Consider the following 48,839-nt stretch of genomic DNA (forward strand, 5'->3'; position numbering starts at 1 on the left):
AGCCATTCTTCACCATATCAGCGATGACAAGGGCATCTTTTTTATCACTTTTGGATTGCGTATTATCACGATTTTCTTTGTTTCTTTTGACATGGTGAGGATTGACGGTGACGACATCCATGTTTTGTTTGACTAGCCACTTTGAAAGGTTTATCCAATAGTGTCCGGTAGGTTCCATTCCGACTATTGTTGTGTCTAGGTTTTTCATTTGTTTCAATTCCTGGATCCAGTTTAGTAATCGAGTAAAACCCTCTTCGTTATTTTCAAAAGACAAGGGTTTCCCGACCACAATGCCCCGAAAGTTTACAGCACGGGCCACGTGTACGTGTTGGGCAATATCCACACCAACAACTAGATGTTGATCCGTAATTCTCTCAATTAGTTGATTTTGTTTGTTTTGCATTTTAAAATTCATAGTAGGGCTTCCTCCTTAAGATTTTGAGTTAGATTGGTCTCTATACTCGTATCTTACTGAGGGGCTCTATTTTTTTCAAACCTGATATTTAACGATCTACAGGAATGNAGGGGCAGTTTAGTTCATTAAGAAACCACACTTATTTTGGAAATCATTGTTATAATGAAGTGAATAATTTCGTTAGGAAGGCTGCTGCGGTAACCCTTTTCTTAATGTACTAAAGGGTGCGATAGGTGATATCAGAGCTGTATATAAGGCGGCTCTTTTTTCTTAATAACAGTAAGGGAGCAAAGATAATGACTGATAATATAATACTGATAGAGGAGTTCAAAAATACCGAAATAGATGAAAATTTAAAATGGTTTTCCCCGCCTAACGAGTGGAGTCATAATTACGAGAGCTCGAACTTAATAATTAAAACTGATAAGCAAACAGATTTTTGGCAAAAAACACATTATGGTTTTCAAGCTGATAATGGACACTTTTTGTACTATGTAGTAAACAGAGACTTTAGATTGACTACTAAAGTAAAATCAAAACCAAAGAATAGATACGACCAAGCTGGCTTAATGGTGAGATTTTCAAGTGATACTTGGTTAAAGACTTCTGTTGAATATATACCTGATGGCAATAGTAAATTAGGTGTTGTTGTAACTAATCAAGGTTATTCTGATTGGTCTAGTCAGGAATTTTCAGAAGACCAGAATTCAATTTTTTATCGAATAACCAGAAGAGAAAACAATTACTATGTTGAATATTCATTAGATGGTATTCAGTGGAAACAAATAAGAATGGCCCACCTCGTTAAAGAGACAGATAATATTAAAGTTGGCATCTATGCTTGCAGCCCACAAGGAGAAGGTTACGAAGCAGAGTTTGACTTTATTAAAATTGAGAATATATATAATGATACAAAAGTTTATTAATAATTTAGGATTACCTTAATGTCTTAATGAACTAACGGGTGCTTTAGCTGTAGATCGGAGCTGTCTTTAAGGCAGTTCTTTTCTTATGGCACTAACGGGGCAGGTTAATTTCATAAGCGTAGTGTATTCGTACTGTGACTTAAATCGTAAAGAGTATCTAAAAACGGCAGACTATTAATCAAATAGCTGATGAATACCAACCTCTCCATATAGAATAGAATCAATCCAAAAAATTGTTTGCTCTAAATAAAAAGAAATGAAGCATTGATGAAATAATAACCTGCGATTTTTAATATGGCGATTTTGTTTCTTAGTTATCTGCTGCATTTTATATAATTCGCGGATCATGTAAAGTAAAAGGAGACTTAGCGATTTATGGCTATAACCATGATTAAGAACGCCTAAATCGATGTGTTTTTAATTTTACGAGGTTATTTTAGAATATAGGAGATGTATATCTGATGAAACAAAACAAATATGATGATTCGAAATTCTTTTCTGCATATAAACAAATGCCACGTTCTATCAAAGGACTTGAAGGTGCGGGAGAATGGCATGTATTCAAATCATTAATACCAGAATTACGAAATAAAAATATGCTTGATTTAGGATGCGGTTTCGGTTGGCATTGTCGATTTGCTCGTGAACAACAAGCAGGTTCAGTGGTAGGTATAGATATATCTGAAAAAATGATTCAACAGGCTCGTGAACAAACAGATGATCCTTCAATTTCATATTTACAAATGCCAATTGAAGACATCGAGTTTCCCAACTCACAATTTGATGTGGTTATCAGTTCGTTGGCTTTCCACTACATTGAATCATTTGAAGTTATTTGCAAAAAGGTGCATGAATGTCTAAAGCCAGGAGGTACTTTCATTTTTTCAGTTGAACATCCCATATTTACTTCTCGAAATGAACAAGATTGGTATCTCGATAATCAAGGAAATCGTCTGCATTGGCCAGTAGATAATTATCAGTCAGAGGGAGTACGAGACACTACATTCTTAACAGGAAATGTAATTAAATACCATCGTGTAATCTCAACATATATAAATGACTTAATTGGGGCTGGATTTGCATTAAAAGCCGTTAAAGAACCCATGCCTTCAGATGAAATGTTGAAGAACAATTCACTGATGAAAGATGAGAAACGAAGACCTATGTTCTTGATTATTTCAGTAGAAAAAGAGAGTGCTTCAAACTAACAGAGATATAATCAATCCTTTATGTGAGAGTTTTTAGGATTTTTTACTGAACTAACGGGTGCGTTCGTATTATAAGGTTAGCCAGTTTTTAAACTGTACCCTATAGAGTAGACACTAAAAAAAGGTCTGCTATGTAGGGTCTTTTATGTATAATGAAAAAAATGGGAGAATCGGAGAACAATTAAATGCGAAAAAAACTCTTTACTGAGAAAGAAATAGAAATACTATCTAATAATCCATATGTTAAATCTATAAGTTCAAAGGGTGTTACATATACAGACGAATTTAAGAGGATTTTTATAGCTGAAAATGAAAATGGTAAGTTGCCAAGGCAGATTTTCGAGGAGAATGGTTTTAATATTGAAGTCATAGGTATTGTCAGAGTACAAAGGGCAGCCTCCAGGTGGCGTACTGCTTATAAAAAATCAGGAGTTTTGGGACTTAGGGATACGCGTAGTGATAATTCGGGGAGACCAACTCAGAAGGAGCTTTCTCTAGAAGAAAAGAATGCTAGATTAGTAGCACAAAATCAATTGTTGAGAGCTGAGAATGAATTACTAAAAAAGTTAGACATGATGGAAAGGGGGATGAAGAAAAACGAGTAAAAGTCTCTGCTGAACAGAGGTTTCTTTTAATACGTTCAGTAATAGAAAAGTATCTACTTAAAAATATGGTGAGTTTCTTATGCGAAATTGCGGGAGTTTCTCGCTCTGGTTTTTATAACTACTTTTCTTCACAAGCTCAGGAAAGAAGAGAGCGAAGAGAAGAAAAAGACTTGATACTTAAAGAAAATATTTTAAATGCTTTTCATTTTAAACGCCGCAAAAAAGGTGCACGTCAGATTAAGATGACGTTAGAAGGACAGTTTCGAATTACATATAACTTGAAGCGAATCCGAAGGATTATGAGGAAATACAAGATTGTTTGTCCTATTAGAAGAACCAACCCTTATCAGAAGATGTTGAAAGCCACTCAAGAACACACCGTTCTGCCGAACTTATTAAACCGAGAGTTTAAACAAGCAATTCCAGGAAAAGTATTACTTACTGATATTACATATTTATATTATGACAATAGACAAAAGGCTTATTTATCCACGATTAAAGATAGTTCAACGAATGAAATACTTGCCTATAATGTGTCTAGCCGAATGACATTAGATTTAGCTACAGATACATTAGTAAATTTAACGAAGAATAAACGAGTAAAGTTTGCCGAAGGGGCCTTTATACATTCTGATCAAGGAGTACACTATACTAGTCCCACTTTTCAGAAACACGTAAAAAAACTAGGACTTGGGCAATCCATGTCAAGAAGAGGGAACTGTTGGGATAACGCTCCACTAGAGACCTTCTTTGGTCATTTCAAAGATGAAGCCTATATTAAACCTTGTAATACTATAGAAGAACTTAAAAAGGAAATAAGAAGTTATATGACGTACTATAACAATTTCAGATATCAATGGAACTTAAAGAAGATGACTCCTATTCAATACAGAAATCACCTTCTCCAAGTGGCATGACCTTTTTTTAAAATGTCCTTTACATAGGGTACAGTTTATTTTACTGGTTGACCTTTTTTACGTCCTAAGCGAGATATGCTTACTACAACAACTGTGTCTCCTTTTCTAATTACTTCAAATAGTTGATGAAGCTTTTCTATCCTTTGTTGTTCCAGTAAACTTTTCTTTAACAATTTTTTCATAACCATAGTCAGTAAGCATACTTAGTTGGCGGTCCAAGTTTTAGTCAACTGTAGAGACACGTGCATAACCAATAAATATTTCTCCTAATAAAATGTGATACGTTCATTTAACTTGGGATAGTTTTTTGTAAAGGTATTTGGTAATCTGAAATCTTAGTAATAATATTAAAGTCTAGTAAAGTTAAAAATCATCGTTACAAAATAATGGTTTTTGGCAATATAATAAGCTACCTTTTGTGTGTTTGGAAATAAAATACAAGCTATGACCCAAAATTACATGTATCTCGGCTGAACCCCAAACAGGAGTAAGTACGAATACTTTACATGGTTGGATCAGAAATATAGTCAGAAACCTGAAGTCAAATCAGCACAAATTTTTTCTTCTCCTGACGCTGAATTACCAGAACCATATTATTTCCGAAAAATTGCATCAATTTGATTTTTAGTACCTTATTCATCCATTAAAAAATAGCCAGGCATCTGCCTGGCTTCGGTCGTTTCAATTCCATTTTCTTGAAATTTGTAGGCTGTTTCTATTGTTTCTCCACAAAAACTGAACTACTTACCCTTTTTTATTAATTTTTTGGTTCCAGACCGATCAAGTTTAAGAAGTATTCTAATCCTTTTTTACCAACTGTTGCTTTTGGTTCTTTTTTCGCTCCTGGGCCTTTTGCCATGAAGTTTTTCTCAATAAAACGAACGTCCGTTTCATTTACAACGCCGTCTTGGTTAAGATCTTGCGGCAAGATAGCGGAATCTGCTGTACCGTACACGTCGACTGTACTTTGGATGTCTGTAATGTCAATTACTTCATCTCCGTTCACATCGCCGGCAAGGCCAAGGTTCATAACACCCATTCCAATATATTGACCATAATAAGAACCTTTAAGTGGCACACCAGGAATGACTTGGTCATACGTTTTCAGATGACCCGGTACATCTACCACGACAGTATATTTCTTGTCAGAAGCAGGTACGCCCAAAATCGTGAATTTTCCTCGGTTGTCGATTGTCCCTTTATATTTCTTTCCGCTCGGAGATAACGCGTATACCTGTGCACCGATTTTAGTGTAATCACGCGGGAATGTTAATACCATACCACCCATTGAACTCGTTTTTGAGAATGCTTCTGGTATAATCGTTCCTTCTATTTTTGTATGCTTAGATATAAAGTCGAAGCTGGATATGCTGTAATATGGAAGAGATGTCGCCTTTGATTCTCCTGCTTTTGTATAAGTGGATGTAGCCACTTTAAAGTCGGCATTTCCATAATACCATTCATCTCCCGTTACCTTAAACGTTACATCTAAGAATGGCATATCTTCGTTCAGACCCGCAAATTCGCCCCCGTTTAACGAAGCATTCACTGTAACAGTGGAAGTAGCACCAGACCCTTTGAAAACTGGATCATTCAGTACTGCATCTAATCCATTTTTATTTACATATTTTTCCAATGCTTTATTTATTTTCACATTTTTGAATGTGAATAATGATGAATTATATTGTACACCATATGTTCCCGATACAAGTTCCTTCACGTTGTTGAGACTGAGTGTCATCGTGACCGTATCGCCTAACTTCACTTCTTGCTTGTTGTAACTGGAAGTAAGGTACTCTTTTCCTTCTTTCATGTAAATATACTTTTGGTATTCTACATTCGTTGCAATGTCAGAAGCGGCAAAAAATACATACAATGGCCCATTTGCAATATCAGTTGGTTGAATACCAAATTCCACATCACCGTTTGCTGCTACAGGCGGCCAAATACTTCCATAGTACGGAAGTCCATTTGTATTTATGGCACTGTACATTTTGTTAGCAGATTGATCATACTGCAATCCTTTTGATTGTAATACGTGAATGGAATCATCTGATACTTTGCCGTGTGTCCAGAACGCTTTCTTGCCGAATTCTTCTGTGTACATGGAATCATTGATTTCGTATACGCCAGGTTTGTTGTCAAAGTTTACTTCTGGTTTTGTGTTGTCTACAAGCATAATAGAACCAGCTGTGTACGATTTCCCTTCTGCATCTTGCCCGATCATTTCAAGCGTATAATCTCCCTCTGGGACCTCAATCCATTTATCTGAGATTGGGTGAGCAGGGTCGCCTGTAAACAGACGGACTTGTCCTGTAAAGGCACCTAGAACCCTGTATAGCTGATCAGGTTTCGCCGTCTCTACATTGAATGATTGTACAAATCCAACTACATTTCCAGTTTTATTGTCCTTTAAGATGACATCCACTGTTTTCATAGGACTTTTTAGTTGGAAAGTAGCATCAACGCGTGGAGTCCAATACTGCCACATTGGTGTATTATTTGACATAGCTTTTCTGTCTGTTTGGAAAGACTCGATACCTCGTTCAGTGATACGGACCGCAAACGGAATTTGATATGTTTCACTTGGGTTGCTTGTATTTGTGACATGAATGTATCCTTCATAACGGCCTTCTGCCGCACTTTGAGGGATAGTGATTTTCGGCTGGATGCTTGTCGATTTGCCGCTAGCAACCGTGATGCTGCTTGGTACGTCCAGCTTTATGCCGTTAGCTGCTGCATCTTCGATGCCTGTACGTTCTCCATGATACTCCACATCTACATTAAAAGTTTTATCTTCTTCGCCACGGTTTTTGATGACCATATTGCGGCTGTCTTCCACTGGTACGCTCACCGGTTTGTAATGGCTGCCGAAAGAAATAGAAGCTGTTTCATTCGGAATCTCTATGCTTTGATTGTTTTCAATGCTTTCTGACGTATCCATCACTTTGATAGAAATATCTGTGTGAACAGCTTCGTAAGCATCGATACGCCCTGCACCTTGTTCATACACAGAGTTATCACCTTTTAAGTCTACTGCCGTATTCATCAAGGCTGCTTTCACATCAAATGGAGAATAGCCAGGGTGAGATTGTAGAATTAGTGCCGCCACCCCTGCCACGTGAGGCGTCGCCATGGACGTTCCTTGTTGACGTGCATAGGCTTTCGTGTAATCTACTCCATCTTGCGGACTGTTCATATACTCTGGAATCGTAGAGAAAATCGCTACACCAGGCGCGACTACATCCGGTTTAATGTCGTAACTGGTGCCTACAGGGCCGCGGGAACTAAAGCTTGCCAAGGAGTCACCCTCTGTTTGCAGGTTTGCCAAATCTCCAAATGTAAGAGATGTATTATCACCTAATGCTTTTAAACGTTCTCCGTCTGCTTTTGGTAAGCGGAAGGATGGAATGAGCCCATTCGCTTCGCCTAGATATGACGTGATTTCTCCTTCGATATTGTTGTAAACAATAACGGCTTTAGCACCTGCCTGTGCTGCGTGTTTGATTTTATCAACAAATGCGATTTCCCCGCGTTCAATCAAGGCAATTTTGCCAGTTAAATCTTTACCAGTGAAGTCTTCTCCTTTTCCAAGACCTGCAAACTCAACAGGAAGAGATTGGTTTTGCAGCGCTTCTAGGTTATCTGTAAAGTCTTTACCAAACAACTTGACGTTCTCAAATGTTTGATCACCTGCTGTCATCGAGGTAAACATTGAAATGTTCATCGCAAAATCACTTGCGCCAACTGAAATACCAAGTGCAGCCGTTCCAGGAGAACCGAGCGTTTTTTCGTTTGGACCGTTGTTTCCTGCCGCAACTACACTTACTACACCAGACAGCATTGCATTGTTTATCGCAACAGATGTCGGATATAATGGGTCATTCGTAGACGCGCCGAGAGACAGGTTAATCACATCCATGCCGTCTGCAACTGCTTTATCGATACCGCTTAGAACACTGGATGATGTTCCAGAACCGTAAGGACCAAGCACACGATAGCCGTATAAATCTACATCAGGAGCTACTCCTTTTACCGCATAGTCCACATTGTTCTTCTGTTCTCCAGCGATCGTACCAGATACATGTGTTCCATGACTTGTGTAATAGGAACTTCCATCAGAGCTGTTTTCAGGCTGATTGGATGCCTGCCAGTCCTTGTATGATGTTTCCATCGGATCTGCATCGTTATCGATGAAGTCCCATCCTTTTACCGTTTCAGGCTCCACTCCTTTCGAGTCCCCGAAAGACGATCGGAATCCCTGATACGCATATTTCAAATCAGGGTGATTATAGTCAATACCAGTATCTAGCACACCGACTTTAATGCCTTTTCCAGTCAATTTTTCAGCATGTAGCTTGTCCACTCCGATTTGCGGAATGCTGTCCATCATTTTGGACTCTGATGCGGCTTTTTTGTACGCCGGAAGATCAACCTGGATCACGTCGTCTTTCCATACACGTTTGACAACGCCGGATGCGACTAAATCTTCAATTGCCGTTCCAGGAATTGTAATTGCCACGCCCGTGATAGCAGAGCGGTATTCTCTCGTAATCTTTGACTCATTCAATTGTTCACTAGCATTCTTTTGTGTCTTTAAAGTTTGAATTCTTTGTTTAAACTCACTATGAGCTTGTTCGACCTTGACAGCTGCCGTTTTCGAAGTCATGCGCAATCCTTTCGCGGCTTGTTTCATAACTTCGACTTTCGCCGGTGCTTGATTGAATTCGACAATGACGTTTACTAGCTCCGGACTTTTTGTATCAATATTTGGTGCAACCACAAATCCTGGTTTTGCTTCAAGTTGCTGAAGCGCTTTTCGCTGTGCATCTGTCAATTTCATTAACACTTGTTTGGCATCATCCATTGACTGGACTTGATTTGATTGCGCCAATACGTTATACGGTACAGAGCCTGATGCCAATACACTGGTTATCAATGTACCTGCAAGAATTCCTTTCAATATCTTCTTCTGCATACGAATCCCCCTTAGTTGTATGAACAAGCAGCCATTAGTAGTTGCAAGTCACCTAGTTTGCTAGATATGTTGTGTATAGAAAAGGAGAAATCTTGACTTTAAATAAAAGTAAAATTTCCTTCCCTATCAAAATCTACGCTGTTTCCCTTTCTGTTAATAGTTTCATTGTATCAGGGATTGATGCATTTTTATTTTCCGAAAAATCTATCAAACTTAAATTTTTTTAAAATTCAATCAGAGAGCTTGATCACCTTTTGCACTGAATCATAATCTTCTAGAATATTAAACTGTAGTGGTAAAAGAATTTTAGTGAATTTGAAAATACTACTTAATTTAACTTATTTATACATAAGCAGAGCTTATGCAAATAGAGATAATATGCATTCTTTCGAAGTTTACTTCGTACCTGTTAAGGAAGTTATTTAGTAATGAAGAAATATTACGTAGTATATGTTGACATAAAAAAAAGACCAGAGTGTATGATATTTCCCGAATATAAGGAAGTAATTGGAGATCTATTTTTTGAAACTGGTACAATTGGAGTTACATAGAAAGAACAATAAATGTAGTAAATAGAAAGAGGAACTCATTAAATTTTCATGATAAAGGAGAAGCTGCCTCTATGAAGAAATTTTATAAAGGAGTTATTATTGGAGTAAGTGTTGTAATTTGTTTTGGCTGTCAATCTAAGATTTTGGATGGAGAAAAAATGGATTCAAAAACGGGAAATGAAAAGGAGGTAATCGAAACGGTGAAAACACCTATATATGTTGATCCGAAGATCGATTTAACGAGCGAAAAGAGAGGTTCTATTATTATCCAATTTAGAACTAAGCCAGCCAGAATAGCAGTGTTGGAAGCAAAGGCAAAAGGACAGACACTAGCGTTAGAAAAAGCCATGAAAGATGTGGAAGAAAGTCATATGCGATTTCAAAAGGAGATTCAAGTATTATTAGAAAAAGTTCCTTATTCAATTACCGGAACGTATAAGACTGTCTACAATGGGGTTACCATGGAACTGCCGGCTTACAAAATCAAAAGACTGTTAGAATCTTCGGAAATATCTACGATACATTCCAATAAAGAAATTCAAATTGATCCACCGATACTGCCGTTTGAGCAAATGTAAATGGTTGAAATATTTGGTTCTGGTGCGAAAATAATGTACTAGAACTATAGAGTGGTAATATCCTGTTAACTTTGAGATTAAGCAGCTACTCCGAACAACTTATGAATGAATTCAACCTCGTTTCGGGCAGACTTTTCCCGTTGATGAGGTTGATCTTTTTTAACCATAGGCATAGCTTCGATACCACTCAAAATATAGGTGACCGTTCGAAACGATTTCAATCCCAACATAGAACGGACCTGCACGATACAAATACATCCATTGTCCTTTTACTTTTATGTATGTTTCATCTGCTCTCCACGATTCATTGGTCTCCTTGATCGGAAGATTTCTTCATCTTTTTTTGTTTTAAAAACGGGTTTCAGAGCTTGGATTGTTTGTTCATTCGCTATTTTTCGATTAATCATTAAATCCTGGACATACTGATACTATTAATCTAAAAAAGGTGCGTGATAGTATGGAAAATCAAAAATTATTCAAGTGGAAACATTATCAGCCTGACATGAATTCGTTAACAGTGTTCTGGTTCTCCCGGTACAACTTGAGCTTTCGTGATTTAGTGGAGATGATGGAAGAACGCGGCTTATCGATGCCTCTCAACGGTTATGCGTTCGGGTCAGGGGGGACGGTGTCATCTTATTGCCCCTAATAAAGCAGGAGCAGTAATTGAAGGGTATGATATTGTAGCAAAGTCAACAAAAGAGATATAGAGATTAGTTGGAATTGTCTTTAAATTCTTGCACCATAACCATATTTTTTGAATTGATAGAATTTTTAAAAAATAAAATCCCGGCAAATCTAAATATAATGAGAGATGAATTGAGATAAAGAAATGATGGGAAGGGAGGTATGAATTACAGAATCACGAGAGGCTTAAAAACATTGACGTAAAGTAGAGAAAAAGTTGTCACTAAACGTTGCGAAACAAAAAGCAGAATAAGGATGAGGCATTCAAAACAGATTTGCAAGTCATTTATAGAATGGTTTTTGCAGGCCTGTCCTTAATTCTACAATGCCGGAAGTACTCTCTTCGCTTTTAAGATTTATAGAAAGTTATCTTTGAAGTAAAAAATGTAAAAAAATACATTTAATGGTCTCACAATTGAACTGCCTGCTAACAAAGTCAAAGCATAGCTTCAATCCAATACGATAAAAGCCTTATGGACCAGTGAAAAGGTTTATGTTGAGCCTCCTGCTCAGCAGGATGATTCTTCCTCCTATAATAAAGAAAAGGAAGGCTGACATTTCTAGGTGGTGATACATTACATGCAGAAGGCCAAACCGAAGAAGGAATCAAGATTCGCAAAGATAACTGTCCGAAAATATAATTAGAAATGTAGAGGGGTTGAATCAATGGGAATAAGTAAATTTTCAAAAGTCGCACTAAGTTTTGGGCTGCTTATAGGAGCCGTCGCACCTATAAGCTATGGATCTATTGGACATGCAGAAACTCAATCAAATGCAATGAACATTTTAGCTAGTTTATCGAAAGAACAACGTGAAGCTTTGCAAAAATTAGAAGCAAACCGGTCTTTGCAGGGACTTCAGTTATCAAGGGACATTAATTTGGAGAGCGCAGATGAAGTATCGGTTATTGTTGAATTTAAACAGCTTCCTGCAAAGGTAGAAAAAGTTCAAAAATCTTTAAAGGGAGAAGACATTTCTCTTGAAACGGCTAAGAAAAAGGTAGAGGAGTCTCACAAAAAGTTTAAGGAAGACCTGCAAAACAAAATAGGGAAAAAGACTAAATCGGGAAAAGCGAAGTATGAGATTAAACATACTTATGAATATGCTTTTAATGGAGCTGCTGTAACATTGCCGGCCAATGAACTTCAGAATCTTCTAGAATCTGAAATTGTTAAGGCAGTTTATAGTGAATTAGAAGTAAAGCTTGCCCTGCCTAAAACCAATGAGGAAGAAGGGGCCGCTACAAAAGTAGACAGCATTCCTTTCTTAAACATCGATAAACTGCATGAAGAAGGCTTTACAGGAAAAGGGATTAAAGTCGGCGTTATAGATACAGGTGTGGATTATAGCCATCCGGATTTAAAAGCTGCCTATAAAGGCGGATATGATTTCGTAGACAATGACGACGATCCAATGGAAACAACCTATGATGATTGGAAAGCAGCACCCAATTATCCTGAAACCAATCAAGGCAGTACTTATTATACAGAGCATGGTTCACATGTATCAGGAACCATTGTAGGCAGAGCGGCAAATGATTCTGATTATAAAGTAATTGGAGTGGCACCTGAGGCGGATTTGTATGCCTATCGTGTATTGGGGGAATACGGGAGTGGATACAATAGTGCAATCATTGCTGGTATTGACCGTGCCGTTGCCGATGGAATGGATGTTATAAATATCTCTTTAGGAGCTTCAACGAACAATCCGCTGGATGCTTCAAGTTTAGCGGTTGATAATGCTGTATTAAGCGGTGTTACGGCTGTCGTTGCAGCGGGAAACACGGGAGATTTGGGAAATAGTACACTTGGTTCTCCAGGAGCTGCCGCATTAGCATTAACGGTTGGTGCAAGTTCTGCCTCATCATTTGTAACGACTTATGACAGCCGGATTTCAGTTGAAGGGCAAGAACTCAATGGAAACTTGCAGTTAATGACCAAAAAATGGACAGATGATTTCAGTAATCTGAAAGGGCAGTCGTTTGAGTTGGTTGAAGCAGGTGAAGGAGGTCCGGAGGATTACAAGAATAAAGATGTTAATGGAAAAATAGCCTTTGTGGCTCGTGGATCCTATACTCTTATTGATAAGATGAAATATGCAAAACAAAATGGTGCAGCAGGAGTCATTATTTTTAATAACAACGCAGAAGAAGGACATATTCCTCACTACTTGGGTGAAAGCAATGACAATATCCCAACCTTTTCATTAACGAATAAAGAAGGATTAGCTGCTAAATCACTTTTTAATTCAGATACTCCTTCTATCACGTTTGGTGAAGCGGCACAAGGAGAAATCAAAGGTGATGAGCTTGCTTCATTCAGTTCAAAAGGACCATCAGGAATATTGTATGATATCAAGCCAGAGGTGACAGCACCAGGAGTGAATATTCTCTCAACGGTACCTTCTTATATCCAAAATAAAGAAGATCAATCAGACTATTCACATGCATACCAACGATTGTCAGGTACTTCGATGGCTTCGCCGCATGTAGCAGGTATTGCTGCATTGCTGCTACAAGAACATCCCGATTATACACCAAGCGATATTAAATCCGTGCTGATGAATACAGCGGATCCATTGATCAATCAATATAGTGTTTATGAAGTAGGAGCTGGCAGGGTCGATCCGATGCAAGCCATTCATGCTGACACCATTATTTCCATTCTCGATGAGACGCCATATATTGAAAATGGAGAGGAAAGAATCATACCGGAACAAACCGGTGGCCAAAGCTACGGTTTCATCCCGATGGATGATGAAAATGTTTCGAAAACAACGAAACTATCTATCATTAATAATAGTAAAGAAAATAAAAAATATGATATTTCCGTAGAGTATAATGTTGGAGCAAAGGCGTCAAGTTCGTTAGATGCAGAGAAAAATGGTGTAAAAGTAAATGTACCGGACTCCATTAAAGTAAAAAAGAAAAAAGAAGAACGCTTTAATGCATTCCTTACAATTCCGAAGTCTGCCCAAAAAGGTACGTATGAAGGATATATCAGTTTTGAAAATCAAAAGGATCCAGAAGATAGCTACCGCATTCCATTTGGAGCGAAAGTAGTGGAGGAAGGAATTGGATACTTTAAGGTTCATACACCAAGTATCTCGACAAATCGTGTAATTAACCCTTACAGCAGAAAAGCGACAGATCTCGATTTCAAATTAAATTCTCCTATGGAAAAACTTGATTGGGTATTGGTGGATCCAGAGACGAAAGAAGAATTAGGGTGGATCATGGGGGTTGATGTAACGGGAGCAGCCATTGATTATGATTATTGGCTTGATGATGGATTTGCAGGCTATTATTATCCATTTACAGGTAATGATAAGAAGCCGATCAGCTATACAAAAGTGAGGGCAGAAGAAGGGATTTATGAAATGAAAATGATTGGAACGGCGAAAGACGGAAAACAATATGTCAAAACGTCGGGCATCAGTCTTGATAATCAAGCACCAGCTGTTCATTTTGATGAAACGAACGCCATACCATCAGGGAATTTACCAATTGTTGAATTGCCTGAAGGGCAAAATACAGTTACGCTATCTGGAACAATACTTGATCATGAAATGAATGAAGCGAAAGAGGCCAATTTACCTCTCTCTCAAGCAAGCAACAAGCTTTGGTACGGGACAAATGGAGCTTCCGAAAGTATTGATGTCGACGAAAATGGCCGTTTTTCAAAAGAACTAAATGTCAGTGGATCTACTCTTATGGGATTGCAATTTCTTGGAGCCGATTTTGCGGGAAATACCGCTGTTCCAAAAGTTATCTATTATGTCAAACAGGGACAGCAATATGTGTTTGCGAAGCCAGATAAAGAATCGTACAAGATGGGAGAAGAAATTACTTATACGTTTTATGCCCATAATTTGAAAAATGCCCAAAATCTATCCATGAATTTTGATTATCATAATAAGGTCTTGGATGAGCCGATTACGTTCCAATTAGCTGCAGGCCTGCCGGAAGGGTCAGAATTAGTGGAAACTACCACTACACCAGGAACAACAAAGACGGTCCTTGATATTAAGATTCCGGATGAAGGAGTAACTGGAAATACTGCTTTATTTAAAATGACAGTCAATACAAATAAAGATGAGTTTAGGAATGTGTATTCACCATTGTTTAGTTACACTACAATTCAAGTGAATAATGGCACCAGGATTCCAGTGAAACTGGGTATTCACCCAATTTATCCAGCTTTCTCAAAAGTCAATGCAGGCTATTTAGGGGCAGAGGGGTTATTGACAGAAGAGGGCCGTTTGGATAAGAGCATTGATTACACGACAGTGGGGGCAACGGTTCAATTAGAAGGTTTGAATGGAAAGGTTTATCCTGCATCAATTGGAAAAGACGGTATAATTGACATGGGACAACTCCCTTTAGCCGTAAAGGAATATACCGTGATTATTGATGTGCCAGGACACTATACGACGTATACACCCCTATATGCAGGACGGAATGAGAGTGGCATCAATATAGGAGAGTATATTAATTATCGAACGGCTGTTTCAAAACCAGGCGATATTAACAAGGATCATGCAATTGATATCCAAGATGCTATGTTACTCCAAATGAATTGGGGAACAGACTATCGGAATACGGATATTAATTTCGATGGAACAACAGATGCAAATGACTTTAAACTTTTAGAAAAGTATTATTTAACAGAAAATGATTTTGTTATGGAGACACCAGATCCTCAATCTGAAGCAAATGGCAAAACAATTGAGACGATTAAAAAGGATTTGGGTATCATTCCTTAAATCAAAGTCTTAAATCAATATGGGTAAAGAAAGGGCAGTCAGAAATCGGGCTGTCCTTTTGATATTTATGAAAGCAAAACCGCAGCCAATCATAGTCCCAAAATTAATAGGTCTTTTTCTTGTTCTGGTGCAAAAATCTTAAACTGATGGAAAGTAATCTCTAAATCTTGGACATACTAATACTATAAATATCTGGGAAGGCACTTAATTATCAGAAGCACATTTATTTAAAGAAAAGGCGATTGAAAATGGTGTTCCCGAAGAAGACATTTTAGTAGAAAATATATCACTTCATACGAAAGAAAATGTTCTCGCTTCATTGTTAATCTTTTTCTATTATTGGTTATTATTTTCGTCATCTGAATCCAAATAAATTTGCTTTAATACTTCTAAGCCATCATATGTAAACCATTCCTCTAGTAGCTGACCGTTTACAATTTTAAGCTGATTAATACCGAATATTTCAATAGGTTTTCCGCTTGGTTGTCCGTAAATTCCGATTCCTTCATGTAGACCTTGTAATCTCCAGCGGACAGAAACATTCCAATCTTTGTCGGAACCCTTATTGTTGCAAGTTACTCTTTCTATCATGACTTTTGCGTTTGGAACAGAAGAAAATAAACTATTTAATTGTCCGTGAATTTGCTTATATCCTACTAATTCTTTGTTACAAATATAGTGAACTACTGCATTTTCCTGGGGTTATTAATGACCTAACGAGTGTTTTTGCTTAAGATTAGAGCTGCCTTTAAGGTAGCTCTTATTTATGCAACCAGAAAGTTGAATAGGACATTGCAGTAGATAAATAGAATAAATTGAGTATAAATAACGCTAATGATGGTGGTGGTCTTATTGAAAGAAAACATTCCAAATAAAATACATATTATCGGTTCAGTTGGGAGTGGAAAAACAACCTTAGCAAGAGAGTTATCGTCTAAGTTGAATATCCCGTTTTATGAACTGGATAATGTTATGTGGAAAAGGTATGAATCTGGAGATATTAGAAGAACGGAAGAAGAAAGAGAGGAATATTTTAATTCAATTATTCATTCTCCAACATGGATTGTCGAGGGGATTCATAACGAAGAATGGGTTTCTGATGGTTTCCGATATGCGGAATTGATTCTTTTCTTAGATACAAATTATTCGGTGAGAACATACCGAATTATCAAAAGGTTTTTCTTGCAAAAGATAGGAGTAGAACGGTCACATTATACACCCACATTTGAAATATTTTTTAAAATGTTTAAGTGGAACAGATACTTTGAAGAAGTAGGGAAACCGAATTTCTATAAAAAATTTGGGAAATACGATAATAAGATAGTAGTTGTGACAAATAAGAACGAAATTAAAGATTACTTTAACTAACATGAGGCTTATCAATGTACACTTTCACCTGCGTATTGTACATTGATTAATAATCCGAATTATTATATGTATTATATTTCGTATTTTAATACGTAGTATAATGTAAATTATGGTATGGTTTTAATAAGAATTACATATAATGAAGGGAGGAAATAAGAATGGAAGTGGATGCAATGACATTAGAACGCCCACGTTTTGATAAAAAACAAATTGTACCAGCAACGGCAGCCAGTAAAAGATTTGCAGAAGTTAGGAAAAATGCGAAACTTGAACCGCAATTTATATCAGATCACAATGAAATCGACTCTGTAGTTTTAAATTACGAAGAATATGAAAAAATGTTTATGGAGCTTAACTATCTAAGAAATTTAGAATACGAAAGACGAATTGCTGATCGAATAAAAATTGCTGATAAAAATGGTGTGAAATATAGTATCGAAGATGTACTTGGAAAAGATGGATTTGAGGAATTTAAGAAGATTGATCCAGATGTAATTCCTGACGAGGATTTATTTGAATAATGAAGAATAATTCCAAATATAAGATTGAGTTTATAGATAAGAAAGCAGTCAAAGAATATAAAAGGTTAGATGGTTCAGTTAAGAAATTAGTTGATATTGCACTTTCCAAACTAAGTTATCGAGCAGATGAAATAGGAAAACCGTTAGAAAGAGAACTTTTAGGGTGTAAAGAAATTAAGTTTCGTAAAGATGGAATTAGAATTATATTTAGAATCGTAAATGGACAGGTTGAGATAGTTGAAATTATTTCAATTGGTTCTAGGGAAGATGTAGTTTTTAAAGAAGCTTTAAAAAGGTTAGAAAAAACACTTAAATAATATATTTTAAGTGTTTTTTACTGTTTAAAAACCTACTTCATTATTCAAATATTTACTTTCATGAAAACCGGCTGTTTTGGAGTTAATAAAGTTTAATGGAAGGTTAGTAGAATAAGAATGTAGAATATAAGAATAAATTGCCAATATAATACATACATAAAATTAATTGAGAGGGGTTCTAATTTGAAGCTAAAAGAGATAGCTGACCTTTTTACAATCAAAGAAATAGAAGGGATTATGGATGTAGAAATTACAGGATTACAAATGGATTCAAGGAAAGTGGAGAAGGGGAATTTGTTTATTTGTGTACCAGCAGTTAATGGATTTCTTGAGGATAGACACGATTATGCAAAGGATGCCATTAGGAATGGTGCAGTAGCTTTGTTAGTCGAGCGTGATGTGGATATTGATGTACCAAAGATATTTGTTAAAGATGCCAGACGAGCAATGGCAGTTATTGCTTCGAATTTTTATCATCATCCCTCACATGAAATGAAGCTTATTGGAATAACAGGTACGAACGGTAAAACCACTACCTCTTATATCATTGAGAAAATTTTTACTGATTACGGACTTAAAACGGGTCTGATGGGTAATAACGGCGTTAAAATGAACGGAAATATGTATCCCACAGATATAAATACACAGGAACCCCCAACTTTACAAAGAAATCTTCGGAAAATGAAGGAGTACAATACGGAATATTGTGTTATGGAAGTTACTTCTCAAGGTTTAGACATGAAGCGTGTAATGGGATGTAACTTCAGAACAGCCATATTTACCAATCTTACTCAAGACCATATGGATTATCATGGATCAATGGAACAATATAGGAATACAAAAGGGCTTTTATTCTCTAGACTCGGCAATACATGTAAATCTAATGATGAAAAATATGCTGTCTTAAATGCAGATGACCCAAGCTTTGAATATTTTCGTAAATTATCAACTGCGGAAGTTATTACTTACGGAATCAATAATGATGCAGATGTTACTGCCAAAAACATCACCATGACAGCGCAGGGAATTGGGTTTTTACTTATTACTTTTAAAGGTGAAATTGACATACACCTGCCATTAGTAGGCAGTTTTAATATTTATAATGCATTGGCTAGTATAACCGCAGCGTTAATTGAAGAAATACCCCTTGAGAATATTAGAAGTAGTCTTTCCCAGTTATCAAGTATAAGGGGCAGGATGGAAATTGTGGATAAAGGACAAGATTTTCTTGTTTTAGTTGACTACGCTCATACTCCAGATGCTTTAGAAAATGTATTAAAATCAATTAAAGCGTTCACAAAAGGAAAGGTAATTACGGTTTTTGGGTGTGGTGGCGATAGAGATAAAGGAAAACGCCCAATTATGGGAGAAATCGCTAGCAGATACAGTAATCTTGTTTTTGTTACTTCTGACAATCCACGATCTGAAGACCCAATTACAATCATTAATGACATAGAAAAGGGAATGAAAAAGTCCAATTCATTAAAATATGAATTACTAGCTGATCGAGAAGAAGCTATTTATAAAGCTATTAAAGAAGCTACTTCAGGTGATGTTGTTATCATAGCGGGTAAAGGTCATGAAACCTCTCAAACATTTAAAAATAAAACCATTCATTTTGATGATAAAGAAATTGCGAGAAAGGCAATATCCGAGAAGTAGTGGTGCATGCAGGCTTGACGATGTCTTTAACGAGGCATCGTCTTTTTTGCAGTTAAAAACCAGAGGGTGCTAGATGAACAAGGAAAATTCACAATATAGATAGAATAAGTAATAACAAAGAAATTTAAATAAGGGGTGTGCACCACAGATGGATATTACCATCAAAAGAACAAGTTTAACTGAAGTGGATATGTTGTTGACGATTCAGAAAAAAGCTTTTGCAGAAGACTATAAGTTATACGAAGATCACGATACAACTCCTGTAAATGAGACACCAGAGAAATTAGTGGAAAACATAGAAAACGCTATTCATTACACAATCTTGTCAAATAACAACATTATCGGTGCAATAGATCTCCGTAAAAAAGACAATATGATATTATTAGACAAATTATTCATAGCGAACGAATATCAAAATAAAGGTCTTGGCACAAAAATAATGAAATTAATTGAAGCTGAATTTGCCTTAATAAAAGTTTGGCGTTTATATACGCCATATTTAAACAAAAGAAATCAGTATTTTTATGAGAAATTTGGCTACGAAAAAATAGGAGAGGTTCAGCTATCTGAAAAGCTATTGTTATTTAAATATGAAAAATGCATGTAAGAAACACTTATTGATCCAACAAGTACTTGACTGCAATTAGATAGTTACTTTGCCAGCTTTATGTAGGTCGAAAACCCCAAAGAACTTGAAACGAAATAGATACATAGGATAACAAAGAGGGAGAACGTCGGTATAAAAGAAGAAGTATGAATTATAATCTACTACGGAGGGAGTGGCTTAGGCAGCTTCTTTTCTTTTTGCACTGATAGGCATGCCTCAATCTAAATATTACCAAAAATAAAAATATAAGTCTATTTATTATTTGCTGAATATGGAAAAATTATGATAGTGTCAATGAAAAATTATCTCAAGAAAGAGGCGATTCTGAGCATGAAACAAAACATTTATGATCATCCGGAATTTTTCCAGAGTTACCGAACCCTACGTGAGTCTGAATTCAATTACAATGATTTACTAGAGCAACCTACCTTAAGAGGGTTGCTGCCTGAATTAAAGAATAAAAAGGTATTGGATGTAGGCTGCGGGATGGGGGGCTTCGCAAAGTATTGTGTTAAGGAACAGGCTCGCGAGGTCGTAGGGTTAGACATTTCTAGGAATATGATTGAAGCTGCCCGACAAAGAAATTCACATGAGCGAATTCATTATGTAAATATGGCATTAGAAGATTTTCAGTTAAGACAACATGAATTCGATGTTGTCGTTAGTTCACTAGCTTTACATTATATTAAGGACTATGATGTGGCGATAAAAAAAATTAACGGTTGTTTAAAAAAGATGGGGGTTTTTGTTTTCTCCATTGAGCATCCGATTGTAACAGCTAGAAGAAATATGGATAATTGGACAGTTGATAAAGAAAACAACAGATCACATTTTGCAGTTGATCATTATCAGGAAGAAGGTGAAAGGCAACAGCATTGGTATATAGATGGAATTGTTAAATATCACCGTACCTTTTCAACGCTAATAAATGAACTAATCCTGAATGGCTTTCAGGTTGAGCAAGTAATTGAGCCTATACCCGATAGTAAAGCAGTGAAAAGCTTACCAAAAATCATCAATGAGATGAGAAGACCGTCTTTCATGATCATTAGGGCAAAGAAGGTTTGGTAATGTTGGGGGTTGCTGCGGCAGCCTTTTTTATGGAACTAAATTGAAAACATCATTTCACTTATAAGATGATGAAGTCTTCCCCAAAGCTCAAGAAGGATATTAGGAACGACAAATAGAATGCTTTATACAAACTTAATCGTATAGAAAAAGTTTACAAAATAAACGGAGGGAGTACCTAATGAATATTCGTATTTTAAAAGAGTCCGATGCCCATTTATACCAGGAAGTGCGATTGAATGCATTGAAAATTAACCCGGAAGCATTTGGTTCAACACATGAGAGAGAGGTGGAATTTTCATTAGAAACGGTAAAGGAGCGAATAACACCAACAAGAGACAAGTACATTTTAGGTGCTTTTGATGATAGAAAATCTTTAGTTGGGATTGTTGCTTTTATACGTGAAAACAATCTGAAAACCAGACATAAAGGGAATGTGTTTGGAATGTACATAGCTCCAGGCAATCGAGGTCACGGTTTAGGAAAATCATTGATGAAGGAACTTATAAGTAGGGCGAAGAATTGTGATGGGTTGGAACAAATAAATTTAACGGTTGTATCTGAAAATGACTTCGCAAAGAAGCTATATAAGTCTTTGGGATTTGTGGTTTATGGTACAGAACGAAATGCTTTAAAATATAACGGTCACTATTTTGATGAGGATTTGATGGTGCTAACTATCTGATTAGTGAGCTAACGGGTCTTTGAGACGGCTTTTTTTATGTAGCAATCTGGGCAGGTTACTTGCGCGAAAGGTGTATACAACCATAAGGGGAAATAGGGAAATGAATAGAAACTTTTATTGTTTAGTATTGTTGTATCAAATATTACTCAGTAATCTGTGATACAAGCTATAAAATTCAGCTAACTTCTTATTTATAGTTAACGATCAGCAGTGAATGTAAATGTTTCTTTTAAAGGTCCGCCTTCACTGCCCTTTTGAGTCCAAACGATTTCAACTTCCAACTCGGTTGCTTTTTCAGCCATAAGGAAATTGCTGAATTTATATGGATATCCATCATTCATTTGCTTTGCTAAAGAAATTGCTCTTTCAAAGTGTTCTTTATTGCATTCCTTTTCATCAGCGCAACCAAAAAGTGCAAACTTCGTCGTAGAATTAGGTTCATTTCTAAACATATGAATTTCAGCAGATAATACATCCTTACCAATGTTATCAACCTCTAAAGAGTAAGTATGAAATTTTCCCTTTTCCGGCTTTGCTAATCCTTTCCCTTTTCCGGCTTTGCTAATCCTTTCCCTTTTTCAGCTTCGCCTACTTGAACCGACCACTGTTTTGAAGTTTGTTTGGTTGGCAATTCATCAAAGGTTAAAGCATTGGCCTCTAGAGTTGGTGTGACTATGTTCAAAAGGAGAAATGTAAATTTAGCAAGCACCGTTTTCTTAACCATGACAGCCTCCTAGTTTTAGTTACCGTTACTTTGCCCAAAAAGGAATGGAATATGTTTTGAAGGGGGTGCTGATGAATGAGTGACAATTTATTGAAGAATCGTCAGTTTCTTATTGTATGGATAGGTAATGTTATCTCTGAATTAGGAGGGGCTTTCGGTACTTTTTGTAACTCAATTCTGATATATAAACTTACACATTCGACGATGGCATTGGGGAGTATGTGGCTGTTGTATTTTTTGCCATCTCTTATTCTCCAATTATTCATTGGTCCATTTATTGATAAATGGAGTCGAAAGTGGTTAATGGTCGTTTCTCAATGGACAAGGGGGCTGATTTTCTTAATACCGCTTGTTTCAATAGTAGTTGGAAACCTTGAACCTTGGCATATTTTCGTCGTTCAAATAATAGTAGGCTTAATAACTCCTATTTATACACCTGCTAATCAAGCAATTACACCGACTATTATTCCTAAAGAGCAATTAAGAGCTGCTAATGCCTATATTGATGGCACAGTAAGGCTAATGACATTCTCTGCACCATTTTTAGGTGGAGTCGTTATAGAGTATGCAGGTGTTATCCCGACACTTATTTTTGTTTGTGGATTCCTTATCATCAGTGGGACACTTTTGCTTTTTATTCAGGAGACAAGAAGTTTTCAACATGTACGAAGGTCTTGGATGGAACAATTTATGGAAGGGATATCTTATTTCTTTAAACAACCGGTTATTGTTTGGTTAGGAGTCTTTTTGTGCTTTGTTCAATTTGGTGTAGGGGTCACCATGGTTGTCAATCTTCCTTACATAACAAAAGAATTATCGGGGAGCTATGCAGAGTATGGATATTTTATGGCGAGTTTCCCATTAGGTTATGTAATTGGTTCGATGCTTGTGGCGAAAATGAATAATAGAAGCAGTAGAGTTTCAATGCTGGGAGCATTAGTGATAGGAGGCTTAACATTTATTTCGTTAGGTTTTACCCATAGTATCGTTTTTGCCCTCATTACTGAGGTAATTGCCGGAATAGCCATGGCGTTTTTTGGTGTCTATAATATAACTATTTTTCAGCAAACTGTGCCAAATGAATTAATGGGTAAAGTAGCTTCCGTCAGACTTTTTATGATCAGAGGTGTTATGCCGTTAGGTGTCCTCGCTGGTAGCTATCTGAGTGAAATCTGGGGAATCCGACCGCTATACTTTTTAATAGGATCGATGATTTGTACGGCATCTTTACTAGGAATCATACTCCCTTACTTTAAAATCATCGATCAATCATCCATCAGTATTAGGAAATAATACAGTCCTTTTTTAAAATATCAGGGCAGGAGAATTTTATACATGTAGTGTCTTCCTATGGAACAGTTACAATTACCATTCATTTATGTTAAAATTAGGAAATTGATAATAACAAAGGAGTGACTTCATGGAACGAAGGAAATACACTCAATTATCTTTTATCTGCTTAATTCTTTGTATTTTGGCATTCATCGGTTTAATAGTCGTCGGGATATATGTCAGTGCTAACGAGACTAGCCATGGATATGAAAATGGCAGTGTTTTAGGTCCATTGTTAGCTTGGATTGCGATGTTATTCCCCATTCTAGGAATAATCCTAGCGATCCTAGGAGAAAAAGGAAATATGAAGTTAGTGGCGCTTACTGGAAATATATCTGTTTTATGTACGATATCTTTGTTTGTAGGTGCTATGAGGTTTTATGATGTGCTGGATAAAATACTTGCTTAATACGAACACCTCCAAATTTGGGGGTGTTTTTCTTGCCACCCAGTTTGTATCACCGTTTCATTCAAATTGTTAATTTCTTGAATAGCCACCACTATTAAAAGCCAAATTAATACCATTAGAAATCAGTGATACAAATGAGGGTCCAATATGAACCAAGTTAATATTGATGAAAAGTATAAGGTATTGCCGTTCTATGTGTTTTTTTTAATTCATGGCATGCAAACAGGATTGGGCGCGTTGAGCTTCCAAAGAGAATTAGCAAAGTTCGCAGGGACGGATGGATGGATATCCATACTCCTGGCAGGATTGCTTATTCACATATTAATTTGGCTTATGTATAAGATTTTCAAAATGGTTCCGGGTGATATCATTTCCGCTAACGACTATGCGTTTGGTAAATGGGTTGGCAATTTCTTCAGTCTTTTGTTCATTTTGTACTTTTTTGTATTAGGAACGACCATCATAGTCGGATATATTCGTGTCATACATGTTTGGATGTTTGATGATGTACCTTCCTGGGCATTGGCTTCGGTGTTCCTTATCTTGATTTATTCTATAAATACAGGGGGATTCCGGACTGTTACAGGTATTACATTTTTAACAGTACTCGTTTCATACTGGCTTTTATTTTTCCCTTTTTATACTATTAAATATTCAGATTTCACGGGATTACTTCCTATGTTCGATCATTCTATACTGGATATACTGAAAGGTACCAAAAGTATTTCATTAACGTTGCTAGGTTTTGAAATGCTTTTAATGTATTATCCGTTCATAAAAGATGCGGAAACATCACAAAAGTATGCTCATGGAGGAGTAATAACCACGACCATACTGGCCTTATTAGTTTATTTCGTTTCCATCGCCTTTTATCCACTAAAGTTATTGACCCTAACGCTATGGCCAACCTTAACGATGACGAGCATCATTGAATTACCTTTCATTCAACGGTTTGAATACATAACCATTTCTTGGTGGGCCGTCATTATCATACCCAACATGGTCATTCCTTTGTGGGCTGCCAGCAGGGGGATCAAGCGCGTATTCAATGTCAAGCAAAAATATCCACTATGGATCATGTCGATCATCATAATCCTTATCAATATATTTTTTTACGATGGAGATATATTGTATATAGTAAACAAAATAATCAATCCATACAGCGTGGGCTTCATTGTTTTATACTTACCGATCCTGTTGGTTGTCATGAAAACAAAGAAAAAATTGAAACGCTCTTGAGTAATTCCTTAAAGGTGCGATCAGAATTGTTGTAAAATAGCTTGTTAATAATCGGTAATATAAGGTGCGGTTTATTCATACCCTTTCTATAATGATTTATTTATTAAGGAGGTAAGATGAATAAATTCCAACCATTGATGTGGATCGTTCTATCGACCATTATTATTACGTTAGTAGTACCTTCTATTTTAGTTCTTGGATTTTCAAACAGTCCGAAAAAGTATATTGATGCATCAACAAGTCAGGATTTTGTTGAATCAACCAACAGTAAAGATCAAACTGATAAAAAATCGGCGGAGCCATCCATCGACGTTTCAGTTTATAGGACATTGACTAAAGAAGTTGAACAGATTCCTTTGGAAGAATATGTTGTAGGTGTTGTTGCTTCTGAAATGCCTGTTTCTTTTGAATTAGAAGCGTTAAAGGCTCAATCTTTAGCAGCGAGAACATTTCTGGTTAGGCAAATGCTCTCAAATTCCACAATTAATTTGCCAGAAGGTACTGATATAACTGATAATACACAATTCCACCAAGTCTTTAAAAATAAAAAAGAACTGGCTAGTGAATGGGGAAAAAATTATCAATCAAATATATCTAAAGTTCAAAAAGCGGTCGATGCCACAAAAGGTCAAATCATAACCTATGATGAGAAACCAATCGATGCATCCTTTTTTTCAACCAGTAATGGATATACGGAGAATTCTGAGGATTATTGGGGGAATAAAACGCCATATTTAAAAAGTGTGGAGAGTCCATGGGATCTGCAATCTCCTAAATTTCAAAATGAAACGACCATTCAAGTACCTAAATTTGAAGAGTTGCTTGGAATTAAATTGGATAGTGATGTTAATATAGGGTCGGTTCTTTCAAAATCTGAGGGAAATCGTATAAAATCCTTTGAAATCAACGATAAGAAATATAGTGGGAAAACAATCAGAGATAAGCTGAAACTTCATTCATCCGATTTCACAATCAAAAGAGAGGGCAGTGAAGTGATCATTCATACTAAGGGTAATGGGCACGGTGTAGGTATGAGCCAATACGGTGCTAACGGATTGGCACAAGAGGGTAAAAATTATCAGGATATTGTACATTATTATTATCAGGATATCACCATTTCTTCAGTCGAACCCTTTATCAACAAGATGTATGTGAAAAAGTAACGATCGCAATTACAAAATTGTTTTATTCCTAACCATTTAGGGCTGTGACGAGCAGCTCTTTTTCTTATGCACCAAACATTTAGTTTAGTTTAAGAGTACTTTGCTAAAAGGAATTAGTTCTGTCAAGGCGAATAGTTAATAATTGGATTTTTTATGGTGGTCGTAATTAGATAGGGGGAATTAAGTTGGTAACATACACAGGTTTGTTTGTCATGCTAGCAATCTTCTTTTTAATAGTAATCTCCAATCGTTTATTATTGTGGTGGGTAAAAGCCTAATAATTGCTTATTATTCTATAATCTCATATATCTTTATTACAACCAAATTCAAAATCGATAGACAATATGAGAATAGCCTTCCTGTACCAGATGCTTATTGGGATAAGAATTCAGGCTGGGTTGATACTATGGTAGGTTATTTTTTCTTGCCTTTGGCAGTAATTCTCCTTTTTATTTATTACAAATGGTTTAGAAGCGTACGAAGCATCACAGCTAAGGGATTGGTTGTAGTAAGTTTAATTCCATCAACCGCGCTTTTTTTGTTTATTAATTTTTTGTTCGTGTTTGGATACGGGTACAGACCATAGGGGTTTTGTTTCCGCGTCTGTGTTAGGTTAAGATGGAAGCTGTCTTTATGGAGATGTGATAATGAAGATTTTTAAAAACAGAATAAAGTTCTTGTTCATTCCAGCGTTACTCTTATGGATAACAGGAGGAATGATACACTTTGTTTCCACCTTGTTTTACGGTGTTTACAATGATTATCGGTTTATGGCTTATATTATTATAGTAATTGGAATGTCTTTACTATTATTTGAACGGTATTTACTAGGAAAAGCAACAAAAAAGGAACTGGTTGGTTTAGGTATTACATTTTCACTTATGATTCTATCTCTATTGTCGGGTATAATTTTTTTATGATAGATATGGAGTAAGTATTGGATAAATCAGGAAATATGAAGAGGATACAAAATGGCAAGAGATAAAAGAAAGACAAAGAACGGTTTTTTTAAAGACATATTGGATCAGATTCTTGGTTCGATCGTATTAGACTTGATTTTTAGTATCTTGACTTTTATACCCAGAATGATCGTTCGGTTAGTAAAGTATATATTTGATTGAGTCGGAGGTGTATTTTCGACTGACTTAGGTTATATGAGCGGCTAATGAGGGTTTTATTATGAATTTGGCTGTATCTTTTTACTTTTGAAATCGCGAATTCGTATCTACATTCCAGTAAAGAAGCACCCACTTAGGTGGATGCCTGACTTTGCATTCAGTTATGATTTTCGTGGTATATTTTAGAGGAGAGCTTAATTTCCTCATGTATATCCTTGAACCATTCAAAAGGCGAGTAGCTTGCGATTGCGTTTTTCGGTACAGAACCTACATGATTTTTGCCTATACTCAATTGAATAAAATTATCAGCGGAAATGACAGGTCCCTTGTCAATAATTCTGTTATCCTTGTATGTCTTTACAAGGAATTCAAATGCATTATAGGCTTCATCTTCGGTTTCATAATCAAAAGAATAATGTTCTCCGTTTTCCAAGATTTCTAAAACGTATAAAGTTCTTATTCTAACCTCCACGTACTCACCTCCTTTTTTAAATATATATTCAACAAAAGGAGATAATTTCCTTCAAAATAAAAAGCACCCACTGAATGGGTGCTTACAGATGCGAGCAGAAGATACCTTAACTAGCTCCGTGAAATGACGTCCGCCTTATAATGGGGGTGCAGTTCATTATAGGTCGGAGAGGTTGATGGAGCATACCGATTCCATATAATATCCCTTTTGAATGACTGCTTTAATGGCGAAATGGCCATTTATCCGCTTGCGCACCCGGTAGAGTAGTGAAGCGATTTCTTCAGCAGTAACGATTTGCTCGGGATTCCCATTTCTTTCGGGCCATACTTGCTGGACGATCATTTCCTTTGAAATGAGGTGGTCCAAGTTCTCATAAAGCAGCTTAAAGCAATTGAATTCCTTCGTCGGCATTTTAATGGGAGCTTCTTCATTGATGGTCACGGTCTGAAGATATTCATTAATGCTCACCGTTCGCAGCAAATCCGGGTTCACCGGCGTGAAATCCCGTGTTAAATCGTTGTCGATGGAAATCATGAATTCAATCAATCCATTAATCAGAGTAATAACATCACCCGGTTCAATGGCGCAGGGTTGACCAGGGACTAACCGCATCTGGTTCACGGAGGTCCCATGCTTGCTCGCCAAATCCTCGATGAAAAGCTTTCCTTCTTTCATGTAAATCAGGCAATGTTCCCTGGAAACGAAGTCATTATAAAGCTTGAAGTCAGCTTTGGAGTGCTGGCTTGCACGTCCAATCAATAAGCTTTTTCCTTCATATACATAGGCGAATTCCTCGGTTTGACCTTTATGTAAGGCTCGCAGGACAACCTTGAAAGTATTATTGAACATTTCCTTCATATCCCCTTAAAAATCTGAATATTTAAATTATTTTTATGGACTTATCATTTTCGCTACATGGCTATTTAGTAGCTGCAATCCTATAATTATAAATTATCAGACGCATACATCCTAACGAAAAATGAAAAAAGAGTAAAATTAGGCACGAAGACGGCCATTACAGAAGCGGGAATGTACCATTCGTTGCAAGGACAGATAAGCGTCAGCGATGTGTTTTGCGATTGTTTTTCGTTCAGAAATCCTATCGTACAAGGACAACGCAATCAAAAAGGAGTTGACCAAAGATGAGTATGTGGAGAGATAGAATCAATGCCTACAGCATCCTGCTGATGATCATTAGTATGATGATTTACATCATTTATCCCCAGCCCCTTACCCTCGGTCTGTACTGCACATTTGGCATTGCCTTCATCACCCTGGCTATCCTGAATTAGTATAGCAGGGGATGTGGGAAGGACGTTGAAATCAATACCGGAAGTGACACCGGTTAAAAATATAAGCTAGGCCTACCGGACCAGCGGTAGGTTTTTTTGATGCAATGTTTTTTCGATAAAAAAGAGATTCTATGATAAAATATACCTAATTTAAACCATAAATGTGTATTATTGTTTCTGTAACGATTGGATTTATGGAAGAGAGATTATAAGGATAGGAGGTATGCGTTATGAAAAAAATACTAGCGGTAATAGGTGCATTCTTTCTGCTTGGGCTAATCATGAATATATATTCAGAAACAGGTGCAATGACTACCGATGGAATTGAAGTGAATAAGACCTATGTAAAAGATTCAAAAGTTTTAGTAGCTGATATGACCATATCTGGCAACCTTCATAAAAAGAGAACGCTTGAAATGAAAACACTGTTAAAAGAAAACAATACAATTTCAATAAAAAACGATCAAACTGAAAGTGAAATAGAATGTATCGTAATGAATTCAAAAGGAGAAAAGGTATTCTCTGAAATAATAAAAGGACGCGCGATTATCTCATTTGAATCAAAGCCTGGAGAAGGAAACATTAAACTTGTTTTAAGTAATGGGAAACATGATGCAATGATCATTATTAATGGGGATGAACTACCTGAAGAATAACGTTTTTAGTCTCTTTCCCTGAAAATAAGTAGTTATAGATAGCCGAATTCGAAAAAAAGAAGATGCTGAAACGTTGAATGAACATTGTTTCGGCCTCTTCTATTTTGCGTAGAAAAACTTATGAGACAAACACAGAACGGCATTCACCCATGCTTAAAATGAGCCATTTTCATATGGAAACGGTATAATAAATTGGCAGAAGCAGACATTAAAAAAGACTGCATTGGTTTTAAGAATGGTATTTAGTTTAGCTGAAATGATGAGAGAACGAACATCCATACAAAATGACAAAACAAGAAAAGGAGAAGCCATGACAATGAGTAATGAAGCAGGATGGAATTTAGACAATAGTTATGCCCGTCTTCCGGAAAAGTTTTTCACGAGCACGAATCCGACTCCTGTAACCTCACCTGAGTTGGTCATCCTCAATGAACCGTTGGCAGCATCGCTTAATCTGGACGTTGAGGCATTGAGGAGCGAAGCTGGTGTGGCGGTTTTTGGCGGAAACGAGGCTCCAAAAGGTGGTTCGCCTCTTGCTCAAGCCTATGCGGGGCACCAGTTTGGGCATTTTAACATGTTGGGTGACGGCCGGGCCGTATTGCTTGGCGAGCAAGTCCTTCCTCAAGGCGGGAGGGTCGATATTCAGCTGAAGGGTCCAGGAAGAACACCGTATTCGCGCGGAGGTGATGGGCGTGCGGCACTGGGGCCGATGTTGCGGGAGTATATCATCAGCGAGGCGATGCATGCACTTGGCATTCCGACGACCCGAAGTCTGGCAGTGGTGACGACCGGAGAATCGATCATTCGGGAAACTAGGCTGCCCGGGGCCATAATGACCCGTGTCGCTGCGAGTCATCTGCGTGTCGGTACTTTTCAGTTCGCTGCGAAATGGGGCACGGTCGAGGAGCTCAGGGCACTTGCCGATTATGCGATAGAGCGTCATTATCCAGACGTTGAAGCAGGGGAGAACCGGTATCTTTCTCTGTTCGAGAAAGTGATCAAGCGTCAGGCAAAGCTTATTGCCCAATGGCAGCTGGTTGGCTTCATTCATGGGGTAATGAACACCGACAACATGACGATTAGCGGGGAAACGATCGATTATGGCCCATGTGCCTTCATGGACGCGTATGATCCGGCAACGGTATTCAGCTCGATTGATACGCAAGGTCGCTATGCCTATGGCAATCAACCGGTAATTGGCGGCTGGAATCTCGCGCGGTTCGCAGAATCCCTATTGCCATTGCTGCATGAAGACCTGGACTCGGCAGTCAAGCTCGCTCAAGAGAAAATTTCGGCCTTTAAAGATCTGCATCACGCCCACTGGCTAGCGGGGATGCGAGCGAAACTGGGGTTATTTAATGAAGAAACACAGGATGAAGCGTTAATCAATGGCCTCCTCAGCATGATGAAGAAACATGGCGCGGATTATACGAATACATTCCGCGCGTTAACGTTTGGTACAATTGAGGAAACGGTCCTTTTCGGGGCAGCGGAATACGTCCAGTGGCATGAGCTCTGGCAGGCAAGACTAGGCAGGCAGCAGGAATCTAAAGACTCATCGAGCCAGCTGATGAAAAGCAGCAATCCAGCGGTGATCCCGCGGAATTACCGGGTCGAAGAGGCTCTCGAGGCTGCCGTGGAAAAAGGGGACTACAGCGTGATGGAGCGGCTGTTGGATGTTCTCTCAAACCCTTACGAGCACTCCGCCAAGCAAGGAGAATACACCACACTGCCTGAGGCATCAACGCCTTACCGGACTTTTTGCGGAACTTGATTTAATCACATGATGAAAAAAGACGGTGTCCCGAGATCAATCGATTCTCTGGATATCGTTTTTTCATATGACAAGAGCCGACTGCTGAATCTGCTCATCGAGGACACCCCTCGAATTATGCGTAAAATCCAAATTCGCGAGTAAAAGAGCGAAATTCACGAATAAAGTGGCCAAATTCACGAATAAAGCGCCCAAATTCACGAATAAAGTCGAGAAATTGCTCTGTTAAGGCTCAAAAAGAGCAGAATTTACGAGAAACACGCCACATACACAATGAAAACCACGCTAAAATCCGGAGATCGTATAAATATTACTAGTTTAAAAAAGGTAAGCTTTACTAAAAAATAGCTTTCCAGCACAGACGATAAAAAGCTGTCGACATGACGTCGGCAGCTTTTTTTTGCTTTAAAAGGATTTAGTTTTTACGAAGCTTCCATTTATCTTTGATGAAGCTGACGATCGTGCATACGACGATGAGCGTGACCGACGATAATCCACTGAACCAGATGCTTTGAAATTCACTTGCATAAGGCTGGATGATGTATGAGGCGGCGATGGCCAAGAGTGCACTTATCGGTATGTAATTGGCGACTGTCCTTTTGCTGAATACGATGACCAGAATGGGAACGAGCAAGGCCGAATAGATATTCCCTGAATAGAATAATAGCTCCATTAGGTTTGGGGAATAGAAGAGTGTCGCCATGAATATCAGTACGCCGATGCAGGTTGACAGGAGGTAGGCCATCCTTATTTTTTGCTGGTCATTCGTTTGGTCCTGAAAGGGCTCGATCATGTTGGCGACAATCAAGCTTACCAATGCATGCAGGCAGGCCCCGAATGTGGAGGTGATTGCACTGAAGGCACAAAGGACAAACAGGATGAAAAAGAATGGCGTCGTAATCTTGCTTGCCAGTCCTTCTAAAATCGAGTGGATATCAGTGAAGCCGCCTGTAAAGATCACCATGATGAACAGTGATGAAAACGAGAGCGGGAATATGAGCCAGATCAGGCCGGATAAGGAAAAGGTTAAGGGTACCTTTTTCAGCTCGATCATGAACAAACGCTGCCATGAGGTCAGGTCAAAGAAAAATTGCCCGAATCCGACAAGAAGGCCGGCAAAAATGAAACTCCAAAAATCATACTTATTGATGACCAGCATATATGGGTGGTACAGGCGGATTCCATCATAAACAGGCTGGATGCCTTCCTTGACGAAGAAATATAAAGGAATCAAGATGACGGCGGCAAACATGAAAACAACTTGAAAGGCGGCGAAACGATGAATGAGCTTCAACCCGCCGAAGCCTGCAAAAAGAATACAAAAAACGAAAAAGAAAAATAAACCGACATACAGCGGTGTATCGAAAAGGAACTGACAGAGGGTGGACGCGGCCATTCCCTGAATGAATAAGATGTGGAGGTTGGTTATGACCAGAATGATCAGCAAGATCCAATATCCGAATGGATGCAGTTTCGTTTTTAAATAGTCGCCCATCGTCAATCCGACCGGGAAATCGTGTCGTACCCGCTTTCCGATGAAGCTGAACATGACGAGGGCGATGGCGCCCATGATCGCGTAGCCAATTCCCCCGAAAACGCCATACTTCACCATCGATTCAGGAGAGGATAAGATGGTGGTTCCCGTCACCCAGCGTGCGAGGAGGGAGATGATTCCTAAGCCCATTCCGATTTGGATCGGGCCTTGTACGTATTCTTGAAATGTCCGTGATCGCAATGGTCATTTTCCTTTCTCGCGGAACTCCTTCGGTGTAATTCCCTCTATTTTACGGAATAACGTGCTGAAGTAATGCTGACTGTTGAAGCCTGAGTTTTCGGCGACGTCTGATATGCTCCAGTTCGTGTTGGTCGTTAACGTCCTTTTGGCGGCTTTTATTCGATAGTGCATTAAATATTCGGAAAAGGAGGTGCCGACCTCTTCATGGAATTTCCTGCTTAAATACGTCGGGTTCGTATGTACTTCACGGGCAATGTCCGAAAGGGAGATTTTTTCCGCATAGTTATCATGAATGAATGTTAGCGAATGGTGGATCAGGCTTGAATAGTTTTGGGCGGCCCCGCTTTTGTGATACTTGGATAGCACTTTATGCAATTCACTTTCGATGACCGGTTTCGTTAAGTAATCGACGACCCCGATCCTGATCGATTGCTGGGCGTAATCGAAGCTTTGATGGGCGGTGACCATGATGATTTCCACTTCTTTATTGAGCGCCCGCAGATCTTCACCGAACTCAAGGCCCGATCGCCCAGGCAGGTTAATGTCAAGGAAAGCGAGGTTGATTTTATAAGTCTGGTTGAGCGTCAGTGCTTGAACAGCATCGGCGGCTTTGTGAAACGTCCAAAAAGGGAATATCGATTGAATCATATATTCCATTTGTTCAAGGACCAATGGTTCGTCATCAAGTAATAATACATTCATTCCGGTGCTGCCTCCTCCCAATTCGTATCAAAAACGAGTGGCCATGATACTTCCACCTTTGTACCATTTTCATTGGAAGCTATCGTTAATTGGGCACGATTGCTGAAATACAAGTATAAACGTTTTTGGATATTGTCCAGGCCATGACCGCCTTCCTCTGCAGCAGTAGCTGCATTCCCGATCAATCCATTATCCTTCACTTCCAGATGCACCGTCTCCGAATCCAAACGAAACCGGATATGTAGCAGGGCCTCCCCGACCTTTTTTTCCAAGCCGTGCTTGAACGAATTCTCCACTAATGTCTGGAGAATGAAAGGAGGGACCAGCGCGATCGTTAAATGGTCGGGGCAATACATATCGATCTTAAGCCTATCACCGAAGCGAAGGCTTTGGATGTCGAGGTAATGCTGCGTGTACTGAATTTCTTGAGCAAGGGGAATCAGTGGCTCGGATGCTTTGTATTTGAACTTCAGGAATTGCGAAAATGCCTCCAAGGCACGTATCAATTCCGCCTTTCTGTTCAGGCGGGCCAAGCCCAATATGACATTTAACGTATTGAATAAAAAATGAGGCTGGATTTGCTGGTTCAGTTTATTATATTGCGCTTCCTGCAAAGCTTGTTCCAGGCGTATCTCTTTGTTCTTATTCTCAAGCAGATCAATTCTTTTTTCGAATATGAATAGAAATAAAAGAGCAATAGCTCCCATGATAGGAGCTAAAATGAAGAGCATGATAATTAACGTGAATCCCTCGAAACTTAGCATGGAAAACCTCTGCTGTTTGTATTTTTAGATAGCTTTCATTATTCTGTCTATGAGTATCTTACTAAAGACTTCAGTGAAAATCTACAGCTTATGACACGATGTGGCAGGCGACTTGATGATTTTGTGTTGAAAGCTTTAATTCCGGTGCCTTTGTTTTGCAGATGTCCATCACAAACGGACACCGTGTATGGAAGCGGCAGCCGATTGGCGGGTCGATCGGCGAGGGAACATCTCCGGTCAATAAAATTCGTTCCCTTTCCTGCACTGGATTCGGCACCGGGATGGCAGATAGCAAGGCCCGTGTATATGGGTGCTGCGGCTGTTCGAAGATCGATTTTTTGTCGGCGATTTCGACGATCTTTCCTAAATACATGACCATGACGCGATCCGAGATATGGCGCACGACTCCTAAGTCATGCGATATGAAAAGAAAGGTAAGCTCGAATTGCCGTTGCAATTTTTTTAATAGATTCAGCACCTGCGCCTGAATGGAGACATCGAGTGCAGATACCGCTTCATCACAAATGATCAATTTTGGATCGACGGCAAGTGCTCGTGCAATCCCAATCCGCTGACGCTGGCCGCCACTGAATTCATGCGGGTGCCTTTCCATCGATTCCGGTCTCAGGCCGACATGTCCCAACAATTCTTCGATCCTGCTTCTGCGTTGTTCCTTAGGCACCACATTTTGTATCGATAAAGCTTCTCCAAGAATTTGCCCGATCGTCTGTCTAGGATTAAGGGAGGCGAAGGGATCCTGAAAGATGACCTGCAGATCCTTCCTCGTACTCCGCATTTCTTTTTTTCCTAAGCTTAAAAGGTCCTTGCCCTGAAAGTGTATCTGCCCGCTTGTAGGCTGATCCAATCGAAGGATGGCCCGTCCGGTCGTCGATTTGCCGCAGCCAGATTCACCGACTATACTCAACGTTTCCCCCTGATAAATATGGAAACTGATGTCGTCGACAGCTTTTACATGATTAACGGTACGTCCGAAAAAACCACCCTTGATCGGGAAATATTGCTTCAATTGATCTACTTTAAGCAGCACCTTTTTGTCTTCAACCGTTGCTCCCATCATTGAACCCCCACTTTCTCTTCCGCTTCATATTCTTTATCCCATTGCGGGGTATACATCCAACAGCTGACCTCGGTATCGGGGCCGACCGATTCGAGATCCGGTACGGCTTGTTCACAAATTGGCTTCGCATGAGCACAACGGGGGGCGAAGCTGCAGCCCTTGGGCATATCATACGGACTTGGAACGGTCCCGGGGATGGTGGTCAATTCCTCCTGATCCAAGTCGAGGCGAGGAAGGGAATTCAATAGTCCAATCGTATAAGGATGTTTAGGATTCGTGAAAATTTCTTTTGCCAAGGTGTATTCAACCATTTTCCCGGCATACATCACCGCCACCCGATCACATGTTTCATAGACGACACCTAAATCATGCGTGATTAAAATGACGGCCGTTCCGAAATCCTTTTGCAGCGTTTTGATCAGTTCCAAAATTTGCGCCTGAATCGTCACGTCAAGCGCCGTCGTAGGCTCGTCCGCTATCAATACCTCAGGGTGGCAGGCGAGTGCCATTGCAATCATGACCCTTTGCCTCATTCCGCCGCTCAGCTCATGCGGCTCCTGCTTTGCCCTTTTTTCAGGAGAGGGGATTCCGACAAGCCGAAGCATGTCGACCGCTTTGGCCCAAGCTTCCTTTTTTCCAAGCTTTTGGTGAAGGCGGATCGCTTCGGCAATTTGCTCGCCCGCTGAATAGACGGGATTCAATGAAGTCATCGGTTCTTGGAAAATCATCGAAATTTCATTTCCGCGAATGGAACGCATCTGTTTTTCCGTCTTGGCAAGCAGGTCCTCCCCTTTAAATAGGATGCTGCCGCCGGCGATTTTACCGGGAGGCGATGGAATTAACCTTAGCAGAGATAAGGAGGTGATGCTTTTTCCGCTCCCTGATTCCCCGACGATTCCAAGCGTTTCCCCTTTGTTCAAGGTGAAGCTGATTCCGTCCACTGCTTTACTCGTTCCTTCGTCGGTAAAAAAGTGGGTCTGCAAATTTTTAACTTCCAGTATTGTTTCATTAAACTGTTTCATCACGTACCTCCTTAGTTTAAGTCTATGCGCTTGTTAAAGTATCGATAGAGGATATCCACAGCCAAATTCATGAATACGAAGATGACGGAAGCAATAAGGACGCCGCCTTGAACCATCGGTAAATCCCTCGTCCTGATGGCATCGACGATCAATCTCCCAAGTCCGTTGATGGCAAAGACGGATTCGGTTAATACGGTGCCGCCAAGGAGTGCACCGAATTGGAGGCCAACGACAGTAATGACAGGGATCAGTGCATTCTTCAGTCCGTGCTTATAAATGATGACATGCTCCTTCAACCCTTTTGCCTTCGCTGTCCGGATATAGTCCTGACGAACGACTTCGAGCATGCTTGACCGGGTCATTCTGGCGACGATTGCCGCTCCGCCCGCACCAAGGGTTATCGCAGGTAGAATCATATGGCTGATCGTTCCCCAGCCTGAAACGGGAAACCATTGCAGATTGACGGAAAAGAAGTAGATAAGCATAAGCCCTAACCAAAAACTAGGTAAAGAGATTCCTAGTAAAGCAACGATCATGATGGAAATGTCAGCTGCAGAGTATTGCCTTGTCGCCGAGATGATTCCGGCCACCATTCCAAGCACGACGGTGATGAAAATACTAGCAAGAGCAAGCTCAAGCGTGATCGGCAGGCGAACCATAATCTCGTCCAGAACAGGGCGGCTGCTGCGGAGTGATTGACCGAAATCGCCTTGTACGGCGTGAATTACATAATCAACGTACTGATAAAGGATGGGGCGATCCAACCCTAGCTGGTGCCGGATCATTGCGATCGTTTCTTTGGTTGCTCCTTCACCTGCAAGCAGCGTTGCCGGGTCACCGGGAACCATCTGCATGATGAGGAAGACTACTAGACTTACTCCTAACAAGACCGGTATCGTTTGCAAAATGCGTCGGACGATAAATACGAACATGTTCTCTCCTCCTTATTTTTTCATTCTTGGATCCAGGGCGTCTCTCAGTCCATCTCCGAAAATATTGAATCCGAGTACGAGAGTGGATATGGCGATTCCGGGAAATAAAGCGATGTGCGGAGCGCTGAATAAATAGTCTCGTCCGCTGCTTAACATCGCACCCCATTCTGGTGAAGGGGGCTGCGCTCCAAGCCCGAGGAACGACAAGCCGGCTGCCGATAGAATGGCCGTTGCCAGGCGCAATGTCGCTTGTACGATGACGGGTGAAAGAATATTAGGAAAAATGTGTTTGACTATAATCGTGAAGTCAGTCGCTCCCAATGCACGAACGGCGTCGATATATTCAAGCTTCCTCACTGACAGTGTGGACCCTCGTACAATTCGGGCAAACATCGGAATCGAAAACACGCCAACCGCCACCATTACGTTAATTAAGCTTGGTCCCAAGGCGCTTATGATGGCAAGGGCCAGCAATATGCCTGGGAAAGCAAGCAAAACATCGACGATCCTCATGATGATCGTATCGATCCATTTCCCATAATATCCGGCCGTCAATCCTAAGAGGATGCCGATGAACGCTCCGAAGAAAACGGACACGAATCCTACCGTTAAGGAAAGGCGAGTCCCATATAATAGCCTGCTTAAAATATCTCTTCCTTTATCATCCGTCCCCATCCAATGCTCCATCGTGGGAGTCTGGAGTTTGTTGACCAAATCGATTTCATATGGGTCATGCGGTGATACCAATGGGGCAAAAATGGCCAATAAAATATAAAAAAGTACGATGTATCCGCCAACCAATGCCAATTTATTTCTTTTGAACTTTTTATAAAAGGCTTTCCAGTTTTGTAGTTTTGTAGATTTCTTTTTGTTTAGCTTCAATCCGGGATTCTTGATAACGACCTCTGGCTTCATAGCAGCTCCTCCTTTTCTTTCATTTAATTTATGCAAAATAGGTATTGAAGTAAATATGATGAGGAAAAGCAGTAAAGATAGTTAAAAAAAGAGTAAAGATTCTGAAAATATAAAATTTTGTTTTTTCTTATAATTTGATTATGCCCGATGTAATCAATGTAAAAAGCTTCGTCGAAAACAAAGGGAAGTATGAAAGGGAGGAACCGTAATCATGAGAAAAGGCATAACTGGCTTACTATTGGCATCGTTAATAGGTATCTCGACGGTTTTATCTGGATGTACATCAGATCAAACCGCAAGCAAGAAACCAGAAAGAGAAGCGAAAGAAGGGGGGACATTGGTCGTCGCCCGGCTGTCAGATGCGACGACGCTTGATCCGCATTTCATTACGGACATTCCTTCAGCAAACGTGGTCTATGAGAAGGTGTATGAAACGTTGGTCGCTCCTGACAAGGAGATGAAACCACAGCCATTGCTCGCGAAGGAATGGAAGCAGCTCGACGATCTAACATGGGAGTTCAAACTGCGTGAAGGCGTGAAATTCCATGATGGAGCACCCTTCAATGCCGAAGCGGTAAAAACCAATTTCGACCGATTACTAGATCCGAAAACCTCCTCGCCGCAAGCCGGTAAATTGGAAATGATCAAGGAAATCAAGGTAGTAGATGATACGACGGTGCAATTCAAACTGAAATATCCTTACGCTCCCTTACTATCGATATTGGTGAGTAATGAAGGAAGCATCTTAAGTCCGAAGGCGATTAAAGAACATAGTGACAAGCTTGGCCAGAATCCGGTTGGGACAGGGCCATTCGCTTTCAAATCGTGGAAATCGGGAGAAGAGATCGCTTTGGAAAAGAATGAAGACTACTGGGGAAAAAAACCGAAGATCGATGGAGTCGTATTCAAGGTCGTCCCTGAAGATGCTACGAGAATCGCGATGATCGAAACGGGTGAAGCACATGTGACCGATCAAGTTCCCGTGACGGAGATCGAGAGAATCGAAGCCTCTGACACGATGGGATTGTATCGCACCGAAGGACTTGCCGTTGAATACTTAAGCTTCAATGTGAAGAAAAAGCCATTCGATGATGTTCGTGTCCGAAAAGCGGTCGCGCATGCCATCGAGGTCGATTCCATCATCAAAGGAGTTTATAACGATGTTGGTACGAAGGCAAACTCAACGATGAGCCCGAAGGTTTTTGGCTATGATCCAAAATTAAAAGGCTACGATTACGACATTAATGAATCTAAAAAGCTATTGAAGGAAGCAGGAGTTAAGGATGGTATGGAGATTACCTTAACGACAAGTGACCGCAAGGAAAGAATTAACATGGCAGAGGTGATTCAATCCCAATTAAAAGGAATTGGAATCAAGGTGAAAATCCAGGTTCTTGAGTATGGAGCTTATATTGATGCGACGGCCAAGGGTGAGCATCAGGTTTCCATAGGCGGCTGGGGCAATGCGACAGGTGACGGAGATTATAATCAATTCAACCTTTTTAATAGCAAATCCCAAGGTGCAGCCGGGAATAGTTCGTTTTACGGTAATCCTGAGGTGGATAAATTGATCGAAGCGGCACGTCAGGAATCAGATGGCGACAAACGTAAGGAACTTTATTCGAAGGCTCAGGAAATCGAACGGGAAGAGGTACCATATGTTCCGATCCGCAACTATGAGCATCTGGCTGCTTACGGCGAAACGGTTAAAGGACTTTGGCTGAACCCGGCAAACTATTTAATGCTTGACGACATAACGGTTCAATAAGGATTGGATCAAAAAGGAAGGCAGCATAAGTCAGTTATGCTGTCTTCTCGATTAGGAGGGGAAATATGATTGATTTGCTGCTCATTCATGGGACTGTGATCACCATGGATCCAGACAGGCGAATCCTTTCGGATGGCGCCATCGCCATAAACGAAGGACGAATTTTAGACGTGGATATAACCGAAAAGCTGACATCGAAGTATGAGGCGAAAAAATTGATCGATTGCAGCCATCAATGCATATTGCCAGGATTGATAGATGTTCATGGCCATGGGGGACATTCGATGTTCAAGACGATTGCGATGGAGAATATCGATTTTTGGATGCCGATCATGACGAATACGTATAAACATTTTGTAACGGATGATTTTTGGTACTACGAAGGCAAGCTCTCCTCCTTAGAGAGATTGAAGGCGGGTGTAACGACGGGTGTAAGTGTTTTAGGCTCCATGCCGCGATCCGATGACCCGATTTTCGCAATCAATCACGCAAAGGCTTACGCCGAGGTGGGCGTGAGGGAGGTTGTCTGCACCGGCCCTTGCAACCCTCCATGGCCTCATTCATTCAGCCGGTGGGTTGACGGGAAAAGAATCGAGAAGCAGGTTACTTATGAAGAGGTATTAATGGGAGCGGAAGCAGTGATCGAAGCACTGAATCATGCTAATGAAGACCGCACGAGAGCCTTCATTACCCCATTTGTCATCGTCACATCTGTTGACCCCTCCAACCCCACAGCCCCTGACAGGCTTTATGGGCTAAGTGATCATGATCTTTATCAAGCGAAAAGAATCAGGGAAATTGCCCGAAAATATGATACGAGGATTCATTCCGATGCTTTTGGCGGGATGATTCATTTAGCGATACAAGATAAGAAGAATGCCCTGTTAGGTCCTGATGTCCATTTACAGCATTGCCGCGGCATTTCCTTTGATGAGGCTAGGATCCTGGCAGAAACGGGGACGAATGTCAGTGCATCACCAGGTTTTGGGCAGGTGAATGCCCGTACGCCGATCACTGAATTATTGGAAATGGGTGCAACGGTGGCGATTTCTACGGATGGAACCTCGCCTTCGACTAGCTTTGATATGTTCCAGGCAATGAGGAAAACCCAATTCGTTCACCAGGCGGCACTAAGGGATTATTACTATTTACCACCAGGAAAACTACTGGAAATGATTACGATCGATGCCGCGAAATGCATTGGCTGGGATGATGAAATCGGCTCGCTTGAGATTGGGAAGAAAGCGGATGTGATTACGGTCAATTTGCATCAGCCGCATCTAACACCTGAATTCATGCATGTTCATCGGCTTGTCTTTCAAGCAGTGGCGAATGATGTGGAGCATGTCATCGTCGATGGGAAGGTAATCATGGTGGGGAGGAAGGTCCAAACCGTTCATGAAAGCACCGTGCTTAACGAAGCGAATGAAGAAGCGTTTTCGACGATCAAGCGTGCGGGGCTGGAAAAGTATATGAAGCCGACGAAATATTTCTGGGGACACGCCAGGGCCTATGTCGATGAAAGAAGATATGACGAACGGGAGAATGCTCAGGAAATGTGGAAAGGGGAATAAGATGAAAACGAAGGTTAAAGGAAGATATGTAATTGGTTATGATGGCTGCGATCATGTCATTTTGGAAAATGCGGAGGTCGTATATGAAGGTGATACGATTTTGTATGTAGGAAAAAAGTATCCGCAAGAAGTGGATGAGGTATTGGACGCCGGAAATGCGATCATTAGCCCCGGCTTCATTGATTTGAATGCGTTAGGGGACATTGACCATGATATATTGCATTTTGAAGCTGGGTCCGATAGACAGAAAAACATGCTTTGGTCAGAGGATTATATCAAAAGCGGCCATCCCGAATGGATGTCCAAAGAAGATGAGGCTTTCAAATCTTTATATGCGTATTCACAGCTCATCCTTCATGGCGTGACGACGGCGATGCCGATTACCTCGGTTTTTTATAAAAGCTGGGCAGAAACGTATGCTGAATTGGCAGCTGCGGCAGAACATGCAGCTCGATTGGGGTTAAGGGTTTACTTAGGTCCAAGCTTCCAATCCGGAATAAGGGTCGTCGAGCCTAACGAAAAAGTAAAACTGCACTGGGATGAAAAGGCTGGGGAAGCTGGATTGCGCAGGGCGGTCGAGTTTGTCGAAACGTTCGATGGTGCCTATGATGGCCTTGTAAGAGGGATGCTTGCCCCAGAACGTATAGAGTGCCAAACGGCAAATAGTTTAAAACAAACAAAATATTACGGCGATAAACTGGATGTACCGATAAAGCTTCATGCCGCCCAGGGGAGCTTTGAATTCAACACGATATGGGAAGCCCATCAGGTGACACCGATTCAATATTTGTACGATCTTGGTTTCCTCGGTCCAAGAACGGGAATTCCTCATGCCCACTATATTTCAGGTTACAGCCAAGCCAAATATGGCCACAGTGATGACTTGGCACTTCTAAAGGAAACGAAGACAACGGTGATCCATTGCCCGCTGATCATCGCAAGGCACGGCGAAGCGCTGGAATCCTTTGCAAAATATAAGAGGGCAAATATCAATATTGCTCTTGGAACGGATACATTCCCTCCGGATATGTTCCAGAACGTAAGAGTAGGCAGCCTTCTTTCACGAATGGCCGAGAAGGAAGTGGAAGGCTCTAGGTATGCCGATTTCTTTCGATCCGCAACTCTTGATGCAGCGACTTTTCTTGGCAGGGACGATTTAGGCCGGATTGCACCGGGGGCAAAAGCCGATATCATTGCGGTAAGCCTGGACAGCTATCATATGGGTGTAATCGATGATCCGATTCGGACGATGTTTGTAAGCGGCTCTGGGAAGGACGTTACATTATCCATCATTAATGGAAAAGTCGTCATGAAAGATCAAGTGATCACTGATCTTGATTTGGACGAAATCAAATATAAGGCGCAAAAATATTTTAATAGGATGAGAAGCGGTTATTTGGAAAGGGATTATCAGAAGCTTCCTGAGCAAGAGCTGTTTAAGCCCTCATTTAAAATCGTAGAAGCGATTGGTCCTATAATGGCTGAAAACGTGCAAAAGAAGTAGAGAATATTATTGTGTTAAATAGTCAGAATATTATTATATTTCGAAAAAGAAATTGGGAGGTCATGGTTGATGGGGAGATATCTTGGCATAGGAAAGCTTATTATAGTCATGTTCATCGGGATTATCATTACAGGTTGTTCTTCTAACAATGACGTAAGCAAAACGGCAAGTGATCCGAACATTGCGCCAAAGGAAGGGGGGACGTTGGTCATTGCCCGTTTATCGGACGCGGAAAACCTCGATCAGCAGTTCATGTCCACGATCAATGCAGCCAGTGTCACACACCATAAGATCTATGAAGGACTTGTACAGCGGGATAAAAATGGCGAAATCCAGCCTATGCTAGCAAAATCGTGGAAGCAAATCGATGACACGACCTGGGAATTCAAGCTTAGGGATGATGTAACGTTTCATGATGGCACACCATTTAATGCAGATGCTGTAAAAAAGACGTTCGATAGACTATTGGATCCGGCGGTTGCCTCTCCCAGAGCAGTTGTATTTAAAATGGTAAAAGAAGTGAAGCCGGTTGATGAACATACCGTGCAATTCAAACTTAAGGAACCTTTCTCCCCACTGCTTTCGATTTTGGCGAATCACGAAGGGGGAATCATTAGCCCGAAAACGATCGAGAAGTTTGGCAAGAAAATCATTCAGGAACCAAACGGAACAGGTCCTTTCGTTTTTGATTCGTGGTCCCCGGGGCAGGAAATCACCTTGGAGAAGAACAAAGACTATTGGGGAAATGAGCCAAAAGTGGACAAAGTCATTTTCAAGGTCGTCCCTGAAGATTCAACGCGGATATCGATGATCGAAACCGGTGAAGCACAGATAGCGGAGCCTCTTCCGATAGCGGTCATGGATCAGGTGGAATCCTCAGCGGCCATGGACGTTTACCGCAGTGAAGGATATGGTACCGAATATTTAGGATTCAATGTCGAGAATGAACCATTCAATGACGTCCGCGTCCGTAAAGCGATCGCCCATGCCATTGAAATGGATTCGATCATTAAAGGCGTGTTCAATAATGTCGGAGTCAAGGCGAACTCGTTGATGGGCTCTAAAGTATTCGGGTATAATGCCAATTTGAAAGCCTATGATTATAATCTCAAAGAAGCAAAAAAACTGATGGCCGAAGCCGGATATTCAAAAGGCTTGGACGCCACCATCCTGACAATGGACAGTAAGGAAAGAGTGAACTTGGCCGAGGTCCTGCAATCCCAGCTAAAAGGCATCGGAATCAATTTGAAGGTACAGGTCATGGAGTACGGATCGTTCGTGGAACAAGTGAATAATGGGCAATCGGAAATGTTCATCATCAGCTGGAGAAACGCGACAGGTGATGCCGATTATAATCAATATAATCTTTTTCATACGAATTCACAGGGAGCCGCCGGCAATACATTCTTTTACAGCAATCCAAAGGTTGACGCCTTGATCGATGCAGCCAGAAAAGAAAAAGACGAAGAAACGCGCAAAGAACTATACGCCGAGGCCCAGGAAATCGAAATGGCCGATACCCCTTATATTCCGGTAAGGGTGATTGAAAATGTTGCTGCGGTCGCGAAGGACGTAAAAGGCTTCTCGATGAGTCCTTCAGGCTATCTCGAAATTAATGAAGTAACGATAAAGTGATGAAGCTAAAGGGTTCAACCCAATTCAGGGTGTAATGTATTTGTGGCAAAAGGTTTCTGAGATTTTCTTCAGAAGCCTTTTTGTTTTGACTTGAACGAGAGGTAGTACTTACGTGATTGCATTAGATGGTATTCCGATTGCCCATTTGTAGGAATGTACTTAAGTCGTTACATTGCACTGCAGGTGCCTCAAATTCAATGCTGAGCCTATATTCACGAGTAAAAGCATGAAACTCACGAATAAAGTCATCAAATTCACGAGTAAAAGTGCCAAACTCACGAATAAAATCGTCAAACTCACGAATAAAGTCGTTAAATTCGCGAATAACACGCCGAAATGGTGAGAGAAAGCAGTGATTATACGGAGAACCAGGGCCAAAATCAAGTGTAACGCAAGAAATTGATGAAAAACGGTCCCCGTTGCGTGTGAAAAGGGCAATATTTGCGAGAACTCGCCTCAAATTTGTTGCAAAGCACACACTCATGATTAAAGTCGATAAATTGATAATTATTTTGCGTTAAAAATAAAAGCTATCAATATGATAGCTTCCCATTTGTTTTATTTTATTCTAATGACTAGTCTGTAGGTAAAATTGATCAAACATAGTATCTACTATGCGAACTCCAATGCAATTGGACAGCACCTTGTATTAGTTTATGTAACCGACCCAGTGTCTTATTTTAGGTTAACCAAAATAAGACTTTGGTCATCTTTACGTGAGTCACTGTCCTCTTCGTTTCTAAGAGATTGGATAATTTCCTCTTTAAGTGTAGATAAAGGGGCAGCAGAATAGGTTTTTACCAATGAGCATAATCGGTCTGAACCTAGAGGTTCTTCAACTCCATCTGTATAAAGGCACAGCTTACTGCCCTTATTGTAGGTAAGGGTATTTGTTTTGAAACTCATATCTTCAAACATCCCGAGTGGTGGCCGATTAGAACGCATCTGATATTGTTTTCCGTTCATATCCTGTAAGAGCACCGAAGGATGGCCTGCATTGATGTAATTAATTTCTCTCTTATCCGTATCGATCAAAAGGTAGACGGCTGTGCAGTAATGCCCAGTTTCACTTGTGTTTTTGAATAAAGAATGAAGGTGATCATCTAATTCCTTCATCACAGTTTTCACTTCTGAACCTTTAATAATTAATCTCTGAAATATGGACTGAAGTGACATGGTTATGAGAGCAGAAGAAAGTCCGTGCCCCATCACATCTAGTAGGATAAGGCCATACCGTTGGGCGTCAATTTGGTAGAATCCATATAGATCACCTGATAATTGATTGGAGCCTTTATAATACGCTTGAATCTCAACATGTTCATTAATGATAGGAACAGGTAATAGTGTCTCTTGGATTTTTTTAGCAAGATCCATTTCTCTTTCTGTATCTACTTTGTATTTTTCATTTTTTTTGTTTAATTCAATTAGCTTATCCTTTTGAACTTTCATCGTTTCATGAGCATTCTCTAAATCAGAATAAGCCTTATTCCTAGCATTTAGAGCAGTCACTGCCTCTTTTTTTGCTATAAGAAGCTCATTTTCTAATTCGTTTCTTTTGCGCATGGGAATCACCACACACTCAATAATGGTTCTTCCATCTCGCTCTCTTCGAACAGCGTTGAGTAATACAGGTATTTCTTCATCATCTACAGACTTTAAGGATATATATATTTCCTCGATGTGATTTTCTAACTTGATCAGAGGAACGAGGTAAAGCTGATGAAAGAGTATGGCCGAAGCCGAAAGGATAAAATTAATAGGCTGACCATTCAATTGATCGAGATTATATCCCAATATTTTAAGTAAGGTTTGATTAACGGATAAAATAGCATCTTCTTCTGATAAAGTAAAATATCCGCAGGGTGCCTCATTTAGTTGTTCATTCACAAAAATTCACACCCATCTCTTCTATAAATCATTTGTATTAAATTCATCCAAATACTGACTGATTAGGGATATCGTCTCTTCAGGATGACTGATATGTGGACAATGTCCTGTTGCTTTCATCATTTTCAATGTACTATCAGGAAGATGCTTATGAATATATTCACCTACTGCTGACGGAGCAATAACATCTTCTGAACATTGCAATATGAGTGATGGTAATTTTACTTTTGCTAAGTCTTTACGATTGTCTGCAAAAAAGGTAACCTCCGCAAATTGTCGAGCAATAATAGGATCAGTAGAACAAAAACGATTCTCTAGGTCCCGTTTAAGCTCTGGTCGATCTGGATTATTCATTACCGTTCCAGCAAAGGCGGTTGCCCAGCCTATATAATTTTTGTCCATCATATCAATCAACCCTAAAAGCTGTTCTTTTTCGAAACCTCCGTAATAATCATTAGGGAAATTCAGGTAGCAAGGGGAAGGACCAACCAGAACAAGTTTAGAAAAATATTCAGGATGTTTTATTGATGCCAGCATGCCAATCACACATCCAACAGAGTGACCAACAAATATTGCATCTTTTAAGTCTAATGCGGAACAAACATCAAGTACGTCTTGTGCATACCCTTCAAGAGTGCTGTATCTTTCCACGTTATATGCCTCTATATCTGAATTACCTGACCCAACATAGTCAAATAGGATAATTTGGTATTCCTCTTCGAAGTCTTTTGCAACCGATTGCCAGACATTTTGATCACAACCAAAACCCGGAGCAAATATCATTGGTCGTGTACCACTTCCTGCAACCTTTACATTGTTACGCAATAAAATATTGGGATTCATAACTAGCTCCTTCATTAGAAGATATACTTACCTAATGTTAACACTAACCTTAATCTAATTAAAGAATTACACTTTAGTACTTAATCTTATTTGAACGGAAAATGCCTTAGCCTCTATGTACCTTTAAAACTCATATATTTGTACAATAGAGGGATTATACTGCTATGAAATTTTATAGACATATCCTTGTCTTTTTTTAAAAGTGTACTTCTCTGCTCTAGTTTTCAAGCAGAGTGGATTGTAACGGAGGGTGCGAGACTCCTGCGGGAAATGCGGTATAGGNTGAGACCCCGCAGGCCAAGCGCCGAGAAGGCTCCCCGACCGCCCTCTGGATAAGGGGAGTGCCTGAAATGATGATATCTAAAGGACATTTCCTCCAAAAATGAGGAGGTTTAGAATTAAATTGTAGTTATAAATCAGAGTGGATTGTAACGGAGGGTGCGA

General features: G+C 39.7%; 39 protein-coding genes and 4 pseudogenes. 25 read left to right on the forward strand and 18 right to left on the reverse strand.

What is annotated here, in order from left to right; genetic code table 11:
- The coding region (locus ASU00_RS11990; RefSeq protein ID WP_152983746.1) for an IS110 family transposase at nt 1–415 on the reverse strand (415 nt) is incomplete at its 3' end.
- Nucleotides 416–711: 296 nt separating this feature from the next.
- Between ASU00_RS11990 and ASU00_RS11995 the strand changes: the two genes are divergently transcribed.
- From ASU00_RS11995 to ASU00_RS24500, 3 genes are all read left to right on the forward strand, one after another.
- Complete coding sequence (locus ASU00_RS11995) at nt 712–1,341, forward strand: DUF1349 domain-containing protein (RefSeq protein WP_057913710.1); 630 nt, start codon at nt 712–714, stop codon at nt 1,339–1,341.
- A 461-nt stretch (nt 1,342–1,802) separates the two neighbouring features.
- The gene (locus tag ASU00_RS12000) at nt 1,803–2,549 is read left to right on the forward strand and encodes a class I SAM-dependent methyltransferase (protein ID WP_057913711.1); all 747 of its coding nucleotides are present in this window, start codon (nt 1,803–1,805) and stop codon (nt 2,547–2,549) included.
- Nucleotides 2,550–2,734: 185 nt separating this feature from the next.
- Nucleotides 2,735–4,071 (forward strand): IS3 family transposase gene (locus ASU00_RS24500; RefSeq protein ID WP_413783525.1). Its coding sequence is split into 2 segments (ribosomal slippage): nt 2,735–3,119 and nt 3,119–4,071, totalling 1,338 coding nucleotides; the frame shifts between segments, so codons are not numbered across the junction.
- A 56-nt stretch (nt 4,072–4,127) separates the two neighbouring features.
- On the opposite strand, the pseudogene ASU00_RS26175 reads toward ASU00_RS24500, so the two are convergent.
- Together ASU00_RS26175 and ASU00_RS12015 are read right to left on the reverse strand one after the other, a co-directional pair.
- Nucleotides 4,128–4,272, reverse strand: a pseudogene (locus ASU00_RS26175) (recombinase family protein); the annotation flags it as partial.
- A gap of 556 nt (nt 4,273–4,828) precedes the next feature.
- The gene (locus ASU00_RS12015) at nt 4,829–9,049 is read right to left on the reverse strand and encodes a S8 family serine peptidase (RefSeq protein WP_057913714.1); all 4,221 of its coding nucleotides are present in this window, start codon (nt 9,047–9,049) and stop codon (nt 4,829–4,831) included.
- Nucleotides 9,050–9,671: 622 nt separating this feature from the next.
- Here ASU00_RS12015 and ASU00_RS12020 point away from each other — a divergent pair.
- Entirely contained in the window at nt 9,672–10,178 is a 507-nt protein-coding gene (locus ASU00_RS12020) for a protease inhibitor I9 family protein (RefSeq protein ID WP_082630273.1), read from the forward strand.
- Between the two features lie 77 nt (nt 10,179–10,255).
- On the opposite strand, the pseudogene ASU00_RS26930 reads toward ASU00_RS12020, so the two are convergent.
- Nucleotides 10,256–10,499: pseudogene (locus ASU00_RS26930) on the reverse strand (DDE-type integrase/transposase/recombinase); the annotation flags it as partial.
- Nucleotides 10,500–10,635: 136 nt separating this feature from the next.
- Between ASU00_RS26930 and ASU00_RS24515 the strand changes: the two are divergent.
- Both ASU00_RS24515 and ASU00_RS26800 read left to right on the forward strand, forming a co-directional pair.
- A pseudogene (locus tag ASU00_RS24515) lies at nt 10,636–10,770 on the forward strand (IS6 family transposase); the annotation flags it as partial.
- Between the two features lie 761 nt (nt 10,771–11,531).
- Entirely contained in the window at nt 11,532–15,629 is a 4,098-nt protein-coding gene (locus ASU00_RS26800) for a S8 family serine peptidase (RefSeq protein WP_057913715.1), read from the forward strand.
- Nucleotides 15,630–15,965: 336 nt separating this feature from the next.
- Here the strand turns inward: ASU00_RS26800 and ASU00_RS12035 are convergent.
- Nucleotides 15,966–16,310, reverse strand: a pseudogene (locus tag ASU00_RS12035) (ester cyclase); the annotation flags it as partial.
- Nucleotides 16,311–16,481: 171 nt separating this feature from the next.
- Between ASU00_RS12035 and ASU00_RS12040 the strand changes: the two are divergent.
- The 7 genes from ASU00_RS12040 (at nt 16,482) to ASU00_RS12070 (ending at nt 21,857) form a co-directional block, all read left to right on the forward strand.
- Nucleotides 16,482–16,997, forward strand: a complete 516-nt coding sequence (locus tag ASU00_RS12040) for an AAA family ATPase (protein ID WP_057913717.1) — start codon at nt 16,482–16,484, stop codon at nt 16,995–16,997.
- 158 nt (nt 16,998–17,155) lie between these two features.
- Nucleotides 17,156–17,518, forward strand: coding sequence for a hypothetical protein (locus ASU00_RS12045; RefSeq protein ID WP_057913718.1), 363 nt, complete (start codon nt 17,156–17,158; stop codon nt 17,516–17,518).
- Nucleotides 17,518–17,835, forward strand: coding sequence for a type II toxin-antitoxin system RelE family toxin (locus tag ASU00_RS12050; protein WP_057913719.1), 318 nt, complete (start codon nt 17,518–17,520; stop codon nt 17,833–17,835). The genes ASU00_RS12045 and ASU00_RS12050 overlap by 1 nt, the downstream gene beginning before the upstream one ends.
- 183 nt (nt 17,836–18,018) lie before the next feature.
- Nucleotides 18,019–19,497, forward strand: coding sequence for a UDP-N-acetylmuramoyl-L-alanyl-D-glutamate--2,6-diaminopimelate ligase (locus ASU00_RS12055; protein ID WP_057913720.1), 1,479 nt, complete (start codon nt 18,019–18,021; stop codon nt 19,495–19,497).
- Between the two features lie 148 nt (nt 19,498–19,645).
- Complete coding sequence (locus tag ASU00_RS12060) at nt 19,646–20,104, forward strand: GNAT family N-acetyltransferase (protein WP_057913721.1); 459 nt, start codon at nt 19,646–19,648, stop codon at nt 20,102–20,104.
- 330 nt (nt 20,105–20,434) lie between these two features.
- Nucleotides 20,435–21,175 carry a class I SAM-dependent methyltransferase gene (locus tag ASU00_RS12065; protein WP_057913722.1) on the forward strand — a complete coding sequence of 247 codons (741 nt, stop codon included), beginning with the start codon at nt 20,435–20,437 and terminating at the stop codon, nt 21,173–21,175.
- A 178-nt stretch (nt 21,176–21,353) separates the two neighbouring features.
- Nucleotides 21,354–21,857 carry a GNAT family N-acetyltransferase gene (locus tag ASU00_RS12070; RefSeq protein WP_057913723.1) on the forward strand — a complete coding sequence of 168 codons (504 nt, stop codon included), beginning with the start codon at nt 21,354–21,356 and terminating at the stop codon, nt 21,855–21,857.
- A 197-nt stretch (nt 21,858–22,054) separates the two neighbouring features.
- On the opposite strand, the gene ASU00_RS26200 is transcribed toward ASU00_RS12070, so the two are convergent.
- Both ASU00_RS26200 and ASU00_RS26205 read right to left on the reverse strand, forming a co-directional pair.
- The gene (locus ASU00_RS26200; RefSeq protein WP_236712711.1) at nt 22,055–22,309 is read right to left on the reverse strand and encodes a hypothetical protein; all 255 of its coding nucleotides are present in this window, start codon (nt 22,307–22,309) and stop codon (nt 22,055–22,057) included.
- Between the two features lie 83 nt (nt 22,310–22,392).
- Nucleotides 22,393–22,581 carry a hypothetical protein gene (locus tag ASU00_RS26205; protein WP_236712712.1) on the reverse strand — a complete coding sequence of 63 codons (189 nt, stop codon included), beginning with the start codon at nt 22,579–22,581 and terminating at the stop codon, nt 22,393–22,395.
- A gap of 75 nt (nt 22,582–22,656) precedes the next feature.
- Here ASU00_RS26205 and ASU00_RS12080 point away from each other — a divergent pair, with 75 nt between their 5' ends.
- The 5 genes from ASU00_RS12080 to ASU00_RS12100 all read left to right on the forward strand — a co-directional run bounded on the left by ASU00_RS12080 (nt 22,657) and on the right by ASU00_RS12100 (nt 27,644).
- Entirely contained in the window at nt 22,657–23,874 is a 1,218-nt protein-coding gene (locus ASU00_RS12080; RefSeq protein ID WP_057913724.1) for an MFS transporter, read from the forward strand.
- 127 nt (nt 23,875–24,001) lie between these two features.
- Nucleotides 24,002–24,322, forward strand: coding sequence for a hypothetical protein (locus tag ASU00_RS12085; protein ID WP_057913725.1), 321 nt, complete (start codon nt 24,002–24,004; stop codon nt 24,320–24,322).
- Nucleotides 24,323–24,469: 147 nt separating this feature from the next.
- Nucleotides 24,470–25,561, forward strand: a complete 1,092-nt coding sequence (locus ASU00_RS12090; RefSeq protein ID WP_057913726.1) for a GerAB/ArcD/ProY family transporter — start codon at nt 24,470–24,472, stop codon at nt 25,559–25,561.
- A 116-nt stretch (nt 25,562–25,677) separates the two neighbouring features.
- A complete protein-coding gene (spoIID, locus tag ASU00_RS12095) occupies nt 25,678–26,724 on the forward strand; it encodes a stage II sporulation protein D (protein ID WP_057913727.1) in 1,047 nt (348 codons plus the stop codon).
- A gap of 647 nt (nt 26,725–27,371) precedes the next feature.
- Complete coding sequence (locus tag ASU00_RS12100; RefSeq protein ID WP_057913728.1) at nt 27,372–27,644, forward strand: hypothetical protein; 273 nt, start codon at nt 27,372–27,374, stop codon at nt 27,642–27,644.
- A gap of 355 nt (nt 27,645–27,999) precedes the next feature.
- On the opposite strand, the gene ASU00_RS12105 is transcribed toward ASU00_RS12100, so the two are convergent.
- Together ASU00_RS12105 and ASU00_RS12110 are read right to left on the reverse strand one after the other, a co-directional pair.
- Nucleotides 28,000–28,314, reverse strand: a complete 315-nt coding sequence (locus tag ASU00_RS12105; protein ID WP_057913729.1) for a hypothetical protein — start codon at nt 28,312–28,314, stop codon at nt 28,000–28,002.
- 156 nt (nt 28,315–28,470) lie between these two features.
- Entirely contained in the window at nt 28,471–29,163 is a 693-nt protein-coding gene (locus ASU00_RS12110; RefSeq protein WP_057913730.1) for an FHA domain-containing protein, read from the reverse strand.
- 293 nt (nt 29,164–29,456) lie between these two features.
- Between ASU00_RS12110 and ASU00_RS25435 the strand changes: the two genes are divergently transcribed.
- The 3 genes from ASU00_RS25435 (at nt 29,457) to ASU00_RS12120 (ending at nt 32,036) form a co-directional block, all read left to right on the forward strand.
- Entirely contained in the window at nt 29,457–29,606 is a 150-nt protein-coding gene (locus ASU00_RS25435; protein WP_161809731.1) for a hypothetical protein, read from the forward strand.
- A gap of 230 nt (nt 29,607–29,836) precedes the next feature.
- Nucleotides 29,837–30,262, forward strand: a complete 426-nt coding sequence (locus ASU00_RS12115) for a hypothetical protein (RefSeq protein ID WP_057913731.1) — start codon at nt 29,837–29,839, stop codon at nt 30,260–30,262.
- A 316-nt stretch (nt 30,263–30,578) separates the two neighbouring features.
- Entirely contained in the window at nt 30,579–32,036 is a 1,458-nt protein-coding gene (locus ASU00_RS12120) for a protein adenylyltransferase SelO (protein WP_152983747.1), read from the forward strand.
- 415 nt (nt 32,037–32,451) lie between these two features.
- Here the strand turns inward: ASU00_RS12120 and ASU00_RS12125 are convergent, their stop codons facing one another.
- From ASU00_RS12125 to nikC, 7 genes are all read right to left on the reverse strand, one after another.
- Nucleotides 32,452–33,771: an SLC5/6 family protein gene (locus ASU00_RS12125; RefSeq protein WP_152983748.1), complete on the reverse strand. Its 1,320-nt coding sequence runs from the start codon at nt 33,769–33,771 to the stop codon at nt 32,452–32,454.
- Nucleotides 33,772–33,774: 3 nt separating this feature from the next.
- Nucleotides 33,775–34,473, reverse strand: a complete 699-nt coding sequence (locus tag ASU00_RS12130; RefSeq protein WP_057913733.1) for a response regulator transcription factor — start codon at nt 34,471–34,473, stop codon at nt 33,775–33,777.
- Nucleotides 34,470–35,237, reverse strand: coding sequence for a sensor histidine kinase (locus ASU00_RS12135; protein WP_057913734.1), 768 nt, complete (start codon nt 35,235–35,237; stop codon nt 34,470–34,472). The genes ASU00_RS12130 and ASU00_RS12135 overlap by 4 nt, the downstream gene beginning before the upstream one ends.
- Before the next feature lie 88 nt (nt 35,238–35,325).
- Complete coding sequence (locus ASU00_RS12140) at nt 35,326–36,312, reverse strand: ABC transporter ATP-binding protein (protein ID WP_057913735.1); 987 nt, start codon at nt 36,310–36,312, stop codon at nt 35,326–35,328.
- A complete protein-coding gene (locus ASU00_RS12145) occupies nt 36,312–37,337 on the reverse strand; it encodes an ABC transporter ATP-binding protein (RefSeq protein ID WP_057913736.1) in 1,026 nt (341 codons plus the stop codon). The genes ASU00_RS12140 and ASU00_RS12145 overlap by 1 nt, the downstream gene beginning before the upstream one ends.
- 11 nt (nt 37,338–37,348) lie before the next feature.
- A complete protein-coding gene (gene nikB, locus ASU00_RS12150; RefSeq protein ID WP_057913737.1) occupies nt 37,349–38,269 on the reverse strand; it encodes a nickel ABC transporter permease in 921 nt (306 codons plus the stop codon).
- A gap of 12 nt (nt 38,270–38,281) precedes the next feature.
- Nucleotides 38,282–39,184, reverse strand: coding sequence for a nickel transporter permease (nikC, locus tag ASU00_RS12155; protein ID WP_057913738.1), 903 nt, complete (start codon nt 39,182–39,184; stop codon nt 38,282–38,284).
- Between the two features lie 211 nt (nt 39,185–39,395).
- On the opposite strand from nikC, the gene ASU00_RS12160 reads away from it, so the two are divergent.
- From ASU00_RS12160 to ASU00_RS12175, 4 genes are all read left to right on the forward strand, one after another.
- A complete protein-coding gene (locus ASU00_RS12160) occupies nt 39,396–40,952 on the forward strand; it encodes a glutathione ABC transporter substrate-binding protein (protein ID WP_057913739.1) in 1,557 nt (518 codons plus the stop codon).
- A 65-nt stretch (nt 40,953–41,017) separates the two neighbouring features.
- Nucleotides 41,018–42,526, forward strand: a complete 1,509-nt coding sequence (locus tag ASU00_RS12165; RefSeq protein ID WP_057913740.1) for an amidohydrolase family protein — start codon at nt 41,018–41,020, stop codon at nt 42,524–42,526.
- Nucleotide 42,527: 1 nt separating this feature from the next.
- Nucleotides 42,528–44,030: a chlorohydrolase family protein gene (locus ASU00_RS12170; RefSeq protein WP_057913741.1), complete on the forward strand. Its 1,503-nt coding sequence runs from the start codon at nt 42,528–42,530 to the stop codon at nt 44,028–44,030.
- 69 nt (nt 44,031–44,099) lie between these two features.
- Nucleotides 44,100–45,665 carry a glutathione ABC transporter substrate-binding protein gene (locus ASU00_RS12175; RefSeq protein WP_057913742.1) on the forward strand — a complete coding sequence of 522 codons (1,566 nt, stop codon included), beginning with the start codon at nt 44,100–44,102 and terminating at the stop codon, nt 45,663–45,665.
- Nucleotides 45,666–46,340: 675 nt separating this feature from the next.
- On the opposite strand, the gene ASU00_RS12180 is transcribed toward ASU00_RS12175, so the two are convergent.
- On the reverse strand, nt 46,341–47,552 hold the full coding sequence (locus ASU00_RS12180; RefSeq protein WP_057913743.1) for a SpoIIE family protein phosphatase: 1,212 nt from the start codon (nt 47,550–47,552) through the stop codon (nt 46,341–46,343).
- A 21-nt stretch (nt 47,553–47,573) separates the two neighbouring features.
- Entirely contained in the window at nt 47,574–48,395 is an 822-nt protein-coding gene (locus tag ASU00_RS12185; RefSeq protein ID WP_057913744.1) for an alpha/beta fold hydrolase, read from the reverse strand.
- Nucleotides 48,396–48,839: the final 444 nt, after the last annotated feature.

Origin of the sequence: Peribacillus muralis (assembly GCF_001439925.1) — a bacterium.
Taxonomy (GTDB): domain Bacteria; phylum Bacillota; class Bacilli; order Bacillales; family DSM-1321; genus Peribacillus; species Peribacillus muralis.

What these genes read in the sequence shown, in the direction of transcription:
- ASU00_RS12080 (WP_057913724.1), top strand. Translation starts at nt 22,657, where the DNA reads ATGAGTGACAATTTATTGAAGAATCGTCAGTTTCTTATTGTATGGATA.
- ASU00_RS12085 (WP_057913725.1), top strand. Translation starts at nt 24,002, where the DNA reads ATGGAACGAAGGAAATACACTCAATTATCTTTTATCTGCTTAATTCTT.
- spoIID (WP_057913727.1), top strand. Translation starts at nt 25,678, where the DNA reads ATGAATAAATTCCAACCATTGATGTGGATCGTTCTATCGACCATTATT.
- ASU00_RS12045 (WP_057913718.1), top strand. Translation starts at nt 17,156, where the DNA reads ATGGAAGTGGATGCAATGACATTAGAACGCCCACGTTTTGATAAAAAA.
- ASU00_RS12015 (WP_057913714.1), bottom strand. Translation starts at nt 9,049, where the DNA reads ATGCAGAAGAAGATATTGAAAGGAATTCTTGCAGGTACATTGATAACC.
- ASU00_RS12100 (WP_057913728.1), top strand. Translation starts at nt 27,372, where the DNA reads ATGAAGATTTTTAAAAACAGAATAAAGTTCTTGTTCATTCCAGCGTTA.
- ASU00_RS11995 (WP_057913710.1), top strand. Translation starts at nt 712, where the DNA reads ATGACTGATAATATAATACTGATAGAGGAGTTCAAAAATACCGAAATA.
- ASU00_RS12090 (WP_057913726.1), top strand. Translation starts at nt 24,470, where the DNA reads ATGAACCAAGTTAATATTGATGAAAAGTATAAGGTATTGCCGTTCTAT.
- ASU00_RS12145 (WP_057913736.1), bottom strand. Translation starts at nt 37,337, where the DNA reads ATGAAACAGTTTAATGAAACAATACTGGAAGTTAAAAATTTGCAGACC.
- ASU00_RS12115 (WP_057913731.1), top strand. Translation starts at nt 29,837, where the DNA reads ATGAAAAAAATACTAGCGGTAATAGGTGCATTCTTTCTGCTTGGGCTA.
- ASU00_RS26200 (WP_236712711.1), bottom strand. Translation starts at nt 22,309, where the DNA reads ATGTTTAGAAATGAACCTAATTCTACGACGAAGTTTGCACTTTTTGGT.
- ASU00_RS25435 (WP_161809731.1), top strand. Translation starts at nt 29,457, where the DNA reads ATGAGTATGTGGAGAGATAGAATCAATGCCTACAGCATCCTGCTGATG.
- ASU00_RS12170 (WP_057913741.1), top strand. Translation starts at nt 42,528, where the DNA reads ATGAAAACGAAGGTTAAAGGAAGATATGTAATTGGTTATGATGGCTGC.
- ASU00_RS12065 (WP_057913722.1), top strand. Translation starts at nt 20,435, where the DNA reads ATGAAACAAAACATTTATGATCATCCGGAATTTTTCCAGAGTTACCGA.
- ASU00_RS12185 (WP_057913744.1), bottom strand. Translation starts at nt 48,395, where the DNA reads ATGAATCCCAATATTTTATTGCGTAACAATGTAAAGGTTGCAGGAAGT.
- ASU00_RS12110 (WP_057913730.1), bottom strand. Translation starts at nt 29,163, where the DNA reads ATGTTCAATAATACTTTCAAGGTTGTCCTGCGAGCCTTACATAAAGGT.
- ASU00_RS26800 (WP_057913715.1), top strand. Translation starts at nt 11,532, where the DNA reads ATGGGAATAAGTAAATTTTCAAAAGTCGCACTAAGTTTTGGGCTGCTT.
- ASU00_RS12160 (WP_057913739.1), top strand. Translation starts at nt 39,396, where the DNA reads ATGAGAAAAGGCATAACTGGCTTACTATTGGCATCGTTAATAGGTATC.
- ASU00_RS12050 (WP_057913719.1), top strand. Translation starts at nt 17,518, where the DNA reads ATGAAGAATAATTCCAAATATAAGATTGAGTTTATAGATAAGAAAGCA.
- ASU00_RS26205 (WP_236712712.1), bottom strand. Translation starts at nt 22,581, where the DNA reads ATGGTTAAGAAAACGGTGCTTGCTAAATTTACATTTCTCCTTTTGAAC.
- ASU00_RS12120 (WP_152983747.1), top strand. Translation starts at nt 30,579, where the DNA reads ATGAGTAATGAAGCAGGATGGAATTTAGACAATAGTTATGCCCGTCTT.
- ASU00_RS12135 (WP_057913734.1), bottom strand. Translation starts at nt 35,237, where the DNA reads ATGCTAAGTTTCGAGGGATTCACGTTAATTATCATGCTCTTCATTTTA.
- ASU00_RS12130 (WP_057913733.1), bottom strand. Translation starts at nt 34,473, where the DNA reads ATGAATGTATTATTACTTGATGACGAACCATTGGTCCTTGAACAAATG.
- ASU00_RS12020 (WP_082630273.1), top strand. Translation starts at nt 9,672, where the DNA reads ATGAAGAAATTTTATAAAGGAGTTATTATTGGAGTAAGTGTTGTAATT.
- ASU00_RS12000 (WP_057913711.1), top strand. Translation starts at nt 1,803, where the DNA reads ATGAAACAAAACAAATATGATGATTCGAAATTCTTTTCTGCATATAAA.
- ASU00_RS12070 (WP_057913723.1), top strand. Translation starts at nt 21,354, where the DNA reads ATGAATATTCGTATTTTAAAAGAGTCCGATGCCCATTTATACCAGGAA.
- nikB (WP_057913737.1), bottom strand. Translation starts at nt 38,269, where the DNA reads ATGTTCGTATTTATCGTCCGACGCATTTTGCAAACGATACCGGTCTTG.
- ASU00_RS12140 (WP_057913735.1), bottom strand. Translation starts at nt 36,312, where the DNA reads ATGGGAGCAACGGTTGAAGACAAAAAGGTGCTGCTTAAAGTAGATCAA.
- nikC (WP_057913738.1), bottom strand. Translation starts at nt 39,184, where the DNA reads ATGAAGCCAGAGGTCGTTATCAAGAATCCCGGATTGAAGCTAAACAAA.
- ASU00_RS12165 (WP_057913740.1), top strand. Translation starts at nt 41,018, where the DNA reads ATGATTGATTTGCTGCTCATTCATGGGACTGTGATCACCATGGATCCA.
- ASU00_RS12175 (WP_057913742.1), top strand. Translation starts at nt 44,100, where the DNA reads ATGGGGAGATATCTTGGCATAGGAAAGCTTATTATAGTCATGTTCATC.
- ASU00_RS12060 (WP_057913721.1), top strand. Translation starts at nt 19,646, where the DNA reads ATGGATATTACCATCAAAAGAACAAGTTTAACTGAAGTGGATATGTTG.